The organism is Eubacterium sp. SB2, assembly GCF_001244405.1.
Classification (GTDB): Bacteria; Bacillota; Clostridia; order Lachnospirales; family Lachnospiraceae; genus Faecalicatena; species Faecalicatena contortus_B.
Genome location: NZ_LN865153.1, coordinates 1,533,381 through 1,591,051 on the forward strand (window position 1 = coordinate 1,533,381; position 57,671 = coordinate 1,591,051).

At 46.3% G+C, this 57,671-nt stretch carries 49 protein-coding genes, 2 tRNA genes, 1 pseudogene, 1 riboswitch and 1 other annotated feature (2 of these 54 cut by a window edge); of the genes and pseudogenes, 21 read left to right on the top strand and 31 right to left on the bottom strand.

What is annotated here, in order from left to right; all coding sequences use genetic code 11:
* The 25 genes and pseudogenes from BN1938_RS19155 to BN1938_RS19275 all read right to left on the bottom strand — a co-directional run.
* A protein-coding gene (locus BN1938_RS19155) for a transaldolase family protein (protein ID WP_050642065.1) crosses the window boundary here: on the bottom strand, positions 1–910 show its 5' portion. 404 nt of this gene lie to the left of the window's left edge; the window shows 910 of its 1,314 coding nt (coding positions 1–910); the start codon lies at positions 908–910; its stop codon lies beyond the left edge, outside the window.
* Between the two features lie 11 nt (positions 911–921).
* Positions 922–1,611: a deoxyribose-phosphate aldolase gene (gene deoC / locus BN1938_RS19160; protein ID WP_050642066.1), complete on the bottom strand. Its 690-nt coding sequence runs from the start codon at positions 1,609–1,611 to the stop codon at positions 922–924.
* Between the two features lie 520 nt (positions 1,612–2,131).
* A complete protein-coding gene (gene lysS / locus BN1938_RS19165; protein WP_050642067.1) occupies positions 2,132–4,093 on the bottom strand; it encodes a lysine--tRNA ligase in 1,962 nt (653 codons plus the stop codon).
* Positions 4,094–4,186: 93 nt separating this feature from the next.
* The gene (gene greA / locus BN1938_RS19170) at positions 4,187–4,675 is read right to left on the bottom strand and encodes a transcription elongation factor GreA (protein WP_050642068.1); all 489 of its coding nucleotides are present in this window, start codon (positions 4,673–4,675) and stop codon (positions 4,187–4,189) included.
* 143 nt (positions 4,676–4,818) lie between these two features.
* Positions 4,819–5,778 (bottom strand): tRNA dihydrouridine synthase DusB, encoded by a 960-nt coding sequence (gene dusB / locus BN1938_RS19175; protein WP_050642069.1) that lies wholly within the window; start codon positions 5,776–5,778, stop codon positions 4,819–4,821.
* A gap of 13 nt (positions 5,779–5,791) precedes the next feature.
* Complete coding sequence (locus BN1938_RS19180) at positions 5,792–6,562, bottom strand: type III pantothenate kinase (protein WP_050642070.1); 771 nt, start codon at positions 6,560–6,562, stop codon at positions 5,792–5,794.
* Complete coding sequence (locus BN1938_RS19185; protein WP_050642071.1) at positions 6,546–6,887, bottom strand: DUF6145 family protein; 342 nt, start codon at positions 6,885–6,887, stop codon at positions 6,546–6,548. The genes BN1938_RS19180 and BN1938_RS19185 overlap by 17 nt, the downstream gene beginning before the upstream one ends.
* Positions 6,888–6,952: 65 nt before the next feature.
* A complete protein-coding gene (locus BN1938_RS19190; RefSeq protein ID WP_050642072.1) occupies positions 6,953–7,933 on the bottom strand; it encodes a biotin--[acetyl-CoA-carboxylase] ligase in 981 nt (326 codons plus the stop codon).
* 89 nt (positions 7,934–8,022) lie between these two features.
* Positions 8,023–9,015, bottom strand: a complete 993-nt coding sequence (gene argF, locus BN1938_RS24310; RefSeq protein WP_050642764.1) for an ornithine carbamoyltransferase — start codon at positions 9,013–9,015, stop codon at positions 8,023–8,025.
* A 525-nt stretch (positions 9,016–9,540) separates the two neighbouring features.
* Positions 9,541–10,116, bottom strand: a pseudogene (locus BN1938_RS24315) (patatin-like phospholipase family protein); the annotation flags it as partial.
* Positions 10,117–10,776: 660 nt separating this feature from the next.
* Positions 10,777–11,655, bottom strand: a complete 879-nt coding sequence (locus tag BN1938_RS19200) for a MerR family transcriptional regulator (RefSeq protein WP_330581608.1) — start codon at positions 11,653–11,655, stop codon at positions 10,777–10,779.
* Between the two features lie 342 nt (positions 11,656–11,997).
* Positions 11,998–12,759, bottom strand: coding sequence for a DUF3307 domain-containing protein (locus BN1938_RS19205; RefSeq protein WP_050642074.1), 762 nt, complete (start codon positions 12,757–12,759; stop codon positions 11,998–12,000).
* Positions 12,749–13,435: a SatD family protein gene (locus tag BN1938_RS19210; RefSeq protein WP_050642075.1), complete on the bottom strand. Its 687-nt coding sequence runs from the start codon at positions 13,433–13,435 to the stop codon at positions 12,749–12,751. Before BN1938_RS19210 ends, BN1938_RS19205 begins: the two co-directional genes overlap by 11 nt.
* A gap of 311 nt (positions 13,436–13,746) precedes the next feature.
* Entirely contained in the window at positions 13,747–14,523 is a 777-nt protein-coding gene (locus BN1938_RS19215; RefSeq protein WP_050642076.1) for a TrmH family RNA methyltransferase, read from the bottom strand.
* Positions 14,524–14,559: 36 nt separating this feature from the next.
* On the bottom strand, positions 14,560–15,216 hold the full coding sequence (locus BN1938_RS19220; protein ID WP_050642077.1) for a potassium channel family protein: 657 nt from the start codon (positions 15,214–15,216) through the stop codon (positions 14,560–14,562).
* Positions 15,217–15,257: 41 nt separating this feature from the next.
* Positions 15,258–16,637: a TrkH family potassium uptake protein gene (locus BN1938_RS19225; RefSeq protein ID WP_050642078.1), complete on the bottom strand. Its 1,380-nt coding sequence runs from the start codon at positions 16,635–16,637 to the stop codon at positions 15,258–15,260.
* Between the two features lie 263 nt (positions 16,638–16,900).
* On the bottom strand, positions 16,901–17,593 hold the full coding sequence (locus BN1938_RS19230) for a response regulator transcription factor (RefSeq protein WP_025654428.1): 693 nt from the start codon (positions 17,591–17,593) through the stop codon (positions 16,901–16,903).
* Positions 17,586–18,641, bottom strand: a complete 1,056-nt coding sequence (locus BN1938_RS19235; protein ID WP_050642079.1) for a sensor histidine kinase — start codon at positions 18,639–18,641, stop codon at positions 17,586–17,588. The genes BN1938_RS19230 and BN1938_RS19235 overlap by 8 nt, the downstream gene beginning before the upstream one ends.
* A gap of 115 nt (positions 18,642–18,756) precedes the next feature.
* Positions 18,757–19,944, bottom strand: a complete 1,188-nt coding sequence (metK, locus tag BN1938_RS19240; RefSeq protein ID WP_050642080.1) for a methionine adenosyltransferase — start codon at positions 19,942–19,944, stop codon at positions 18,757–18,759.
* Positions 19,945–20,086: 142 nt separating this feature from the next.
* Positions 20,087–20,184, bottom strand: a riboswitch (SAM riboswitch).
* A gap of 139 nt (positions 20,185–20,323) precedes the next feature.
* Positions 20,324–20,893 (bottom strand): GNAT family N-acetyltransferase, encoded by a 570-nt coding sequence (locus BN1938_RS19245; RefSeq protein ID WP_050642081.1) that lies wholly within the window; start codon positions 20,891–20,893, stop codon positions 20,324–20,326.
* Between the two features lie 89 nt (positions 20,894–20,982).
* Positions 20,983–22,410, bottom strand: a complete 1,428-nt coding sequence (locus tag BN1938_RS19250) for a CapA family protein (RefSeq protein WP_082203083.1) — start codon at positions 22,408–22,410, stop codon at positions 20,983–20,985.
* 565 nt (positions 22,411–22,975) lie between these two features.
* Positions 22,976–24,268: a UDP-N-acetylglucosamine 1-carboxyvinyltransferase gene (locus tag BN1938_RS19260; protein WP_025654423.1), complete on the bottom strand. Its 1,293-nt coding sequence runs from the start codon at positions 24,266–24,268 to the stop codon at positions 22,976–22,978.
* Between the two features lie 141 nt (positions 24,269–24,409).
* Positions 24,410–24,928, bottom strand: coding sequence for a shikimate kinase (locus BN1938_RS19265; RefSeq protein WP_050642083.1), 519 nt, complete (start codon positions 24,926–24,928; stop codon positions 24,410–24,412).
* 213 nt (positions 24,929–25,141) lie between these two features.
* The gene (locus tag BN1938_RS24320; RefSeq protein WP_070102558.1) at positions 25,142–25,780 is read right to left on the bottom strand and encodes a hypothetical protein; all 639 of its coding nucleotides are present in this window, start codon (positions 25,778–25,780) and stop codon (positions 25,142–25,144) included.
* A 364-nt stretch (positions 25,781–26,144) separates the two neighbouring features.
* On the bottom strand, positions 26,145–27,290 hold the full coding sequence (locus BN1938_RS19275; RefSeq protein ID WP_050642084.1) for a PD-(D/E)XK nuclease family transposase: 1,146 nt from the start codon (positions 27,288–27,290) through the stop codon (positions 26,145–26,147).
* Positions 27,291–28,538: 1,248 nt separating this feature from the next.
* Between BN1938_RS19275 and BN1938_RS19285 the strand changes: the two genes are divergently transcribed.
* The 7 genes from BN1938_RS19285 (at position 28,539) to BN1938_RS19315 (ending at position 36,398) form a co-directional block, all read left to right on the top strand.
* Positions 28,539–29,870, top strand: coding sequence for a putative DNA modification/repair radical SAM protein (locus BN1938_RS19285; protein ID WP_050642085.1), 1,332 nt, complete (start codon positions 28,539–28,541; stop codon positions 29,868–29,870).
* Between the two features lie 13 nt (positions 29,871–29,883).
* Positions 29,884–30,684, top strand: a complete 801-nt coding sequence (locus BN1938_RS19290) for a TIGR03915 family putative DNA repair protein (RefSeq protein WP_050642086.1) — start codon at positions 29,884–29,886, stop codon at positions 30,682–30,684.
* Between the two features lie 224 nt (positions 30,685–30,908).
* Complete coding sequence (locus BN1938_RS19295) at positions 30,909–31,352, top strand: NfeD family protein (RefSeq protein ID WP_050642087.1); 444 nt, start codon at positions 30,909–30,911, stop codon at positions 31,350–31,352.
* Between the two features lie 3 nt (positions 31,353–31,355).
* Complete coding sequence (locus BN1938_RS19300) at positions 31,356–32,288, top strand: SPFH domain-containing protein (RefSeq protein WP_050642088.1); 933 nt, start codon at positions 31,356–31,358, stop codon at positions 32,286–32,288.
* Between the two features lie 119 nt (positions 32,289–32,407).
* Positions 32,408–33,130 (top strand): LytR/AlgR family response regulator transcription factor, encoded by a 723-nt coding sequence (locus tag BN1938_RS19305; protein ID WP_050642089.1) that lies wholly within the window; start codon positions 32,408–32,410, stop codon positions 33,128–33,130.
* Positions 33,123–33,974 (top strand): sensor histidine kinase, encoded by an 852-nt coding sequence (locus tag BN1938_RS19310; RefSeq protein WP_050642090.1) that lies wholly within the window; start codon positions 33,123–33,125, stop codon positions 33,972–33,974. Before BN1938_RS19305 ends, BN1938_RS19310 begins: the two co-directional genes overlap by 8 nt.
* 48 nt (positions 33,975–34,022) lie before the next feature.
* A complete protein-coding gene (locus BN1938_RS19315) occupies positions 34,023–36,398 on the top strand; it encodes an ATP-dependent DNA helicase (protein WP_050642091.1) in 2,376 nt (791 codons plus the stop codon).
* A 238-nt stretch (positions 36,399–36,636) separates the two neighbouring features.
* Here BN1938_RS19315 and BN1938_RS19320 read toward each other — a convergent pair whose 3' ends face one another.
* The 6 genes from BN1938_RS19320 to BN1938_RS19345 all read right to left on the bottom strand — a co-directional run bounded on the left by BN1938_RS19320 (position 36,637) and on the right by BN1938_RS19345 (position 43,724).
* Positions 36,637–37,056, bottom strand: coding sequence for an Hsp20/alpha crystallin family protein (locus tag BN1938_RS19320; RefSeq protein ID WP_050642092.1), 420 nt, complete (start codon positions 37,054–37,056; stop codon positions 36,637–36,639).
* A 188-nt stretch (positions 37,057–37,244) separates the two neighbouring features.
* Entirely contained in the window at positions 37,245–37,937 is a 693-nt protein-coding gene (locus tag BN1938_RS19325) for an ABC transporter ATP-binding protein (RefSeq protein WP_050642093.1), read from the bottom strand.
* Positions 37,938–37,952: 15 nt separating this feature from the next.
* A complete protein-coding gene (locus BN1938_RS19330; RefSeq protein ID WP_174518421.1) occupies positions 37,953–40,430 on the bottom strand; it encodes an ABC transporter permease in 2,478 nt (825 codons plus the stop codon).
* A gap of 293 nt (positions 40,431–40,723) precedes the next feature.
* Complete coding sequence (locus BN1938_RS19335) at positions 40,724–42,133, bottom strand: HAMP domain-containing sensor histidine kinase (protein ID WP_050642094.1); 1,410 nt, start codon at positions 42,131–42,133, stop codon at positions 40,724–40,726.
* Positions 42,134–42,838 carry a response regulator transcription factor gene (locus BN1938_RS19340; RefSeq protein ID WP_050642095.1) on the bottom strand — a complete coding sequence of 235 codons (705 nt, stop codon included), beginning with the start codon at positions 42,836–42,838 and terminating at the stop codon, positions 42,134–42,136.
* Positions 42,839–42,851: 13 nt separating this feature from the next.
* On the bottom strand, positions 42,852–43,724 hold the full coding sequence (locus tag BN1938_RS19345; RefSeq protein WP_050642096.1) for a LysR family transcriptional regulator: 873 nt from the start codon (positions 43,722–43,724) through the stop codon (positions 42,852–42,854).
* Between the two features lie 190 nt (positions 43,725–43,914).
* Here BN1938_RS19345 and BN1938_RS19350 point away from each other — a divergent pair, with 190 nt between their 5' ends.
* The 14 genes from BN1938_RS19350 to BN1938_RS19415 all read left to right on the top strand — a co-directional run.
* Complete coding sequence (locus BN1938_RS19350; RefSeq protein ID WP_050642097.1) at positions 43,915–44,610, top strand: TIGR01906 family membrane protein; 696 nt, start codon at positions 43,915–43,917, stop codon at positions 44,608–44,610.
* A gap of 185 nt (positions 44,611–44,795) precedes the next feature.
* On the top strand, positions 44,796–48,551 hold the full coding sequence (locus BN1938_RS19355; protein ID WP_050642098.1) for a phosphoribosylformylglycinamidine synthase: 3,756 nt from the start codon (positions 44,796–44,798) through the stop codon (positions 48,549–48,551).
* Between the two features lie 233 nt (positions 48,552–48,784).
* A tRNA-Val gene (locus tag BN1938_RS19360) sits at positions 48,785–48,857 on the top strand.
* A 21-nt stretch (positions 48,858–48,878) separates the two neighbouring features.
* Positions 48,879–48,952: transfer RNA gene (locus BN1938_RS19365), tRNA-Met, on the top strand.
* A 106-nt stretch (positions 48,953–49,058) separates the two neighbouring features.
* Positions 49,059–49,604: a hypothetical protein gene (locus tag BN1938_RS19370; protein WP_050642099.1), complete on the top strand. Its 546-nt coding sequence runs from the start codon at positions 49,059–49,061 to the stop codon at positions 49,602–49,604.
* Positions 49,605–49,628: 24 nt separating this feature from the next.
* Positions 49,629–50,174 (top strand): 2-C-methyl-D-erythritol 2,4-cyclodiphosphate synthase, encoded by a 546-nt coding sequence (ispF, locus tag BN1938_RS19375; RefSeq protein WP_050642100.1) that lies wholly within the window; start codon positions 49,629–49,631, stop codon positions 50,172–50,174.
* 18 nt (positions 50,175–50,192) lie between these two features.
* The gene (locus BN1938_RS19380; RefSeq protein ID WP_050642101.1) at positions 50,193–51,320 is read left to right on the top strand and encodes a GNAT family N-acetyltransferase; all 1,128 of its coding nucleotides are present in this window, start codon (positions 50,193–50,195) and stop codon (positions 51,318–51,320) included.
* 552 nt (positions 51,321–51,872) lie between these two features.
* Positions 51,873–52,103: a binding site (T-box leader), on the top strand.
* 186 nt (positions 52,104–52,289) lie between these two features.
* Positions 52,290–53,051, top strand: a complete 762-nt coding sequence (gene epsC / locus BN1938_RS19385; RefSeq protein ID WP_050642102.1) for a serine O-acetyltransferase EpsC — start codon at positions 52,290–52,292, stop codon at positions 53,049–53,051.
* Positions 53,038–54,444, top strand: a complete 1,407-nt coding sequence (cysS, locus tag BN1938_RS19390; protein WP_050642103.1) for a cysteine--tRNA ligase — start codon at positions 53,038–53,040, stop codon at positions 54,442–54,444. The genes epsC and cysS overlap by 14 nt, the downstream gene beginning before the upstream one ends.
* Complete coding sequence (locus tag BN1938_RS19395) at positions 54,429–54,872, top strand: Mini-ribonuclease 3 (protein ID WP_050642104.1); 444 nt, start codon at positions 54,429–54,431, stop codon at positions 54,870–54,872. The genes cysS and BN1938_RS19395 overlap by 16 nt, the downstream gene beginning before the upstream one ends.
* A 66-nt stretch (positions 54,873–54,938) precedes the next feature.
* A complete protein-coding gene (gene rlmB, locus BN1938_RS19400; protein ID WP_050642105.1) occupies positions 54,939–55,709 on the top strand; it encodes a 23S rRNA (guanosine(2251)-2'-O)-methyltransferase RlmB in 771 nt (256 codons plus the stop codon).
* Positions 55,710–55,762: 53 nt separating this feature from the next.
* Positions 55,763–56,377, top strand: coding sequence for a sigma-70 family RNA polymerase sigma factor (locus BN1938_RS19405; protein WP_050642106.1), 615 nt, complete (start codon positions 55,763–55,765; stop codon positions 56,375–56,377).
* 254 nt (positions 56,378–56,631) lie between these two features.
* Positions 56,632–57,003 (top strand): GntR family transcriptional regulator, encoded by a 372-nt coding sequence (locus BN1938_RS19410; RefSeq protein WP_050642107.1) that lies wholly within the window; start codon positions 56,632–56,634, stop codon positions 57,001–57,003.
* 2 nt (positions 57,004–57,005) lie between these two features.
* Positions 57,006–57,671, top strand: the 5' portion of a protein-coding gene (locus tag BN1938_RS19415) for an ATP-binding cassette domain-containing protein (RefSeq protein WP_050642108.1). 186 nt of this gene lie beyond the right edge of the window; 666 of the gene's 852 nt are visible here — the first part of the coding sequence; it begins with the start codon at positions 57,006–57,008; the stop codon falls past the right edge of the window.

Consider the following 57,671-nt stretch of genomic DNA (forward strand, 5'->3'; position numbering starts at 1 on the left):
CGTCATATGTAGTCTGGTATGCATTCAGAAGCCCATTAATATAAGTTGTAACACCAAAGCGCTGGCGTACAAAGCTATTGATAAAATATGGCTTCGCCTGCAATGCCATGCCCGTCTGCCACGGTTCAAACATCAAAGTATAGTTTACTCTGAATCCATGTTCCTTCATCTTCAGCGCCAGGTTGTGCCCGTAAAGGTAATCCTTTGTAGCCGCCTGATTCCAGCGTGTAGAAAGCTTCTTGTCGCCTGCGAGCAGCTCGCTTACATTGTCTGCATTTACCGGGCCTGTATGGGGAATCTTGAGAACCATACGGTAATCAGAGAACATCTCTCTGAATTCCTCTGCCTCCTCAAGTATCTGTTCAAAATCTGCAAATGGATTATTTACCTCAACACTGATATCACACCCTGGTCCGAGAATATTAGCAATCTCACTCATAACCTCGTTCCTGGTCTTAAACTTATGCCCCACATTTGCCTGCGGATTATTGATGAACAGGTCATAGATAATCCCCGGATTGCAGGTCAGGTTCCCGATGAGGTGTTTGATCGGCTCGACTTCATACGGATTGGCTGTATCTGCCGAATAGATGAACTTGGTCGGTCTTCTGAGTCCATTTTTATCATACGATATATTTCTGACCAAATCTATCTCCAATATCTGGTTCTCTTTCATATTATATTCAATCTTGAATCCCGCCGGCGTCTCGCCTTCCGGAACCTTGAACAAGTCGATGACATCCCTGAATCTGTCGCTTACACCGATATAACGTATTCTTTTCAACAGGAATTCATATTCCTCAAGACTGATATTCTGATGGAGCGCTCTTCTGACATAGCCTTCATCATTTGATACGATCTGAATCTCTCCTCCCACAAGAGAGGCTAAACTGTAATTCACTGTCTGCATAACACCCTCCACTATTTCAATTCTTCCAGATATTTGCTGTATTCCTCGACAAGCTTGCCTGCGCTTCTTGTTCCTACCAGGCTGACACCCATGTGTTCAAACATGTGAAGGACTGCCGGCATGGTAAATGTTCTCGGCACTCCGGAAACTTTAATCTTCGTATCTCCGGAAAGATTCTCTTTCATGATCTTAACCTGATCCAAAGTCGGGAATGCCTGTGATCCGGTAGCTGTCTTTACATATGTAACACCGCACTCACAGCAGATCTTCGTCAGCTCTGCTATCTCTTCATCAGTCAAGAATCCAACTTCGAAGATCAGCTTTGTATCACAGCCCTCGCCGCAGATCCTTACAAACTCGCTGATCTCATGGCGTACAAGCTCATAGTTTTTATCTTTTACAGCTCCGATGTTCACAACCATATCGCAGGCAGTACATCCAAGCTTTACCATCTCTTCTAATTCAAATAATTTTGCCTTCGTGCACATCGCGCCATACGGAAAACCAATGACAGCGCTTGGTCCAACATCGCTTCCCTTTAACTCTTCCACAACAAGTTCTCCCCAGCAGGAGTTCACGTTCACCGCATTTACATGATACTTCTTAGCAATATTACATGCTTCGATGATATCTTCCTTCTGTAAATTCGGCGCCAGATATGCTAAGTCTAAATGCTTTGCAAATTCGTTCACTGTCAACATTGTAAATCCTCCTAATAATCCACTTTTCCTTGCTATTATATTGATGCGCATTTTCAATATACTGTTCGTTACAATGTTAATATAACACCCTTATTTTGTTTTGTAAATAACATTTGTTATTTTTATTTCACTTATTGTTCACTTTCACGCAATATAAATGAGTATACTTTAACATTTGTTTAAACAATTTGTTCATTATATAACATTTCATGCCATTTTTACACTTTCCGTTAAAGTCCCGAATACTTTTGCATAATCTATAACACAGCTATAGTGTCATTTACGGAATCCCATATAATAAATCTGTTCATTAACCGGCTTAAAGCGGTTTACCACATATGTGAAAAAAAGCACTCCTTAGATTAACTCTAAGAAGTGCTTTCATATATTTTTGCTCCACCTTCACCTTTTCGCCTGAAATTCGTTATGCTTTATAACAATGCATCATACTTTATATAATTACTGGCAAATGAATAATAATACCAGGATTTTCAGCTTTTTCCAAGCGGAAAATTAGCTCTTAATACAGCTTCGCTCCTGCCGGAATTCTATCATCCACCATCAGAAGGTTCAGTCCTTCATGACCATCTTCCTCGTGTACTGCTGAGATTAACATTCCGCAGGAATCAATTCCCATCATGGGTCTTGGCGGCAGGTTTGTGATTGCGATACAAGTCTTACCTACCAGGTCTTCCGGCTCATAATATTCGTGAATTCCGCTTAAAATCACGCGTTCTTTGTCTGTACCGTCATCCAAAACGAACTTCAGAAGCTTCTTGCTCTTCGGTACAGCTTCACAGGATATTACCTTTACAGCTCTGTAATCAGACTTTGCAAATGTATCAAAATCAACAAATTCTTCAAACAGCGGCTCAATTCTTACATTAGAAAAATCAATTTTTTCAGCCTTTTTTTCCTCTGGCTTGTCCTCTTTCTTCCCTGCTTTTTCCACCTTCTTAGAAGCATCGCTTCCACCCAAGGTCTTCATAGTCGGGAACAGCAGTACATCACGTATAGCCGCCGAATCAGTCAGCAGCATACACATTCTGTCGATCCCGAATCCAATCCCTCCTGTAGGAGGCATCCCGATCTCCAGCGCATTGAGAAAGTCTTCATCTGTCGTATTGGCTTCCTCATCCCCCTGTGCCAGCAGTTCTTCCTGCGCTTTGAATCTTTCTCTCTGATCAATCGGATCATTCAGCTCGGAGTATGCGTTTGCCATCTCCCAGCCATTCATGAAGAATTCGAATCTTTCTACATAGTCCGGATTCTCTGGTTTCTTCTTTGTAAGCGGTGAAATCTCAATCGGGTGATCCATAACAAATGTCGGCTGCACCAGATGTTCCTCAACAAATTCCTCAAAGAACAGGCTCAGGATATCACCCTTTTTGTGCCTGTCTTCAAACTCTATGCCCTTTTCTTTCGCAAGTGCTTTTGCTTCTTCTGTTGTTTTAATCTCATTAAAATCGATGCCCGCATATTTTTTAACGGCATCAATCATCGTGATTCTCTCGAACGGCTTGCCGAGATCCATCTCAACACCATTATAAACGATTGTTGTTGTGCCCAGGACTTCCTGTGCCACATGACGATAGAGATTCTCTGTCAGATCCATCATGCCATGATAATCTGTATAAGCCTGGTACAGCTCCATCAGCGTAAATTCCGGATTGTGTCTTGTATCAAGACCCTCGTTGCGGAAGACTCGTCCAATTTCATAAACACGTTCCATACCGCCTACGATCAGCCTCTTTAAGTACAGTTCAAGAGAGATGCGGAGCTTGAAATCCTCATCCAGTGCATTGAAATGTGTCTCGAAAGGCCTTGCCGCAGCGCCTCCCGCATTGCTCACAAGCATCGGCGTTTCCACTTCCATGAAGCCTTCTGTATCCAGGTATCTTCTGATGGAACTCAGGATTTTTGAACGTTTGATAAATGTATCTTTTACTTCCGGATTCATGATCAGGTCTACGTATCTCTGACGGTAACGGATGTCCGTATTTGTCAGGCCGTGGAACTTCTCCGGCAGTATCTGCAGGCTCTTGGAAAGCAGTTTGACAGAAGCGGCATGGATCGAGATCTCTCCTGTCTTTGTCCGGAACACTTCACCCACGATTCCCACTACATCGCCTACATCCATCTTTTTAAATTCTTTATACGCATCCTCGCCTACGCTGTCTCTTGCTACATATGACTGGATGTTGCCCTTGAGATCCTGGACATTGCAGAAGGAAGCTTTCCCCATGACACGCTTGGACATCATGCGGCCTGCGATTGATACGGTTTTGCCCTCCAGCTCCTCGTATTGATCTTTGATCTCCTGGCTGTGGTGTGTCTGGTCATATTTCGTGGTTACAAACGGGTCTTTGCCGTTTTCCTGCAGCTCAGCCAGCTTCTCACGGCGGACCTTCCTCAACTGATTCAGGTCTGGCTCCTGTGCATTGTTCTGCTGTGCGTTCTTGTTATTTTTCTGTTCGGACACTGTTTACTCTCCTTCCTTTATATGCGAATTCAGACCTCTTGTAGGTAAGAGGTCTGCCATTTCATTGGTGTATTACGTTATTTCAATCCTCACTTATCTGGTTGAACGGCTGATATCAAGCACTTTGTACTGAATCTGCCCGGCCTGTGTTTCTACCTCTACTAAGTCTCCCGCTTTCTTGCCCATTAATGCCTGCCCTACCGGAGATTCATTGGATATCTTTCCTTCCAGACTGTTTGCTTCTGTTGAACCAACAATTTTGAATTCCATTTCCTCATCAAACGTAATATCAAATACTTTTACTTTACATCCTACATTGATTTTGTCGAAGTCTACCTCGTCTTCAACAACTACCTCGGCATTTTTAAGAATGCCTTCCAGCTCTTCGATACGGGCCTCAATATCGCGCTGCTCGTCTTTTGCCGCATCGTACTCTGCATTCTCGGATAAATCCCCCTGCTCTCTTGCTTCCTTAATCTTTGCTGCGACCTCTTTCCGTTTAACGACCTTCAGATTCTCCAGCTCGTCTTCCAGTGACTTCAGGCCTGCATAAGTAAGTAATCTTTTCTTTGCTTCTGCCATGTTAACTGCTCCTTTTCCTTTTCTTTCCTCTTATCGTGTTCTTTCATTTATTAAGCTTTTTTTGCTTCTGATCAGCGTTCCTGTGCACTGATTCTAATCCTATTTAAATTTATATTTCACAATTTCAATATTATAACCAATCCCTATAGCGATGTCAAGATATTTTCAAGTTCTTCATACGTCTCTACCTTATTAATGGCATCTCTCAGCCTTGCGGCGCCATGAAGTCCTTTTACATACCAGGCGACATGCTTGCGCATTTCCCGGATTCCAAGGTACTCCCCTTTGTATTCAAGCTGGAGGACGGCGTGCCGGAGCATGGTATTCTTAATTTCCCCGACGGATGGCCTGGGCGGAAGCATGCCGGTCTGTTCATAGGCTGTGAGCTCGGAAAATATCCAGGGGTTGCCCTGGGCGCCTCTGGCTATCATGACTCCATCACAGCCCGTCTGCTCCCGCATGGCAATGGCCCTTTCCCCCGATGTGACATCTCCATTTCCTATGACCGGAATGGATACAGCATCCTTTACTTTGCTGATGATTTCCCAGTCCGCCTTTCCGGAATAGTACTGCTCTCTTGTTCTCCCGTGAACTGCGACGGCTGCCGCTCCTGCTTCCTCGATAATTTTCGCAATCTCCACGGCATTCACATGCTGCTCATCAAACCCTTTTCTGATCTTCACGGTTACCGGTTTTTCGATTGCTTTTACCACTGCACTCACCAGATCGAATACCAGCTTAGGATTCTTCATCAGTGCGGATCCCTCCCCATTGCGGACTACCTTGGGGACCGGACAGCCCATATTGATATCCAGGATAGCAAATGGACGCTCTTCTATTCTTTTTGCCATCTCACTGACAATCTTGGGATCAGAACCGAACAGCTGCAGAGAGGCGGGCATTTCATCCGGGTGGATCTCCAGAAGGCTTTCCGTATTCTTATTGTTATAGAGGATTCCTTTCGCACTTACCATTTCCATGCAGACAAGGCCGGCTCCCTGCTCTTTGCAGAGCAAGCGAAATGGCAGGTCTGTTACTCCTGCCATGGGTCCTAGTATATAAGAATTCTGTAGCTGCACATTGCCGATTTTCAATTGTTTCATGTCTATTATCTCACTATTTTCTATTTTTATTATAAATCAGACGAAGCCCGTCCAATGTCAGATCCGGCCTGTATGCGTCTATACTCCTGGTTTCCTTCGCAATGATTTTGCCAAGGCCGCCCGTAGCTACTACAGTGGCCTTATCATAGCCGGACTCTTCTTTGATCTTTTCTATAATATACTCGGTCTGACCGATCGCCCCGTAGACAAGTCCTGCCTGCATACTGGAGATCGTCTCCTTTGCCAGGATGGACGGCGGCTTTTTGATCTCGATAGCCGGAAGCATGGCAGCTCCGCCCCATAGGGAACGCCCGGCAGTCTCGATCCCGGGCGCGGTAATCCCCGCTTCAAAAGTCCCCTTCGGCCCGATCAGGTCATAGGTGGTCGCAGTCCCGAAGTCCACAACAATCACCGGCCCGCCGTAGAACTCATATCCCGCTACTGCGTCCACAATACGATCCGGACCGATCTCCTTGGGATTCTCCGTCACAATCCGGATTCCCGTTTTAATTCCGGCAGACACAACCAGCGGTTTTACATCCAGATACTTGATGATTCCACTCCCCAATGAGTGCATAATATCCGGTACTACCGAGGCTATAATCACCGCGTCCACATCTTCCGCCTTCACATCCCGGTGCTCCAGTATGCCACAGATCGTAAAGCCGTATTCATCCGAGGTCCTGGAGCGCTTTGTAGTCATGCGGAAGGTTCCGACCAGTTTATCATGATCGAATACACCTAATGTTATATTTGTATTTCCTACATCAATCGTCAGTAACATCCATATCCTCCCCTAAACAGAATACCTTATAGAACAGTTCCAGCGACTCAAAAAGTTCCGACTTCGTACGCTGGAGTTCCTTGATCTTCAGCACGCTGCCTATCTCATCAAACGTAAAATCATCCTCCCTGTGGTCTACCCGCAGTTCCAGATTTCCCTGCTCGTCGTAAACCACCATCAGCACTCCGCCCACATCCTCTGTGTACAGCACGCACATAATCTGAAGTTCCTGCTGTATGCTTTCCGGGAGTGTCTCGAACTCGGGGTTCAAATAAAACTTCTGCTCGTATGAGCTGGCCCCGCAAAGAACAACTTCCTCTTCCATGATTCGTCCTTTCCTGCAAAGGGGTCTGACCCCTTTGCTTACCATTTTCTGAATATTCTCAAAATTTAGATGTATCCGTACACTCCCCGCACGGATACTTCGCCGGCAAAGATTGCCTCTTCTGTTCCGTCTTTACGGCGTACTAATAATTCGCCTTTTTCGTTTATTCCCAGCGCCACTGCGTTATATTCTTCTTTTCCTCCCAGAATCCGCACTTCTTTGCCGCGGTTAACCAGCAGAGCATTGTATTCTTCACGCATGCTTTCCAGATTCTGGTCTTCGATGAATAAGCCGTAGTATTTCTCAAATTCTTTCATCGTAGATGCTATGATTTCGCTTCGCCTTATCACATGTCCTGTTTCCAGGCGGAGGGATGTTGCCTTATCCCGTATTTTCTCCGGAAGATATTCCATGTTCACATTGATTCCCACACCGATTACTACGTGATTAATAAAGTCAATCTCTGTACTCATTTCCGTCAGAATGCCAACCAGTTTCTTCCCATTCAGGATGATATCATTCGGCCATTTAATCTGAACATTCAAACCGGTGCATTCCTCGAGGCTCCTGGCAACGCTCAAAGCCATTACCAAAGTCAGCATAGGCGCTTTCACCGGCGGAATCTCCGGCCGGAGCAAAATTGACATATACACGCTGCTGCCCGCCGGTGACTCCCATCCTCTGCCGCGGCGCCCTCTTCCGGCGCTCTGCTGGCCGGCCGTGACCAGGGTTCCGTGGGGGGCTCCCTCTTCTCCGAGTTGTTTTGCCCGGATGTTGGTGGAATCCGTTGTATTATAATAGTAGACTTTCTGTCCTGCCCACTCGGTGTCGATCATGCTGGCGAGCTCTTCTCTGGAGATAATATCCGGACTCTCCACAATATGATAGCCGCGGTTTCGAACGGCTTCTACCTGATAGCCCTCTTCTTTCAGCTGATTGATTGCCTTCCAGACAGCGGTCCGGGAAACTCCGAGCTTCTCACACAACTGCTGGCCGGACACATAATCATTACTTTCACGCAGCATTTTTAATATTTCTGCTTTCAAAACTTCACCCCGAATTCAAACGGAGGGCATGGGGTCAGACCCCTTTGCAAAGGGGTCTGACCCCTTTACCCTCCGTTTTCTGAATATTCTTAAAATTCTCCCAAAGTCGCAACCATAACTGCCTTGATGGTATGCATTCTATTTTCTGCCTCGTCAAATACTTTGGACTGCACGGACTCGAATACTTCATCCGTAACTTCCATATCTGTGATGCCGAACCTTTCTCCCATTTCTTTTCCGATCTTTGTCTTCAGATCGTGGAATGCCGGCAGGCAGTGCAGAAAGATTGCGCCCTCGCCTGCATTTCCCATAATTTCTTTTGTTACTTTATATGGGGAAAGTTCTTTAATACGCTCTTCCCATACTTCGTCAGGCTCACCCATAGATACCCAGACATCTGTGTAGATTACATCCGCATCTTTTGTCCCTTCCATGGCGTCCTCGGTCAGTGTGATTGTTGCTCCTGACTCTGCCGCATATCCTCTGCAGACTTCAACCAGCTCCTGGCTCGGGAAATATTTTGCCGTGGTGCATGCTACAAAGTGCATCCCCATCTTTGCACATGCGATCATCAGGGAGTTGCCCATATTGTATCTTGCATCTCCCATATATACCAGCTTGATTCCTTTTAATTTACCGAAATGCTCCCGGATCGTTAGTAAGTCTGCCAGCATCTGAGTCGGATGGTACTCATTTGTCAGGCCGTTCCATACAGGGACTCCTGCATATTTTGCCAGTTCCTCCACGATCTCCTGGCCGAAACCGCGGTATTCGATGCCGTCATACATTCTTCCCAGCACTCTTGCGGTATCCTCGATGCTCTCCTTTTTCCCGATCTGCGATCCACTGGGATCCAGGTAAGTGGAACCCATTCCCATGTCGTGCGCCGCCACCTCGAATGCACAGCGCGTTCTGGTGCTTGTCTTCTCAAAAATAAGGGCCACATTCTTTCCTTTATAATAATCCACAGGCACCCCGTTTTTCTTCTTCTCTTTCAGATCTGCCGCAAGGTCAAGCAGATAAGTAATCTCTTCCGGGGTAAAATCCTTCAGCGTCAAAAAGTTTCTTCCTTTTAAATTCATTGTGTTATCCCTCCCTATATTCATAAGTACATGTGTAAATCTCGGCAGATGAATCTTGTCGGCAAGCGCTTCATACCGTTCGGCCGTCAGGTTGTATAATTCATCCGTCGTATAGATCTGATACTTGGGAATACGCATCTGCTTCGCGCTCGCCTCCAGCATCGCCATATACAAAGCCTTTACGGTAAATGTCAGCGGCAGCTTCAGCACGAACGCCATTTCCGCTTTTTCTATCTCCGTGATATCCGCCAGCTGTTCCTCAAACCAGTCGTCCTCATGGGTCTGTACCACATAATAAATAAAACCTTCCAGGCCATAAAGCATTCGCTTTGCATCAAAATAACCGATTTTCAGATTCTGCCGGCTCCGCTTACTCTCAAAATCTATAATACTGCCCAGTCCAACCCGCGGACCAATCTGATACTTCTCAGCCCCTTCGGGCAGCTTCACTCTGGGCTCTCTGCCGGGCCCGTAAATACGGATCTCAATAATATCAGTATATCCCCGTTTGACCAGGGACTTCAGCGGCACATTATTCACCACGCCGCCGTCAATATATCTCTTCCCATGCAGCTTTTCATTCTTAAATCCCAGCAGGTACGCACTTGCGAGCAGAAAATCTTCCAGCATCCCTTCCGGGATATCATCCAGGCTCAGATCCAGTTCTTTAAAATCCGTCAAAGAAAATGTCAGAAGAAAGAATTCTTTCCCGGAACTGCGGATCTTCTCCTCATCAATCACTTCATGAATCAGCTTCCTCAGCGGAGTTACATCCACACCGCCATCCGACAGCCGCTTCCAGATCTCTGCGATCACTTCCGTAAACTTGTTCTCATGGCTGAACAGACGCTCCATCCAGTCATCATCCACATCCATCACCTTGGAAAATGTCATACCGGTCCATATCTTTTCCGCATTCTCGACATCATCCATGCAAATAAGCGCTCCGTTCAAAGCGCCCACCGATGTACCCGCAACCGCATTCACCTTCACGCCTGCCTCTTTCAATGCCTTCCAGGCCCCGATCTGATAGGCCCCTCTGGCTCCTCCTCCGTCAAGTACAATCCCATATTCCTTCGATAAGTCCAGTAATGGTTCCATATGCTCACCTCGATTTATGTTAGTATACTATATCCCAGACCAAAAATGCAACTTTATACAAAAAGAAGGCGGAAAATCTTTGTTGGGGGGACGCTAAAAAACCGGGAAGCCTGTAGCAGGGCGGGGGGGATCTATGCCATTTTAAAAATCCGCTCCGTTTACGTAAGAGGCCCTAATGGAAAAAACGTCAAATCCTGCCCACCATTTTCGATGTTTTTTCCTTAAAGGCCTCTAACGTAAACTCTAGGACTTTTAAAATGGCATAGATCCCCCCGCCCTGCTACAGGCTTCCCGGTTTTTTAGCTGGTGCATCCAATCGGTAGTGAAATCCCTTCTACTTGGTGGGGTTTCGAAACGGGGGGCAGCGTATTGATTCGGTTGGTGATCCGTAAAATCTCCAGTGATTAGCTGTCAGTATTGCAGATAAATTCTGCCTATTTTTTCATAATATGCCTATAAACGTAGGCTATCCCTTTATTTCGCGGCCATACAACACCCCTAGTATAACTCCCAGTAAATAAGCGTACAGTTCGGTGAGGATGATTTTCCGATAGCACAGGCGTAAAATACTCAGCGTAGCCCGCTACGACTCCGTTTTTACACCTGCACTCTCGAAAAATCATCCTCACCGAACTGTACGCTTATTTACTTTGAGTTATACTAGATGCCATCTCTAAAATAGTATTGCAGCGCCTCCCCCATATATCTGGATGCCCCGGCCCCATACCGTTTATCTATCGCTTCTATTAAGGATTCTTTATGGTGGTACCAGTCAATCATCATCTCCCAATAGTGCTCCCCCTGATCTACATCCGGCATGGTCTCCTGCCCCAGTTTTATAATCTCATCTAATATACTCTGCACTTCTTCCGACTTCGGGTCTTTTGTTATATCCTCATATAGTTTTGCATTCAGGGCCTCGTTTTTTTCTATATATCCATTCTTTTTTATCTGCTCCATCTTTTCCATATTCTCAGAAAAGTGCTCCATGCTGTGCTTCATGGCTGCCGTATATTTTGCAACGCTTCCATATTGTTTGATTGCCATTTCCGCAATCTGGACTTCGTCCGCTTTCATTTTACTTATGAATTTATCGAACTCTTCTACGCTTCCCCAATGCCTGACTACTTCTTCTGTATTTTCCTGCTTAAAATCTTCCAGCATTTGTATATATTCACTTAAATCAAATTCTTCAAAACTCATACATGATTCTCCTTTTTCCAGCTTTTCAAGCAGGCTTAAAAGCTTCGTTAGCCTGTCGCGTTTTACTTTCAGCAGTTCTTTCTGCTTTTTAAATGCTTTGAGTTTATCATAATGCGGATCTTCCATGATGGCTTTTATATCCTTCAACGGAAAGTCCAGTTCCTTAAAAAACAAAATCTGCTGCAGGGTTTTCAACGCTTCATCGTCATATAGACGATAGCCTGCATCGGTTACTTTTGTTGGTTTGAATACACCTATTTCGTCATAATACTGCAGTGTCCTTACACTGATGCCAGACAAACTGGCAACCTCTTTTACAGTTCTTATCGTAATCAGCTCCTGTCTTACCGCTGTACAATTACATTATTATTCAGCGTTTTTAGTTAAACTGCATAAACGTCAGTACACGGTATTTATAAGAATATATAGTTTGTTCGTCTGCCGGCTGTGACTGTCTTCTATATTTCTTTTATTTCATAGTACACTATCACGCAGCGTAAGAGTCAATAGTTTTTTCTTTTACCAAATCACCGTTTTTATTCTAAAATAAGTATATCTTGGAGCCCTGTTTCCTTCTCACATTAAAATCCAGACAGAAATCCTATCTCAAAGATCTCCGCCTGGATTCTATTCTGCTTATTTATTAGAGCCGAAAAACATTGCCTTCCGCACCGGCTTTCATGGAATGATAAAAGACGTCATAATAACAGCCAGGGTGCTTAACAACGTTCCTAATAAATAATACTCCGCAAATTCCGGTACTTTCGCAATCTTATCATATCTTGCAATTGACTTAGCTGTTAAAACCAGGCCAATCGCCGCGTATTGTCCTAATGATATGAAAACCAACATAATAAAACGCTCTATAGTTCCAATGAACCTTCCTGCATTATAATTCTCTTTTCTCCCCAAATCCTTATCTTTTGGCCTGTAGACCGATAACATTTTGGATATGGCAATATTTGCAGGCTTGTGTATCATAAGCACTGCCGTAATCCATGAGGCTGTCACGGCCCCAGATATCCCTGCTGTCTCAGCAAAGTCTGCGATACAGCGTAATAAATTTAATCTGCATCCATATATGGTAAAACAGTATGCAATGATAAGCAGGCTGATAATGTGAAGAGCCTGATCTATGAAGAAAATTTTTTGTCCTCTATACACTATTGTTTTTACTTTGTTTTTAGTTTTGAGATTATAGTAAAATTTTGACAAGTCTACTATCATATGTACCATCGCAGCTATCATCCCATATAGTAATACCTCATATGACATTACAAATACTGAAACCAGTATAACGGCTGCCCAATAACAAAGGCCGTGTATAAAAACCCATTTCAAGCTTTTTGTTTTTTTATCTGCCATCGTTTCCGTCTGGAAATAAAAATCTCCAATTACATGGGACAACAATAGTAACATGAAAAATTCTCTAAATATCATCCTGAGTTATTTCCCCCAACACTTTACCTACAGTATCCAGTGCTTCCTTATATGCATAATACCTCCCCTTTGCAAGTATACGCTGTACCGTAGACTGTTGAATCCCCATACGCCGCGCCACATTCACCTGACCGTCCTGATGTCCAAGCATATCTGTTATTACCTCTCTCTGCCTGTCACTCCAGGAATCTTTAATCACTGTCAGCAAAGTAAAGATTGTATTTATCATAATTGTAACTGACTCATTATCACCTTCAATACCAAGACGTATGTCGGCAGAGTCAATCTGTTTCCGCTTTTCGTTTTGCTTCAAATACTCTACCGCTTCCCGAGCCTTATGATACCCGGGACCGTCTGCACCTATTGCCATATCAGCGTTGATATCAGTAATGATTTCTCCCACACCGATTCCATAACGAATTTTCACCGGGTACATCTTGCTTTCTATCTCCGTAATGATCTGCAGGATATTGCTCCCGTTACACAGAAGCCCTTGAAATTCATCGCCTAAAGTTATCATGAAATTTGATGAAATGTCTTCATAATATTTCTGATTCACTTCATTCAATACTTTTTGTAACTTTTCCTGAATCTTTTTTCTGTCATTTAGCTTTTTTGAATCCTTAATATCCCCTATTATTGCTATATACGGCATATAATTAAAGAAAAAGAACATAATACTGCGCCTCCATTCCTTTTCATTATATAGTCTTACGGATGAATAATCAACAATTATGTATCATACAGGCTATAATTGCAGATTATAGCCTATATGATACATAATATCGAAAATAATTGTACGTGAATGCATCAATTACTATAATTCCCTGCCTGTATTAATATAGCATATCCCTCTAAAAGTAAGGCGCTTCTGCACACTGTGCAACGCAGTACCAGTACATCGTAAAATAAGTAACTGACTCATAAGCTGAGATAAATTTTCGAGAGTGCTGCTCCACAAACGCAAGCGCAGTGGGCTGCGCTGTACTAACCCCGGCGCTGCCTGCTCACCTCGAACATCAGCACCGCAGCAGCCACAGCGGCATTGAGCGATTCTGCCTGCCCTTCCATGGGAATTCTCACCCAGGCGTCCGCTTTTTCTGCCACCTCCGGGCGCAGGCCGTTCCCCTCATTTCCAATCAGAAATGCAGTTCCGCCGCAATAATCTTCCTTATCATATGAATTTTTCCCCTCCAGGTGCGCTGCATAGACCCGGATATTTTTATTTTTCAGATAAGCAATCCCCTCCATCATATCATCCATGTACAAAAAGGGCATCCGATATACAGCACCCATCGTAGACCGGATGGTTTTCGGATTATAGATATCCACGCAGTCACGGCTCAGCAGAATCCCCGTCACTCCCGCAGCCTCGGCTGTACGGAATATGGTTCCCAGATTCCCCGGATCCTGCAAGTTATCCAGTACCAGAATGTGCGGATTCTTCTGCCCTGCAATCTCCTCCATCGTATACGACATCTGCCGTACAACTGCCAGTATCCCCTGAGGGCTCTTGGTGTCTGAGACATGCGCAAACACCGAATCCGTAAGCACTTCCGGCTGCGCACCGTATTTCTTTAATTCTTCCTCATGTTTCCCATAATAAGTCTCCGATACATACAACCTGACCAGGCTCTTTCCGGGTGTCTCGCCTACCATACGGGATCCCTCGGCTACAAATACACCCTCCTGATTTCTGGCTCTGCTTTTCTTCTGAAGCTGCAGCAGCTCCTTTACTTTTTGATTGCTTGTGCTTGTTATCATACTGATACACCATTACCTTCTAAAATATATCAACCACTAAAACGTCTTATCCTGAAACTTCGCCAGCACAGAGTTCGCACCGATTACAATAATGATACATTCCGCCGGCAGAGGCTTGTGAGGATCAAAGGTGACATCCACTTCCTCACGCTGCATAACCCCGACCACATTAATTCCATAGCGCTCACGTACCTTCAGTTCTGCAAGGCTCTTTCCTACCCAACGTTCCGGAATCACTGTTTCAGCCATGCTGTATTCTGAAGACAGTTCGATCCAATCCGAAAATGCGGTGGATACCAGGCTCTTGGCTACCCTGCTGCCCATGTCACGCTCCGGATACACAATGGCGTCCGCGCCGATTTTCTCCAGGATCATCCCCTGAAGTTCATCCCTCGCCTTGGCAAGTACATAGGGAATTCCCATCTCCTTACATGCAATGGTGGCCATAATACTGGCCTCCAGACTCTCCGATACCGCAACCACGGCTCCGTCCAGATTCCGGCCGCCCAGTGACAGAAGGGCATCCGGATCCGCCACATCGGCGCGCATGGCGTAGGATACGGAATCCGATATCTCCTGCACTTTCTCATAAGATTTATCTACCACGATTACATCGCTGCCCAGACTTTCCAGCGTGAGCGCCACACTGCGCCCAAAACTTCCCAGGCCAAATACTGCATACTGCTTCTTCATTTTATTTTCTCCTGACTAATCCTTTATTTTTCAGACACGCTCTAACCGAGCATAATTCGTTTTTCCGGCAGATCCCTCAGCTGGGAAGCCGAATTGGCGCGCCCTGCGAATACGAGCGCCAGAGTAATCGGACCGATACGTCCCACATACATCAGAACCATCAGCACCGCCTGGCTTATACGGCTCAGCTCCGGCGTCAGATCCGCCGTCAGTCCGACCGTCGCCATCGCTGATGTCACCTCGTACATGATCCGCATAAAGTCTATCCCCGGCTCCAGCACCGTTATCAGTGTCACCCCTGACAGCCAAAACAAAAATGTCAGCAGAATAATCGCAATCCCAGATCGCACAACGGATGGTTCGATTTTTCTGCCAAAGCATTCCGTATCCCGCTTTCCTTTGAGTACCCCAACGCCGGTGAGCAGCAGCATAGCCACAGTCGTTGTCTTCACACCTCCGGCAGTTCCAGCCGGAGAGCCTCCTACAAACATCAGGATACATGCGAGAAGCTTGGAACCCGATGTCAACCCGGCCTGCGACACGCTGGCAAATCCTGCTGTCCTGGTCGTAACAGACTGAAAACCGGATGCCATCAGCTTCTGCCAAAAATTCAGTCCGCCCATAGTCTCCGGGTTCTTATATTCAAGAACAAAAAATCCCAGAAAGCCGGTAATTAAGAGTACTGCCGTCATAGTCAGCACGATCTTCGTCTGCAGCTTCAGGCGCATGAACAGACGCCTGGGAGGCTGTCTTTGGATAATGACACGCTTCGTATTTGTGTAAATGTCGTGCCATACCGGGAATCCCAGACCGCCGAGCACAATGAGAAATATGGTGGTAAGACTGACAATCGGAGATTTTACATATCCCATATAACTGCTGTTTCCCAGTATATCGATCCCTGCATTGCAGAATGCCGACACCGCATGGAAGACAGAATAGCATATCCCCTCCACCAGTCCGTATTCGGGAATAAACCGAATCGAATAGAGAAGCGCTCCGATTCCTTCCACCACAAATGTTCCGCGTAGAATACGGATCACGAACTGCACCATTCCGGTCAGCGTATCCAGACTATAAGTCTGCTGGATGACCACACGCTCCTTCATTGTTATCTTCTTTTTTATAATCAGAAAGAAAGCAACCATACATGCGATCACGCCCAGCCCGCCGATCTGAATCAACACCAGCAGAATTCCCTTTCCGATCACGGTAAACTGTACCGCAGGCGTAATTGTAACAAGCCCGGTCACACAGACAGCCGAAACAGCGGTAAACAATGCATCCGCAAAAGCAATCGGTTCCTGATTGCTGACAGGAAGCCATAAAAGCACAGCTCCCAGCAAAATAACACCCAGAAACCCCACTGCAATTTTCTGCATGGTATTCAGGCTCATTTTTCTTAAACTTTTATTCTTCATTTCCTAACACCTTGAATTATATTCCGGATAAACCGGTATGTCTTTTGGAGTATGCCTGGCAGTGACTTTAAAGACGATAAAATATCCATATCATTTATGATTATAGAGACTATTATAAGCAGCCGCTTTGGTTATCATTCTAACACAAGCTTCCGAAAAAGGACAGTCTCGAAATCATTCGGAACTGTCCCTTATCAGGTTATTCAGTATTTCTTTTGTATTATACAGTTAGTTGCAGCCCGCTCAGATCCTCACTTATCCTGTTAAACTTTAAACCGGTACCCCACACCCCATATAGTCTCAATATACTGGGGATGAGAGGTATCATATTCGATCTTCTCACGGATTTTCTTGATATGCACCGTAACAGTAGCAATATCCCCGATGGACTCCATATCCCAGATCTCCTGGAAAAGTTCCTCCTTTGTGTATACATGGTTTGGATGCCCTGCGAGGAAGGTCAAAAGATCAAATTCCTTCGTGGTAAAGGATCTTTCCTCCCCATTCACCCATACCCGTCTTGCCGTTGTATCAATCTTAAGCCCTCGGATTTCGATGATTTCATTCTCTTCCACATTGCTCCCGATCAATCTCTCATAACGTGCCAAATGTGCCTTTACACGCGCTACAAGCTCACTCGGGCTGAAAGGTTTTGTCATATAATCGTCTGCGCCCAGTCCCAGTCCTCTGATTTTGTCAATGTCATCCTTTTTCGCCGATACCATAATGATCGGCGTATTCTTCTGGTCGCGCACCTGTCGGCAGATTTCAAATCCATCCACGCCCGGCAGCATCAGATCCAGGATAATCAGATCATAATCCTCTTCCAGAGCTTTTCTGCGCCCGATCTCTCCATCATTTGCAACGGCCACCTCGAAGTCGCTGAGTTCCAGGTAGTCCTTCTCAAGGTCAGCGATGCTTTCCTCGTCCTCGATAATCAAAATTTTCTTACTCATCCAACGGTACCTCCTGATATTTTCTGATTACAAAATACATTGTTGTTCCAACCCCATCCTCGCTGGTCGCCCAAATCTTGCCGCCGTGCTCTTCCACGATCTTCTGTACGATAGAAAGCCCGATACCGCTTCCTCCCTTAGAAGAATTGCGTGAAGCATCCGTCCGGTAAAACCGGTCGAATATATACGGCAGATCTTTCGCGGCGATTCCCTTTCCATTATCCCCAAGTTCCACTTGGATAAAATCACCCACATCCTTTAAACTCATAGTAATCTTCCCTTTTGGTTTATCCATATATTTCAGGGAATTAGTAACAATATTATTAATAACACGCCTGAGCTGTTCCGGATCCACAATCACTTTCGAATCCGTCTCCACATAATTGCAATATGTGAATCCCACACCCTTTGCCTCCAGTTCAAGAGACAAATCCTCCGCACAGTCGCCAAAATACTGCTTGGCCGATATCGTTGTAAAATTATAAGGTATACGATTAGTATCAATCTTTGAGTACAGCGTCAGCTCATTAATTAGCAGATCCATCTCATTAGCCTTATTGTATATTGTTTTAATGTATCTGTCCATCTTTTCCGGCGTATCCGCCACACCATCCATAATCCCCTCGACATAGCCCTTAATCGCCGTAATAGGGGTCTTCAGGTCATGCGAGATATTACTGATCAGTTCCTTATTCTCTCTATCATATGCAATCTTATCCTCCGCATTCGCTTTCAGGCGCAGACGCATCTCCTCAAAATCCCGGCACAACTGCCCGATCTCATCATCCGTTTCACTTTTAATCTCAAAATCAAGATTCCCCTCTTTAATATTCCTCGCCGCCCGCTGCAGCTTCGCCAGCGGAACAGACACCGTCCTGTAAATCCAGTAAATCAACAGCGCAGCCGTCATAAAGACAACCAGCAGATAAAGCTGCTGATACTCCCCAATCTCCCTGGGCGCAAACGTATGCACTGCAACCGTAGTAAAAAGCGTTGACAGAATCATCAATGTCATAAATGCAATAACCAGTTTCGTTTTAAGCTTCATGATTTCCTCAAAGGGGTCTGACCCCTTTGCCCTCCGTTTTCTGAATTTTCTGAAAAAAGCAGGCTCCCGAAGGCGCCTGCTTTATCTTTTATTTTACGCACCTAATACTGTTATATTACAGATATTTTTTCAATGCGTCAACTTTATCTAACTTTTCCCATGGTAAATTTAAATCATTGCGTCCAAAATGACCGTATGCCGCGGTCTGTTTGTAGATCGGCCTGCGCAGATCCAGCATCTTGATGATGCCTGCCGGACGCAGATCGAAGTTCTCGCGGATAATCTCTACCAGCTTATCTTCGCTTACTACACCTGTACCGAATGTGTCAACCATAATGGATGTTGGCTGTGCCACTCCGATTGCGTAGGACAGCTGAATCTCACATCTCTTTGCAAGGCCGGCTGCTACGATATTCTTTGCCGCATAGCGTGCTGCATATGCTGCGGAGCGGTCTACTTTCGTGCAGTCCTTTCCGGAAAATGCACCGCCGCCGTGGCGTGCCATTCCGCCGTATGTATCCACGATGATCTTACGTCCTGTAACACCGCTGTCACCGTGAGGCCCGCCAATGACAAAGCGCCCCGTTGGATTGATGAAGAACTTGGTATTCTCGTCTACCATGTCTGCCGGAATAATCTCGTCAAATACATACTTTTTGATATCTTCATGAATCTGCTCCTGTGTCACATCCGGGTCATGCTGTGTGGAAAGAACGACTGCCTCCAGTCTCTTCGGCGTATTGTTTTCATCGTATTCCACTGTTACCTGTGTCTTTCCATCCGGACGAAGGTAGGTGAGAACTCCGTCTTTTCTGATCTTAGTGAGCTGTAATGCCAGTTTATGTGCCATCGCGATTGGATAAGGCATATATTCTTCTGTCTCATCTGACGCATATCCGAACATCATTCCCTGGTCGCCTGCGCCGATTGCCTCGATCTCATCGTCTGACATCTTATTCTCTTTTGCTTCCAGCGCTTTATCCACTCCAAGTGCAATATCCACAGACTGTTCGTCAATTGCCGTGAGCACGCCGCAGGTATCTGCGTCAAAACCAAGTTTATCCTTCGTATAGCCGATCTCTCGCACCGTCTCACGCACGATTTTCTGAATATCCACATATGCTTTTGTGGTGATCTCTCCCATAACCAAAACAAGTCCTGTAGTTGTACAGGTCTCACATGCCACACGGCTCATTGGGTCCTGTTCCAGCAGGGCGTCCAGAACTGCATCTGAGATCTGATCGCACATCTTATCCGGATGTCCTTCTGTTACTGATTCTGATGTGAATAATAATTTTTCCATACTCTTTCTCCTCCTTAAATTGTCAGGACTGCTCTTTTTAGCAATCCGAATCAGCACTTTCTCTCCGGAGTCGTTTTCTTTACATTGAATATAAAGAAAACAGCCCACAAGAAGCGGACTGTTTATATCATATAAATCAATCCTCTTATTGTTCGATTACTCGCTCAGGTTGGCACCTTCCTTTTTTGGGGTTGCCGCGGCTTCACAGATCCTTTGTATCTCCACCGCTCTGAATAAGAGAAAGCTTGCTTTATTAAATTGTTTACTATACTTCAAACCTTACACCGTATTGCGCGAAATGTCAATATATTTTCCACTATTTATAGATTTTTTATGAGTGAGGGAGTGAGAAGCCCATGTAGGCTTGCCCACTTTGTTCTCAAATCAAAATTCTATCTGTATCCACTTCTCCCACAGGTAATATGGGCACCGGCTGCGTTGGATGCTCACCCAGCATCTTTTCCATCCAGATCATATCGTACCATGTATCAAATTTATAACCGCATTTATGAAAATGCGCGTTTGTTTTATAACCCATTTTCTCATGAAATGCGATGCTCTCCGGATGCGGGTAGGCAATGCATGCATTTAGATTCAAAATATGCTGCTCTTTTAAAATAGCCTCCAGCTTTCCGTATAACAGCCTTCCAATCCCCTGTCCTTTATATATCGGCCTGATATAAATGGTAGTCTCAACCGCCCAGTCATATGCTGCCCTGTCCTTAAATGGTGATACATAGCTGTATCCTGCAATTCGTTCACCATCCACAGCTGCAAGCCAGGGATATCTCTCCAGCGTCCTCTTAATCCGCCCGGAAAATTCCTCCAGCGCGGGCGGCTCATATTCAAATGTAATGGCCGTTTCCTTCACATATGGTTCATAAATGTCCAGCATTTCCTGTGCATCTCTGGTATCCGCCATGCGCACAATGATTTTCTGTTCCTCCATCCTTCCGCCTCTTCTTCAATACCTGCAGCAGACTTCGCCTTCTGCAGATCTTTTCATTCTCTGCACTGCGTGCAGACCGTTTCACATCCTTATTTCTTCTCTGTAACCACACCGTTTTCATCAATTCCCGCGTTGGGCGATAACCCTTCCAGAAAATCATAAAATGCGGTCTGCTCCTGCTGATCGCTGATATACTGTGTCGTAAATCCGGTCTGCAGACATGGCACAAAGGACATTTGCTTCAGCCCTTCTGGTGTAAGATCCAGTTTCAGAAGCCCCGTGTACTTTGTCTCATCATTAAACCAAAAATCTCCCATGCTGTAAACCACCGGTCTGCCGTCTATGTATTCAATTCCCTGAAGTACATGAGGATGCCCGCCAACCACAATGTCAGCGCCCGCCTGCAGGAATTCCGCTCCCATATTGTGCTGATTTTCTTCATATGTATTGGTATCTTCCGGCCCCCAGTGTATGTAAGCAATCAGATAATCACACTGCCCTGCGGCATCCGAAATCACCTGCTTATATTCTGCAGGATCATAGGCCTCCAACACCCCCGGGGAGTCCGTCTCTGCCTTAGGGGTATAAAATACGATCTCCGCATTGGTAGCCGCCACAAAACCGATCTTCATGCCGTTTACGACAAAATATACCGGCCGTCTTGCCTCCTCACTGTTCCTGCCGCCGCCCACATAAGGAATCTCCGCCTGATCCAGAAGATCCATCGTATCCATCATGGCATCCCTTCCATAATCATAAACGTGATTATTGGCCAGTGAAACCAGATCCGTTCCCATTTCCTTCAAAAGTCCCATCCGTTCCGGCTTCGCACGAAATGTATAAAGCTTCCCTTCCAGCGGCTCACCTCTGTCACTGATACAATACTCGTGGTTCAGATAGAAAATATCCGCGTCATTAGACATCTGCAAGATCTCAGGCGAAATACACTGTGACAGGTCATTCACCGTATCATAATGATCCAAAACAAATCCATCCTCAGCAAAACACAAATCCCCGGCAATCACCACCTCCGCCTGGTCCGTCTTCCCATCCTGCAGAAAAATCCCCTGTTCTTTGGCAGTTTGCGCATCATCGAGTTTCCCGTCATACCGGTCGCGAAGAACATGCATTGTCTCCCCCAAAGCCTCATAAATTCCTTGCCCAGAAATCTGTCCTTTCCGAACGCGCTTCAAGATCGCCTCCCGTTTCCCGGAATAAGTATCCATAACCCAGGCCCCAAAAGACTTCCTGCCGGCGGCCTGCTTCTCTGCCGAAACAGGAACCGTCTCCTCACTATCACCAAAAGTCTCAACAAAACAAGCCTGAACCGCCTTCACGCCCCGCTCAAGCTCTTGGGCCGCCAAACGCCGCCGATGCCCCATGACCCCCAGACTCACCGCCAGAACAATCACAACAACAACACACCCGCCAAAAACCGCCACTCTGCGCCGAACCTCCCGCTTCCGTTTCTCCAGCCTCTGTCTGCGCAATTCCGTATCATACCTGTCACTGCCCATAACTCAAATCCTCTTTCCGTAAATTCCAACTCCGCCCGCCGGCCCCAACCGACCTGCCGAATCCTTCTTCATCCAGTAGCCGCCCTCTGCAAAAACACCTGTACTAGAGCGTGTCTGAAAATTCATTGCCGCAATTTTCAGATACGCTCTAAAGCCTCAAGAAAACAATCCCACACTCATGCAAAAAAGTCAAGCCCCAACTCCGTCCAAACACAGCCACCCCAATCCGCCTCTCCCGCCCCAAAAGCCTTCCGGGTGCAAAACGTCCCGCCTTGAAAAGCCCAGCCCCGGCTGTAGGGAATCGTGTGCTTTCCGCGTGCGTAAATAGGAATATTAGATTTACTTATATGAAAATACGGAAAAATGCAGGTCAAAACTATGATTCCGAATCATAGTTTTGCGCCGGCCTGACGCGTGAAATCCATCAGGATTTCACGTGGCATGCCGGCGTTGCCTGCATTTTCCCGTATTTTCATATTAGTAAATCTTATATCCCTATTCCCGCACGCGGAAAGCACATGATTCCCTACAGCCGGGGCGAACCCTTCTCCAAGCCCCTCGTTTCTCACCCAACTTTAAACTTGAACTTCTGTATCTCTTTTTCGCTGGATACTTTTTCAATCATCCCGCCCAGCCCGCGGAGTTTTTCTTCAAATCTCTCATAGCCTCTCTGGATATAGACAATATCATCAATGATCGTAATCCCGTCTGTTGCCAGGCCCGCAATGCAAAGAGCTGCCCCTGCCCGCAGATCCGGAGCGCTCACCCGTGCACCGGAAAGCTTCTCCACACCTTCAATCGTCGCTGAATTACCTTCTACCTTAATCACCGCGCCCATTCTGGCAAGTTCATCCAGATATTTAAAACGATTCTCGAAAATACTTTCTGTAATTGTGCTTGTTCCTTTTGCCAGAGCCAGTGTCACGCCGATCTGAGGCTGCATGTCTGTCGGATAGCCTGGATAAGGCAGTGTCTTAACCTGTGTAGACGACAGTCTCCTTTTTGCTACAACACGCACTGCGTCGTCAAACTCTTCTATTTCGCAGCCAATATCAACCAGTTTGGAAATCGTCGCATCCAAATGTTTCGGAATTACATTCAAAACCGTAACATCACCCAAAGTTGCTGCTGCCGCGAACATAAATGTCCCTGCCTCAATCTGGTCCGGGATGATGGAGTATTCCGTCTTGTGAAGAGACTTCACACCACGGATCTTAATCACATCCGTTCCCGCTCCCTTGATATTGGCTCCCATACTGTTCAGGAAGTTTGCAACATCAACAACATGCGGCTCCTTGGCAACATTCTCCATAATCGTCAGGCCGTCAGCCATGGCTGCAGCCATCATTACATTGATGGTAGCCCCTACGGTTACAACATCAAAATAAAGATGGGTTCCTCTGAGAACCTCTGCTTCTGCCACAATCTTACCGTGTTCAATATCCACGTCAGCACCCAGAGCACGGAATCCCTTCAAATGCTGGTCTATCGGACGGCTGCCGATATTGCACCCGCCCGGAAGCGCTACTTCTGCTTTTCTGTATTTCCCAAGCAGAGCACCTAGCAGATAGTAGGACGCTCTGATTTTCTTTATATAATCATATTCGATATTAAAGTCGCCGATTGTGCTTCCGTTAATCTTTACTGTGTGCGGATCCACTCTCTGCACCGTAGCGCCGATTCCCGCTATGGCCTCCAGCATCACATTAATATCATTTACATCTGGCAGATTGTCAATCAGGACAGTCTCGTCCGTCATAATCGCCGCTGCCAGAATAGCAAGTGCCGCATTCTTGGCTCCGCCTATCTCAACTTCCCCTACAAGCGGACTGCCGCCTTTAATAATATATTGCTCCATATTGCACCTCGATTATCCGATATTGTTATCGTGATCCCTTATCATTATTCCCCTGTTACTTCTTCAAGTCCAATTTTCAATATGCTAAGACATTATACCATAAAATGAAAATTTGTAAAATCATTTTTTCCCGTACTTCCGTCAATCCACTTGTCTTCCAGGATCTTCCACAGCGTTCAGTACGTTCTCTATGGTCTGTTCAATCCGGCATCCATCTTCGGAAATGGTAATATCCGCATACATTTCAAACAGCTTCGTCCGCTCATTATACAGGTCACGGAATGTCTGCCCTTCCTTCAGGACAACTCCGCGCTTTTTGGGACTTCGAATCCTTCTTTTTATTGTTTGATAAGAAGCCTTCAAATATACGACCGTTCCGATTTCTTTAAAATGCCTCATCGCCTCTTCACAGTAGATCACACTGCCACCCGGCGATATCACAGCATTTTTCACATCCAGATCACGGTTGACCTGATTTTCAATTTTCAGGAATCCCTCTTCTCCAACATCTGCAATAATCTCGCGCAGGAGCCTATCCTCTTGCTCTTGAATCAGCAGATCTGTATCAACAAACTTCATGCCCAGCCTTTTCGCCACAACAACACCGACTGTGCTCTTTCCGACTGCCGGCATGCCAATAAAAATAAGATTTTTTTTCATGAGTATATCCACCTTGATTTATCCTGACTATCCATGATTCTGCAGCCTCACTGCAGATCCGCCCGCAGGGCATAGTTTACGGGATGCCCTTTGGACAGTAATACATCTTGCGGCATTATATCATGAATCAAGATTCATGACCGCCATTCGCCGTTCGGAAAATGTGCAGGCACGCTTTCCTCACTAGCGTTCATTATATCATATTTTTTTTAATTAGTAAAATTTGCGCCTGCATCGCCGGTTATCGCACCTGCGTTTATACAATTCCTGATACAACATTACTTCCACCATATCGCGCAGCCAGTTCTGCCCTCCAGGCCCCTGAGGCGGACGGTTCTGCGGAGGACGGCCCGGTCTTGGCGGGCGGTTATCCTGCGGAGGACGCCCTGGTCTCGGCGGGTGGTTATCCTGCGGCGGACGCCCTGGTCTCGGCGGGCGGTTATCCTGGGGTGGGCGCCCCGGTCTTGGCGGACGGTCATTCTGCGGCGGGCGTCCCGGAAGGTGTATCGCCTGCTCTTCCATGAGATCTTCCGAAAACAGCTCCTCTTCCATCATCTCTTCCGGAAAAACGTCCTCGTATCCTTCCCCATAAAACATCTTTTCATGTTTACGTACATTATCATAGATCCGGCTGCACATCATACGCAGCTGCAGTTTATCCGGATATTCGTCATACATCATGCTGCAATCGTACTCCATTCTGTCACACTCATCTTCTACATACGGAAGGATTTTTTTAGCCATTGACGGATAGAGACTTTTCATATATTCAAAGTCTCTCCGCTCAATTTTCTCATCATCATACGCAAGCGGCATAGGGTATGCCATGTAATAAGGCAGTTTTGGATTCATAGTACACACTTCCATTTCAAGACATTATATGGTTAGTATATGCTATTAGCAGAAAATCGTTAATTCATGGGAGTATTCTCTTTTAAATTTGCATCCTTTATAATTTCTGACAATGCAATCACCTCACATATTAAGTCCATACAACTAGTACAAGAAAATCTAAATACCTTGCTGGTTCGGTGAGAATGACTTTTCGAGAGTGCAGACGCAAAAACGTAGGCGTAGTGGGGCTACGCTGAGGCTTTTGCGCCTGTGCTATCGGAAAATCAGGCCAGCAAAACAGCAAGGTATTTAGATTGTCTTATACTAGTAAAAGAGACCTGCGTCCGGTCTCTTTTACTAGTCCTGTTATATACTTTACAGATCATTTACCATCCCGCTGCAAATCTGCCACCAAACGCTTTAATGCTTCAACCTCTTTCTCTGCTTCTGCCGCTCTTTTTTCTGCCTGCGTCTTTTCCCTTTTGGCCTGTTCTTTTTCCCTGGCAGCCTCTTCTTTTTCCCTGGCAGCTTCTTCTTTTTCCCTGGCAGCTTCTTCTTTTTCCCTGGCAGCCTCTTCTACTTCTTTTTTAATCTCCTCCAGCTCTTTCCTTGCTTTCTCGGCCTCTTTTTTCATGGCATCCAGCTGTTCCTGCTGTTCTTCAATCATATACTGCACTGTGTTTCTGTCAAGCTCAAGAAGTTCTTCTGAAAACATATCCATCACCCCTTCGATATTGCGGCACATCTCATACACTTCTTCGTATATTTCTTTAAATGCCGGATATTTCTCTATGAGTTCTAAAATCCGATCCGGGCTGTCCTCGCTAAAAAATGTAAGCCAGGCATCCAGTTCGTTATCTATAGTTTTATTGTGATTGTTTTCTTTATAAATGTCAAGTGGAATCAAAACATACTCCTGCAGCATATTCAGCTCCAGGCCGGTATTAAATACTTGTTTGGAATAATGGATATACTTATCCACTGTATGAAATTCAGATGTGCTTTTTTCGAAAAATACGATGGTATAGACCGTTTTTATATCTTGATAAGTAAACTTTTTATTCCTTCGACTCTTCACTCTTTTGTACTGCCGGAGCAGTGAATCCGCGGAATAACATGCGCAGCGTTGTCCAGGGAATGCATACCCTATCTTTTGTATTTCTACGTTGGCCAGGCTTCCGTCATCCAGTTCCACTATGATATCAGTAATTAACAGTGTGTTTTCATCTGCTATTCTAACAGAATCATTTGGAAGTATCTGCCGTATTATCACTTTTCGTTTCAACAGCAGGGTCAACAGAGATTCCAGCCTGTCCGGGTGCACTTCAGGACTCATTATCTCTTTGAAAAAGGAATCATAAACCATTTTAATTCCTCTCGCGCCGGTACAAAAATCTAAAAATTCTTCCTTCTTTTCCTGGCTCCAGAGTTCAAACTGTCTCAGGCAGCCCGGATGCATGCAAATATCTTTTAACACCTCCTTTCGTGTCCTGATTTGTGGAAAATACTCTTGTAGTCCTTTGTGCATAGGCACTCTCCCTTCTTTTGTTTTTGAATCATTCACGGAAACTGTTTCGAATCTGAAACGCCGAAATGAGAAGTCTTGCGGCTGTGAAATGGCTGAAACGCCTGCCGCTTTTGATAACATCAGAATAACACGTGTTTGACCAGAATGCAAGAAACAAAATCGGGATTTAGTCGGCTAGCTTTAGACTTGTCGACGGATGGGGACGCTTCATGACAGGGAGGCCGGGGAGGCGCTGGGGCTGTATATGCCGTTGCGATATGCACCCGTGCTGCTAAGTGTTTCTAGAACAGCCGCTGCCGGATAGGCGGGTACGCTGAACACATCACGGGAAATCTGATGATTTCCCGCGCTGGGTTCAGCAACAACTTGATTTGGAGATCAAGTTGTTCCCCGCCTAGCCGGCAGCGGCTGTTCAAGAAACACTAAGCGCACTCCAGCATTTCGCAACGGCATATACAGCCCCAGCGCCTCCCCGGCCTCCCTGTCATAAAGCTGGCTCATCCAATCGGCAGGAAAGCTCGCCAACCGGGTGGGATCCTCGGCCAGGGCAACGGATGTGGATTGGCTATGCGTATCTTTTCATCTTCAAGGTGTATATTAACTGTAAGCCGTATCCCCTTGCTTATGTACACCTACTGGGGACAAAAAAGTCCCGCCAATTCTATATCCATACGCTGCCCCCGTTTGAGGCCCCACCTTAGGAACGTGTCCTTTTCCTGCCGGCCGGATGAACCAGCTCCATGAAGGGATCGCCGAAAACCTCCCGGAGAACATCCATGTCCTTTCAAAAACGCTCAAAGCGGACCTTAGAAATTCTTGGTGGGAAACAGCCCTGAAAATGGAGAGATTTTTGGATTCCGAATCCAAAAATCAACTGACCCAGCGCGAGAAATCATCGGATTTCTCGTGATGTGTCAGTGGTGCTCCATTTTCAGGGCTGTTTCCCGCCTAGAATTTCTTAGGTCCGCGGCCGCGTTTTTGAAAGGACATGGATGTTCTCCGGGAGGTTTTCGGCTATCCTTTTATGGAGCGTCCCCATCCGCGCCGAGACTAAAGCTCGTCGCTAAATCCCTATTGAAAATGTGTGGAAGATATGGTATGATTTGTTATACGAAGAACATATGTTCGGAATAACTGTAGGATTTATTTCAAGAAAGTATACCCAAAGGGCATCCCGTAATACATGCCCTTGTGGGCGGGTCCGCAGCACAGCTGCAGAATAATGTTTAGGAAAAGGGGTGCACGGAGATGGCGGAGATTATACAGGAACAGATGTCGATGTATGACAAACTGCAGATTTTAAGCGACGCCGCCAAATACGATGTGGCCTGCACGTCCAGCGGTGTGGACAGGCAGGGTGACGGAACAGGGATGGGAAACTGCAAGAAATCGGGGATATGCCACAGCTTTTCGGCTGACGGAAGATGCATTTCGTTATTGAAGATTTTATTTACGAATGAATGTATTTATGACTGTAAATACTGTATCAACAGAGCGTCTAACGACGTAGTCAGGACTTCGTTCACGCCGGACGAAATATGCACTCTGACTATGGAGTTTTACCGACGGAATTATATTGAAGGCCTTTTTCTAAGTTCTGGGATACTGAAGACGCCGAATTATACCATGGAGCTGATCTATGCTGCTCTGTACAAGCTGCGCAGGGAATGTAATTTTCAGGGATATATTCATGTGAAGGCGATTCCGGGAGCGGATCAGGAGCTGATTCAGCGGGTGGGTTTTTTGGCGGACAGGATGAGTGTGAATCTGGAGCTTGCCACCGCCGAGAGCCTGCGGCTCCTTGCGCCCCACAAGAGCAGGAAGAATATTCTGGCGCCGATGCGTTTGGTACAGCAGAAGCACAATGATAATAAGCAGGAGATTGTTCAGTATAAGAATGCGCCCCGGTTTGTCCCTGCCGGGCAGAGCACACAGATGATTATCGGTGCTGCTCCTGAGACCGATTACCAGATCCTCAATGTGGCAGAATCTCTCTATAAGAAATTCGAACTGAAGAGGGTGTTCTACTCCGCGTTTGTTTCTGTGAATGAGGACTCGGCACTGCCGGCAAGAACAGGGGAAGGGCCGCCTCTTCTGAGAGAGCACAGACTGTATCAAGCGGACTGGCTGCTGAGATATTACCGATTTGAAGCAGGGGAGCTGCTGGATGAAAAGAACCCGAATTTTAATATTTTTCTCGATCCAAAGTGCGACTGGGCGCTGAAGCATCTGGAATATTTTCCGGTGGAGGTGAACCGGGCAGACTATAATACACTTTTGCGGGTGCCCGGAATCGGAGTAAAGTCGGCTTCCAGGATTGTGAAGGCGAGAAGGATGGGAACTCTGCAGTTTGAAGATTTGAAAAAGATGGGAGTCGTACTAAAGCGTGCACTTTATTTTCTGACATGCAACGGCAGAATGATGTACAAAACCAGGATTGAAGAGGATTATATTATGAGAAACCTGCTGAATACAAAGGAAAAGCTGCCGGATTCTGTGACCGGCATGACTTACCGGCAGCTTTCTTTATTTGATGATGTGACCTTCAGGGAAGCACAGGTTTTCAGCATATTGGAGTAAAAGAGGAACAGAGATGAAACAGGTCTATATTTGTTATGACACAATAACAGGCATATTTTCCGCTATCCACGATGCGTGGAAAGAAAATAGGAACGGTGAAGCTGGTATTGCACTGCGCGGCCGGATGACCCCGCAGTTGTTCTGTGAGTACAGGGAGACGGCAGAGTCGGGAAAAAAGTCAATTGCGGTTGAGCGGCTGATAAAACAGAATCTTGGGTATAATACTTACTGGGATATCTATCATGCCCTTCTGGCAGACGATTCCGAGAAGGCGGATGCCGTATATAATACCATGCTGGCAGCCAGAACCATACCAGACAGCAGGAAGATCATGGAACACCTGAGTAATCCATATGTTGCCAAGGTGTTTGAACTGAGCAGGAGTGTGGCCAATGAGGCGCATCTGTTTACGGAGTTCATCCGCTTTCGGGAATTGGAGAACGGAGTCCTGCTCTCGGAGATTACGCCGAAGGGGCAGGTGCTCACCTGCATTGCAGATCATTTTACAAATCGTTTTCCGCTGGAGAACTGGATGGTTTATGATAAAACGCATAAGGTATTTCTGATTCATCAGGCAGGAAAGAACTGGGTTCTTGTCCAGGGAGAGGAACTGAATCCGGAGACAGCAGGCAGAATATCGGAGGCAGAAGGAGAATTTGAGCGTTTATGGAAAGGGTTCTGCAGCTCAATCTCAATCAAAGAGCGTGAAAATCTGGCCCTGCAGAGGTCACACCTGCCGATGCATTTCCGACAGGATATGACAGAATTTTGTGACAGCTCAGTCAGGTCTGCGCATTTACTGCGCAGACCGTAAGAAAACGAGGGGGCCACAGGCATCCAGCCCATCGCAAAGCGATTTTAATGGCTGGATGCGTAACAGTTCAGATTTACCTGAACTGTTACAGAGTTTCATTAAAACAGGATTTCACTGCATTCACGCAAAAAGTATTGTATAATAGAATAAGCTGGATTAACATATAACTATCATCAGGAAGGGTTATTAACCGGATGAAATAAAATCTGAGAGAAGGGAGAAATATGGAGAGAGAAGCTTTTGTATGGCTTGGACTGCTGATAGTTTTTCTGGTAATCGAGATTATAACGGTCGGGCTTACATCGGTCTGGCTGGCAGGGGGTGCTCTGGCAGCGCTGCTTCTGAACATTGCCGGTCTGAATCTGATCTGGCAGGTTGGCGCATTTTTCGTTGTCTCATTTTTACTTTTGTTTTTTACCCGTCCTTTTGCGGTAAAATACATAAACGCCCATCATGAGAAGACAAATTATGAGGGCGTTATAGGTAAAATAGTCAGGGTGACGGAGACTGTTGATAATCTGGCACAGACAGGAACCGCAGTCGTCAATGGGCTGGACTGGACAGCAAGGGCAGAAAAGGATGAAGATATCCTCGAGCCCGGTACACTGGCCAAGGTGGTAAGCATTTCCGGCGTGAAACTGATTGTAAAGAAATATGAGGAGGAATAGAATATGGGACTTTGGATTGGAATTGTAATACTAATTATAGTACTGTTAATCCTGGTTGCAAACATCAGGATTGTACCCCAGGCACACGCGTATATACTGGAGCGTCTTGGCGGATACAAAGAGACATGGGGAGTAGGCCTGCATTTTAAAATTCCGATTCTGGACAGAGTTGCAAAGAAAGTGTCTTTGAAGGAGCAGGTGGTAGATTTTGAACCACAGGCCGTGATTACAAAGGATAATGTTACGATGCAGATTGATACGGTCGTATTCTTCCAGATTACAGACCCGAAACAGTATGCATACGGCGTTGAAAGCCCGATCGCAGCTATTGAGAATCTGACGGCAACTACACTGCGTAATATTATCGGCGATCTGGAACTGGATGAGACGTTGACATCCAGAGAGACGATTAACTCCCAGATGAGAACATCTCTTGATATCGCAACTGACCCATGGGGGATCAAGGTAAACCGTGTTGAGTTAAAGAATATTATGCCGCCAAAGGCTATCCAGGATGCGATGGAGAAGCAGATGAAGGCGGAGCGTGAACGAAGAGAATCCATCCTGAGAGCAGAAGGAGAGAAGAAATCCACGATTCTTGTGGCAGAAGGTGAGAAAGAGTCCGTGATCCTCGAGGCGGAAGCGGCTAAACAGGCTGCAATTCTGAAGGCGGAGGCCGAGAAGCAGAAGAGGATTAAGGAAGCTGAAGGACAGGCGGAAGCGATCAGATCGGTACAGCTGGCTACGGCTGATGGTATTAAGTTTATCAGGGAAGCCGGTGCTGATGATGCAGTGCTTACCATCAAGAGCCTGGAGGCATTTGCAAAGGCGGCTGACGGTAAGGCGACCAAGATCATCATCCCATCCGAACTGCAGGGGATAGCCGGCCTGACAAAGACGATTTCAGAAATCGCGCATTACGAGAAGGCTGAGTAAACCAGCATGAGCCGGAACGTAATCATGAGTTATGAGTGAGCGTGCCGGAGAATAGAATGGAAGTAAAAGCGTAACAGTTCAGGCCTGCCTAAACTGTTACGTAGAACCAGGAGCAGGATATGGCAAGGATTTTGGTATTGGAAGACGAGGAGCGGAGCAGGGAAGCACTGAGGAACATGCTCTGCCACATATCGGCTGACATAACGGTGAATACGGCGGCAGACCTGGCAGAGGCCAGGCTGCTGCTGCATGGCACCGTTTCTTTTGATTTATTTTTACTGGATGTAAATCTTGTAAAAGAGGATAAGGAAGACTCCTCCGGCCTGATCTTTGCAGAGGAGATACGCAGTATCATCAAGTATGAGTTCACACCTGTTGTTATGATCACATCGGTTGCGTCCCTGGAGATAGAGGCTTACCGCAGGATACACTGTTATCAGTATCTCTTAAAGCCTTACAGCGAAGCAGATGTACAGGCCGTAGTGAAAAAGGTGCTGTCCCACGTACGCGCAGAGGAAAAACCGTACATTATCGTTAAGAAAAACGGGATTAATTATAAGATATTGTGTGAAGAGATTGTTTTCTGCAAGGCAATTCCCCGGGGACTCTGCCTTTATCTGAAAGAGGAGAAGATGGAAGTTCCTTATCTCTCTATACGCCAGCTTATGGAGAAACTGCCAAAGCAGGAGTTTTTCCAGTGCCACAGGATGTTTGCAGTGAATAAGACATACGTGAAGTATTATGATCTGGTAAATCAGATGATACAGGTGGAGGGATATCAGGAGAAAATTGATATTGGTGTTACCTATAAGACTGAGATAAGGAGGCTGCTAAATGAATAAAACAGTAAGAAAATTCCTTTACCGGGTCTTTTGTTTCATTTCCCTTGCAATTGCAGTTTACCTGGTGATCGACTTGAAGATAAGCAGGACGCTGGATTTTAAGATGATCATTGTTTTCATTTTATTACTTGTTGTGATTATATGGGGGACGATTGACTGGAAGCTGAGCAATGACATCATAAGGGAGCAGGAAAAGGAACTGAAGATGTATCGGCACTATATTCAACCTCTGGAGGAACTGGTAAAGGAGATCAGGGCAAGGCAGCATGAATTTGACAATCATCTGAATGCGGTTTTGAACATGCACCTTACGGTGGATTCTTATGAAGAACTTGTGAGCAGACAGTCGGAGTATGTGAAGGCCATCAGCAGAGAGGGCGGCAGCCAGTATCTGCCGCTTTTGAAAATCAGTGATAAGGTACTCGCAGGCTTTCTTTACAGTAAAATTGTCAGTTCCAGGGAAGGCATTGAGACAGAGATAGAGGTGCGCAGCAGGGAGATCATTTCCCGGGTGTCAGAGCACAGTCTGATTGAGATTGTGGGGGTTCTGGTGGACAATGCGTATGAGGCGTGCCCCGAGGAGGGGGGCCGGGTGCGCATGATTCTGGATTCCCGGCAGGATCATCTGATTTTCCAGATATTCAACCAGCACGAGAAGATCTCACTGGAAGAGATCGGACATTTTTTTGAAAATGGATTTACTACAAAGAGCAAAAAGAGAGGGGACAGGGGACTTGGTCTTTACCGCGCCAAAATGATCGCAGAGAAAGCGGGGGGTGAGATTACGGTGGGGCAGGAAGAGATCGGCGGAGAGAATTATATTCAGTTTGCCGTAGTGATTTAGAGGTAACAAGAGTGGCTTTTCCTGATTGGACGAGGTATAATAACAGACATGGAAGAAAAAGAACTGATCAAAATATCTGTCCGCAATCTGGTGGAATTTATTCTGCGCGAGGGGGACATCGACAACAGAACAGGGGGCGGCGCGGACAAAGAGGCCATGCTGCAGGGAAGCAGAATCCATCGCAGGATACAGCGGCGTATGGGTTCTGATTATCGTGCAGAGGTTTCTCTGAAAATGCAGATTCCCTGCGAAGGATTTACACTGCAGGTAGAGGGGCGGGCCGACGGAATCATCGAGGACGGGCAGGGCGTCATGATCGATGAAATCAAGGGTGTCCTCAGGGAGCTCCTGCATATTGAGGCCCCCTCCAATGTACATCTGGCACAGGCTAAGTGCTACGCATATATGTATGCCAGGCAGGAGAATCTGCAGAACATCCGTGTGCAGATGACCTACTGCAATCTGGATACGGAAGAGCTGAAGAGATTTATCCGGGAGTTTACCAGGGATGAACTGGAAAAATGGTTTCTGGAGCTGGTCGGTAAGTATGAAAAATGGGCGAAGTTTCAGATCGAATGGAAGTCGGGTCGGAATGCATCGATTAAGAAGATAGAGTTTCCTTTTGAGTACAGAGACGGGCAGAGAGAGATTGTGACTTCAGTCTATAAAACGATACTCAGAAAGAAGAAGTTGTTTATACAGGCCCCGACGGGCGTGGGGAAAACCATGGCGGCCGTCTTTCCGGCGGTGCGGGCCATGGGGGAAGAGCTGGGGGAACGCATTTTTTATCTGACTGCTAAAACAATTACAAGAACCGTGGCAGAACAGGCCTTTCAGACTCTGAAGGGTCAAGGGCTCCTCATGAAGGTGATTACCCTGACCGCAAAGGAAAAGATATGCTTTTGCGAAGAGACAGTCTGTAATCCAGACAACTGCCCTTATGCAAAAGGGCATTATGACAGGGTGAACGATGCCGTGTTTGACTTGATTATGAACGCGGATGATTTGAGCAGAGAGGCAATAGAGAAACAGGCGCAGAAGTACAATGTGTGTCCGTTTGAGATGGCACTCGATGTTTCGGTATGGTCGGATGCCATTATCTGTGATTACAACTACGTTTTTGATCCAAACGCACATTTAAAGCGCTTTTTCTCCGAGGGAAATAAAGGCGGCTATCTGTATCTCATTGATGAGGCACACAATCTGGTTGAACGGGGGCGCGAGATGTACAGCGCCGTTCTATATAAAGAGGATGTGCTTGAGATAAAGCGCCTGGTAAAAAACGAAGATCCTAAGCTGGCGAAAAAACTGGAGGAGTGCAACAAGCAGCTGCTTATGCTGAAAAGAGAGTGTGAGAACTATCAGATTCTGGAAAGTGTTTCCCACATCGCGGTTAAGCTGATGAATGTCATGTCCGGCCTGGAGGAGTATTTGGAGGAAGAACACAGCGAGGAAAAAAGAGAGCAGGTTCTGGATTTTTATTTTCAGGTCAGAGACTTTTTGAATATTCATGATATTTTAGATGAAAACTATGTCATTTATTCGGAGCTTGAACGTGGCGGCCGTTTCCGTGTAAAGCTGCTCTGTGTCAATCCTTCCGTAAATCTGCAGACTTACTTGGAGCAGGGAAACAGTACCATATTTTTTTCCGCCACATTGCTGCCCATCCATTATTATAAAAAGCTGCTCAGCGTGGAGAACGATGATTATGCAATCTATGCAGAATCCTCTTTCCCAAGGGAGAACCGTCTTCTTCTGCTTGGCAACGATGTGAGCACAAAGTACACCATGCGGGGAGCAGACATGTATGAGAAGTTTGCCAGATATATTCTTAATATAGTGGAGGGGAGAAAGGGCAATTATATGGTTTTCTTTCCGTCCTACCGGTTTATGGAGGATGTACAGGAATGTTTTCAGAATATGATGCAGGGGCGCAGCGACATAGAATGTATTGTGCAGTCGCAGTTTATGGGAGAAGAAGCCAGAGAAATCTTTCTGGAGACATTCGAAGAAGAGCGGGAGTGCAGCCTCGTGGGATTCTGCGTGATGGGCGGTATCTTTTCGGAGGGCATTGACCTCACCCAGGACAGGCTTATTGGGGCAGTGATTATCGGAACGGGACTCCCGCAGGTATGCAATGACAGAGAGATATTGAAACAGTATTTTGACAGCAGAAACATGAAGGGGTTTGATTATGCCTATCTTTACCCGGGAATGAACAAAGTACTGCAGTCTGCCGGCAGAGTCATCAGAACGGAGGAGGACCGTGGCGTTATCATACTGCTGGATGAGCGGTTTATGCAGAGACAGTACCGGGAGATATTTCCGCGGGAGTGGGAGGGGTACCAGATCTGCAGGATAGATAACCTTGTGCCAAGGATAGAGGAATTCTGGGGAGGAGAACCATCAGACAGCCTGGTATAATAGTGAGTGAAGGAACTGTTATGGACGCAGTCCGGCTCAGCGGAACAAAGTGGGCAGGCCCACCTCAATTCCTCAGCCCCTCACTCATGAGGAGCTTGTATACTTTAGCACCGCCTCAATGCGCTTTGCGGCTATATATCATAAAAAAGCAGGAAGCACCGGGCTCCCTGCTTTTTTACGTATATACATTTTCAAAAGTCAGACGATTTATAGCTTCACATAGAGGGTTTACTTAAAGCTAATCAATAGTAATGTATTTAGGTTTTTCTTCGATTGCCTTTGGAGCCTCTTTGGGGACGCACAGGCATAAAACGCCGTCTTTAAATGATGCTTTAATGTCGTCCTGTTTTAATTGGTCACCAACATAGAATCTGCGGTTGCATGACCCGGTATAGCGCTCTTTGCGGATGCAGTTGCCTTTTTCGTCTTTTTCCTCCTGGCTTTCTTCGTGAGTGGCGGTAATTGTGAGATATCCGTCTTTCAGGTCAGCTTTGATGTCTTCTTTATTGTAGCCAGGAAGCTCCATTTCTACGAGGTAGTTATTGTCTTTCTCATGAATGTCTGTCTTCATGATCTGTGATGAAGAGTTGTCAAAAGGTCTTTCAAAAAATGGGTCTTTAAAGAAATCATTAAAAAAACTTCTGTTTGATAATAACATAGTTCATACCTCCTAAAAATCAATTTGTTATCTTTGTTCTACATGTAATATATCACATGATTATTAGCACTGTCAATAGGTGAGTGCTAATTTTATAATTTCTTAATAATTTCCATCCCTACATACTACAAAAACCAGATATTAGTCCGCAAGATTCAGCCTTGCGGACGGATAGAGGCCCCTACAAATTAATCAACGCACCTCACTCCGTCCCTTATCGTAATGATATGGCCGCTGCGTTCTGCCGCTTCAGCGGAATGTGTGACCATGATGATAGTCTGGCCGGTATGTTTATTGATGGAATGCAGTAATTCCATGATTTCACCACCTGTTTTGCTGTCCAAATTCCCGGTGGGTTCGTCCGCAAACAATATCTCGGGATTTCCAATAAGAGCCCGCGCGATTGCTACACGCTGCTGCTGGCCCCCGGATAACTCTCTGGGTGTATGTTTTTTCCTTTCTGTCAGCCCGACAGTTTCAATGATTTCATCCAGCCGGCTTCTGTAATCTTTCATCTTTTTTCCATCTAACAGCAGAGGCAGCATGACGTTTTCCTCTACATTTAAGTTGGGGATGAGATTATAAAATTGGAATACAAATCCGATTTTACGACGGCGTATGATACTCATTTTATGGTCGTCAAATTTTGAAATGTCTGTCCCGTCCATATATACGGAGCCGCTGCTTGGCACATCAAGACCGCCCAGGATGTAGAGTAATGTGCTTTTTCCAGAGCCGGAAGGACCCATAATGGAGACGAAGTCCCCTTTCCTGACTTTTAGGGATATATTTTTTAGAATCCGTGTTGGTGTGTCGCCTATATAAAAGTCTTTGATTATATTTCTGCCTTCAATGGCGGTATCGTTGATCATTGTCCTCATCTGTCAGATCTCCTTTTATTCAAATTTGATTTCTTCTACTAATTTCATTTTACGGGTTTTTATAATAGGAACGACGGAACTTACTAAAGTTACGGCTATTCCCATAGCCCCGGCTGATAGAAATGTTACAATATCCAGCTCCGGCTGCATGGAAATCCTGGGGCCTGCCACTAGAAATATTGTTTTTATTTCCAGATAGGAGACCAGTATAGCAATTAAGGCCCCAATCATTCCGGTTGTGCAGCTCTCAATTACCATCATTTTTGTGTTTTGTTTGTTGCTTAATCCGACGGACTTATACATGGCAATGGTCCGTCGCCTTTGTATATAGTTGATCAGCAGATTATTAATGTTACCGACTGCTGCCAGCAGCAGTATGAAGTAAGTCATACTCTGCATGGGTCTCAGAAACGCACCGACGGTGGTATGAGCGTCAGAATTGAACTCCTCTACGGTTCTGCTCCAGTTTTGGGTATTGCCAAACAGGCTGCGGATCTGAACCATGACCGCATTTGGATCCGCGGCGGTATAAGCCAGAAAATGGAAGGCGGACGGGTGAAAATCGGAAATGGCATAGCGGGAAGGAATAATGGCCTCCACATCGGTTGCCCTTGATTTAAAACTTCCTGCGACGAGATAGGAATAGTCCCCGCCGCTGTCTGATAAGGTTAGATGATCTCCAACGGCATATCCGGTACGGGTTAAACAGTCCTCGCTTAATAGGATGGAGCGCTGCGTTTCAAAATCTTCGATGGCCTGCTCTTTCATTTTGTGTTTGGTGTAGTTGAGATTGAACATGGAGTTATACCAGTTTAAATGATCGGTGGCCTCCAAACGCGTAAATGTGATGTCCCCGCTTCTTATTTGATTATTGAAAACATAAAGAGGCAGCACCTTATCGATTCCATCTATCTCTTTTACTGTTTCTATAAAAACGTCATCCATTTCCCCGTCGGCAAATCCCTCCAGTTCGGCGCCGTTAAAGACATCGGTGATGTAAGTATTTACAAACCCTCCCACTACCGTAATGGCAATCACTGCGGATATGCTGATAAACAGCAGGGTGATGTTCTGTGTAAAATTCTTATTATTCCTCATATTTCTTGCGGCGAGCATACCCTCGTTTTTGAAGAGGACCGCGTATATTCTTTCCAGGATTCCTGAAAGCAGGTTCGTGACAAGCGGTATGACCAGAATCGCCGCTGCGATCAGCCCAAGCAGTGATAAACCTCCGGCAATATACAGCAATGTTCCGGAAAACAGATAGGGGAGTACGGCCGAAATGACAAACAGAACGGCACCGGTCCCCATAATAAAACGGCTGGAGGCTTTTTGTTCCACCACAACCCCTAAGACGACCGCTTTTACAGGAAGCCGCCCGGCCCTTCGGACAGGAATCCATGCGCTGAGCAATGTGACAATCACTGCCGCCGCAAGGGAAAGTAAGATTCCAGCCCAGGAAATCACGGGGGAGATTTCTATGCCCTGTGATAATGTGCCGCTCATTCCCCGCAGGATCATTCTTAAAACCAGAATTCCGAGAGGAATGCCTGCAAAGCCTCCCACACAGCCATAAAGAAGACTCTCTAAAAGTAAAATTCCGGTGACCATTTTTTGAGTTGCCCCAATACTGCGAAAGGTGCCGATGACGGGCAGACGGTCCAGCGTAATGACCTTATAACTGCTGTAAATAATGAAGATACTCATGGTTAGGGAGAAAAAGCTGATCAGAAAAAAGGGCATTGTCTTTTGCCGGGCGCCCGCGGCTATAGATGCCTCGTCAACGATCTGTGTAACGGTAAATGTACTGTCCGATAATTCACCAAAGAGCGAAGCCGCCAGTGATTCTGCGGAAATACCGTCTTCAGGCTCGATCAGAATTTCGCTGTAACCCGGGCAGTCGGTGATTTCCGCCAGGGTATCCAGAGGAAGAAGGGCGGTTGCGCCTCTGGTCTGACGCAGAAAAACGGTATCATACTTTGCAATTGCCGCAACCTCAAATTCGATAGGAGCGCCGTCTATCTGGAGTGCTATACGTTCCCCCTTTTCGATGCCATACTTTTGCGTAAACCGATCCGGTAAGATAACCTGATAGCCGGAGAAATTTTCGATTTCACCGCCGCCGCACAGCTGGGGTTTGTTTATCTGATTCAATAAAGAGAGATCGGAGCCGATCAGATCAATGGATTCATAATAGCCGTTTTCATGATATAAAGCGTCTCCCTTCAGGATTCCGGCTTTTGCCTTGATACCCGGCAGATCCGGTATGTCCTCTAACTGCAGAACATTTGTTTCGGACCTGGAAGTAACGGAGACGGACGCCGTACCGGACATTCCGCGGGCCATTTTTCTTTGTGCGTTTTCGTAGGATTCCCCGATCGAAAAGGAAACGAATAAAAGGACTGTCGAGAGAATAATTGATAAGAGCATGACGGCCGTTCTTACCTTTCTTTCCTTCACATTCGTTAGAATGTACTTAAAAATAATTTTCACATTTACACCTGCTTTCTATAGACTACTGTTTTACCAAGAACAAAGTGGGCAAGCCCGCCTCAATTCCCCATTCCTGTACTCATGAAGGGCTTGCACGCTTTGGCGCCGCCGCGATGCCGCTTTGCGGCTATATACCTTATCGCGGCGTGTACGTCCCCCGGAGGGTTTTTATGGTATAGGAAATTCCAGCGAAATTTCCTATATCATAAAAAGGCTGACAGCTATTATAAAACTATAATAGACTATCAACCTTAATCTGATTTTCACACAACCTTAATTAACCTTAATTTATTTCACTCCATTATGGGGAATTCTATTTTAAAAGATGTTCCGGCATGGAGTTCACTGTCTGCACAGATCCTGCCGCCCTGGGCTTCTACTATACTTTTGGCGATGGCAAGCCCCAGCCCCGTCCCCTCCGTTTTCTGCCCGGAGCTGGCGCCTCTGTAGTAGCGCTGAAATAGCATGGACAGTTCGGAAGGATTCATGCCGGGCCCGTTGTCGCTTACAACGATTATGAGCATCCTGTCCGCTGATGTGATCTCCAAACTAACTTCGGTATCCCTGTTTCCGTGGGTAAAAGAATTGAGGATGAGGTTCTGGAAAGCCCTTGCCATCAGCTTCTCATCAAATGAGAAATAGATAGGTTCTTGATCGGATTCAAAATGAATAACACGGTTTTCGTATGCGGGATTGTTCAATATATCAATGACCAGCTCTTTCATAAAACGCACGAAATCCTGTCTTGTGCTCTGAACCGGCAGCATTGCGCTTTCTAATTGATAAGTCAGCTTCAGATCCTCGATAAGCTGTTCGATGGAAGAGACATTTTTTAAAATGACCCCAGAGTACTTATGAAGCTGCGGGCCTGTAATGGAGCCGTTTTCAAATAGAATCTCCGCATAACCTTTAATTGGGGAGAGCGGTGTTTTTAAATCGTGTGTGATATTAGCAATCCATTCTTCACGCATCGATTCCGTCTGTTCTTTTAATCTGTCGGTGTCCCGGATATCCTGGTCAAGCTGATTCAGGCTTTCATATACGTCTCCGAATGAGCCTTTGATTATGAGAGGGTTATAATCACGCTTTGCTATAGAACGAACGCATTCAGAAATGTGGTTCATTTTATTTGTGATCCAGAATCCATATATAATGCCTCCGGCAAGGAGGATCATGATAAGTACTCCTGTGCCCAATGTAAAGATTGTTTTACCGGTAGTGAATCTGTCGCCATTCAGAAACATGGTGACTTTTGTTACATTCACAGGAAAATACAAGATGTAAGAAAACTCTTTGCCCTTATCATTCAGATTTCCGATAAACGCAGTGGTATCGAAAAACTCCCCTGTCCGGTAAAGCCGCAGCAGCTCCGCATCAGAATAGGAAGTCTTTGCATCCGCAGGCCTCTGATAACTGGCGATTTCCCCGCCCCTGTCATCTAAAACCTGAATACCCGCCTGATTTGCACGGAGCAGTTCGATTCCGGTCTGTTTTATCTGCGGTTTACCATCTATAAAAGTAATCTGTCTGCCAAAATCCTCTGTGAATGCCTTGGGATAATCGCTTCGCTGCACAGAACCATCGGGAAACTTTACGGTGATAACCGAGAAGAAAAACAGGGCAGAGAAAATAAGGGCGCCGAGAAGCGCCAGTAAAAAGATAAGGTATATATGAAAAGCAGTGCGGTAACCAGATTTTCTCATTTAATCCACCCTTTTCTTCAGCTTATAACCCAGCCCTTTTATTGTTACAAGCTGCCTGGGGCTGGATGGAATATCCTCGATTTTCTCCCTGATATGACGGATATGCACCATAATCGTATTATCACAGATACTGCTGTATTCCCCCCATACATGTTCGTAGAGGCGTTCTTTACTTAAGATTTTATCTGCATTTTCCATCAGATAGGCAAGGAGCAGGAATTCACGGCCTGTAAGGCTTAACTCCTTTCCGGATTTTAGAATGCGGCAGCTTTCTCTGTCCAGGAAAAGGCTGCTCGCAGCAACCGTTTCCGTTTCAGGGGTATGGATGGAGGCCTGATATTGCTGGCGGCGGAGCTGCGCCTTGATCCGGAATACGACTTCCCTGGGGCTGAAAGGCTTGGTGATATAGTCATCCCCGCCGCTGGACAGCCCCAGGATCTTGTCGATATCATCGTTTTTGGAAGACAGAAATAGAATCGAGCAAAAAGAAAATCCGCGTATTTTCTTACATACCTCGATCCCGTCCAGGTCAGGAAGCATAATGTCCAGAACGATAACATCCGGATCAAAGGTTTTGCAGAGCTCTACGGCGTCTGCCCCAGTATATGCCCTTTCAATATTTTGAAAGCCATCCCGACGCAGCACTTCCTCAATCAGGTCAACAATATCCTTTTCATCATCTACTAACAATATTTTATGATTCATGGGCTTTTCCTTCTTAAAAATAATTTAAAAATTCTTCCGCGGCCCTGGTGAGCGGCATTTGTTCGTTATAAGCGATGACCAGTTCTCTTTCCGGCAGTTCCTCTTTGGTCTCCACAACAAAAATACCTTTCTGCCCGCCCGTCATGCAGTAATCGGGGATAAAAGCAATGCCCAGTCCGATGCGGGCGAGGTCGATGAGCAGGTCGTTGCTGGTCAGCTCGATCTCCGGAACCAGATCCAGCTGGTGCTGCTGGAATAACCGATGGAGAAATTCACTCGTTGTGCTGTGCCTATCCAGCATAAGGATCGGATACTGGGAAAGCTGTTTATAGGTTAGCTTCTTCTCTTTCAATTCATGGAATGATTCGTTCGCGATAAATACATCCCGGAATGTTTTGATTTTCTTAATAGAGGAGACGTTGCTCAGATAGTTGTTGGGGTAGTTGACAACAATCAGGTCAACCTGGCCGGATTCCAGCATTTCCACACATTTGATGGAGGTCTGGTTGTTTACTTTGATGTGTGCGCTGGGGAATGCTTTGTGAAATTTTTCAAGATATGGAACCAGGAAATAACGGCAGATCGTGTCACTGGCCCCTATGCGGATCTGGCCTCCCGTGGAAGCGGCATCCAGCAGCTGGGCCTCACCCCGCTGAATCAGATGCATGGCTGGTTCGATATGCCGAAGCAGAATCTCACCTTCCGGGGTCAGAAGGACCCGTTTGGTACTGCGGATAAACAGAGTCTGGTCCAGCTTGCGCTCCAGTGTTTTGATGGACTGGCTGACCGCTGACTGTGAAATAAAAAGCTGTTTTGACGCCTCCGAAAAGCTGAGGGTGGATGCAACATGAAAAAATACTTTGTACAGTTCATAATTGATATCCATTATTAGACCTCCTAATAAGTATTGCTTGTATTATAAGCCAAATTGAGATGAATTACAATCGGTATTATGATAAAATAAAAACGTTAAATAAAATAATATCTGTACTTATTGAATCATAATCTGACGAAGATGTCTTCGACAGGCTGGATATTCGAAATCAATAAGGTATGGTACGACAGGAGATGGCAGGATGAAAAAAGTACATTGGGTATTGGGCGTTATACTATCGCTGTCTGTAATTTTGATCCTTCTGATCACGAGCTTTCAGGCAGCGATGTACGCGGATTTCAGTTTTTATGAAAGAGAGTATGAGAAATACGATGTGCTCCCGGATCTGGACATGAAGATGGAGGATGTGATGTATGTGACCCATGAGATGATGGATTATCTAAAGGGGGACCGGGAGAATCTGGAGGTGATCATTACAGTGGAGGGGAAGGAACAGGATTTCTTTAATGAACAGGATAAGCTGCATATGGCGGATGTGCAGGGACTTTTCATTGGAGGGCTGCGCCTCAGGACTTGGGCTGCTGCAGTATTGCTGATCTGTCTTGCCGTTTTGATTGCGACAAAGGCAAGGTGGAAGTATCTGATTCCCAGGGCGTTTCAGATCGCATTGGGGTTAACGGCGGCGGGAACGGCTCTTCTGGCGTATTTATTTTCCAGGGATTTTTCGGCTGCCTTCACAAAATTTCATGAGATTTTCTTTACAAACGACCTGTGGCTGTTTGATCCGGCCGAGGATTATATGATCAGAATGCTCCCGGAAGGCCTGTTTTCCGATATGGTTATTAGAATTGGTGTTCTCTTTATAGCTGGACTTGCAGTGTTGCTGATCATCAGCATGATATGGAGAAAAAAGTCAAAGATTAACTGTACTAATTAATAAGTTTAATTATATTAATTGTACTAATGAGAAAAAATGTGATAGGATAGAAAAGAGCTGACAAAAGGACACGATACTACTGATGTTCTGGCGGGCAGATTTGCAGCAATGCTGCAGAACAAGTAAGATGAAATTAAAATGTGCGCAGTGAACTGCGGCAGAATAAAATGCAAAGGAGATCGTTTATGAGTAATGTAAGACGTGTTTATGTGGAGAAAAAACCGGAATTTGCTGTTTCAGCTAAGGAACTGCGGCATGAGATTAAACACTATCTGGGAATTCAGACGGTGACAGATGTACGCGTCCTGATCCGCTATGATGTGGAGAATCTTTCCGATACCACTTTTGAAAAAGCATGCAGTGGGATATTTGCAGAGCCTCCTGTTGATACACTTTATCAGGAAAGTTTTCCGATGAAAGAGGAGAGCCATGTATTTTCAGTAGAATATCTCCCGGGACAGTTTGACCAGAGGGCGGATTCAGCAGAACAGTGCGTGCAGTTTATTAAGGAAGATGAAAAGCCGATCATCCGCACTGCGACTACTTATGTAATAGAAGGAACCGTAACGGAAGAAGAATTTGGTGCGATTAAGAACCACTGCATCAACCCGGTGGATTCCAGGGAAACCGGGATGGAAAAACCGGAGACTCTGGTCACAGTATTTGAGGAACCGGAGGATGTTAAAGTATTTGACGGATTCCAGAATATGCCCCAGGAGGAGCTGAAGAAGCTCTATGATTCACTGGGACTGGCAATGACGTTTAAAGATTTCCTGCATATCCAGAAGTACTACAGCGGAGAAGAGCACAGAGACCCGACGATGACGGAGATCCGCGTGCTGGATACCTACTGGTCAGATCACTGCCGCCATACCACCTTCTCCACGGAATTAAAGGAGATTACCTTTGGCGAGGGCGATTATAAAGCACCCATCGTAAATACATACAAACAATATCTCAAAGACCACAGCGAAATCTTTGCCGGCAGAGAGGACAAGTTTGTCTGCCTGATGGACCTGGCCCTTATGGCGATGAGAAAGCTGAAAAAGGAAGGGAAACTCCAGGATCAGGAAGAGTCTGAGGAGATCAATGCCTGCAGTATTGTTGTGCCGATCAAGGTAGACGGCGCGGAAGAGGAGTGGCTGATTAATTTTAAAAATGAGACACACAACCACCCGACTGAGATCGAGCCTTTTGGCGGGGCTGCGACCTGTCTGGGCGGTGCGATCCGCGATCCGCTGTCAGGGAGGACCTATGTATACCAGGCGATGCGTGTGACCGGAGCAGCAGATCCTACCGTGTCTGTAAAGGATACCTTAAAAGGAAAGCTGCCGCAGAAGAAACTGGTACGGGGAGCCGCTGCGGGCTACAGTTCCTATGGAAACCAGATCGGCCTTGCAACCGGAGCGGTCAAGGAGATCTATCACCCGGACTATGTGGCAAAACGTATGGAGATCGGCGCAGTTCTCGGCGCTGCTCCCAGACGTGCAGTCATCAGAGAGACTTCAGATCCCGGAGATATCATCATTCTCCTTGGCGGACGCACAGGGCGCGACGGATGCGGCGGAGCGACCGGTTCTTCCAAGGTCCACACGGAAGAGTCTATCGAGACCTGCGGTGCAGAGGTGCAGAAGGGTAACCCGCCGACAGAGCGTAAGATCCAGCGTTTATTCAGAAGAGAAGAAGTCAGTGCCCTAATTAAAAAATGCAATGATTTTGGTGCGGGCGGTGTCTCAGTTGCCATCGGAGAGCTTGCGGACGGGCTCCGGGTAGATCTGGACAAGGTACCGAAGAAATATGCCGGTCTTGACGGGACTGAGATCGCGATCTCAGAGTCTCAGGAGAGAATGGCTGTTGTTGTCGATCCAAAAGATGTAAAACAATTTCTGGATTATGCAAAGGAAGAGAATCTGGAGGCCGTTGAAGTGGCAGTGGTTACGGAGGCCCCGAGACTGGTACTTTCATGGCGCGGAAAAGAGATCGTTAATATTTCCCGTGCATTCCTGGATACGAACGGCGCCCATCAGGAGACATCCGTCGAGGTGGAGATTCCGAATAAAAAAGATACAATTTTTATAAAGGAAGACGTGCAGGATGTAAGAGGAAAATGGCTTGATATGCTGAGCGATCTGAATGTATGCTCCCAGAAGGGGCTTGTGGAGATGTTCGACGGATCTATCGGCGCCGGCTCCGTATTTATGCCGCATGGCGGAAAGTACCAGATGACAGAGACACAGGCTATGGTTGCTAAGGTGCCGGTGCAAAATGGCAGCACAGACAGTGTTTCCATGATGAGCTATGGTTTTGACCCCTATCTTTCCAGCTGGAGTCCGTATCACGGTGCCGTTTACGCAGTCGTAGAATCCGTGGCTAAGATCGTGGCGGCCGGCGGTGATTACCGGAAGATCCGCTTTACGTTCCAGGAATATTTCCGCAGAATGACAGAAGACCCGAAAAGATGGAGCCAGCCTTTTGCGGCTCTGCTGGGGGCTTATGACGCACAGCTGGGATTCGGCCTGCCTTCCATAGGCGGCAAGGACAGTATGTCTGGAACATTCCAGGATATTGATGTGCCCCCGACTCTGGTTTCTTTTGCTGTCGATATGGCAACGGAGAAGGATATCATTACCCCGGAACTGAAAAAGGCGGGAAATAAGCTGGTATGGATGAGAATCGAGAAGGATGGATATGACCTCCCTGTATACGGCCGGCTGATGGATCAGTACGGAAAGTTCGAGAGCGATATACACAATGGCAGAATTGTATCCGCATATGCCCTGGACCGTCACGGTGTGATGGCTGCCGTCAGCAAAATGGCGTTTGGAAACGGGCTTGGGCTAAAGATAGAGCACAGCATGGATGCCGGAGAACTGTTTGCGCCGGCATTTGGAGATCTGGTTGCGGAAGTGCCTGCTGATCAGGTGGGAGAATTGGCAATCAGTTATACCGTCATCGGTGAGGTGACAGACGACGGTACATTCAGCTATGGGAATGCAAAGATCACTCTGAGCGAGGCGAAGACGGCCTGGACAGAGACCCTGGAGAAGGTATTTGCCACAAGATCTTCTGCAGACAGCAAAGAAGTATTGGAAGACAAATTATATGATACAAAGGATATCCATATATGCAGCCATAAGATCGGGCAGCCAACCGTATTCATCCCGGTATTCCCGGGAACCAACTGTGAATACGACAGCAAGAGAGCCTTTGAGCGCGCAGGCGCGAAGGTGATAACGAAAGTATTTAAGAACCTGGATGCGGAAGACATCCGTCATTCAGTGGCAGAGTTCGAAAATGCCATCACACAGGCGCAGATGATCATGTTCCCGGGCGGTTTCAGCGCGGGTGACGAACCGGACGGTTCTGCCAAATTCTTCGCTACAGCCTTCCAGAATGCCAAGATCAAAGAGGCGGTAGAAAAACTGCTCAATGAGAGAGACGGACTTGCCCTTGGTGTGTGCAACGGCTTCCAGGCCCTGATCAAACTGGGGCTTGTGCCTTACGGAACCATTACAGGCCAGAAGGAGGATTCTCCGACACTGACCTATAACACCATCGGACGCCATATCTCAAAGATGGTATACACAAAAGTGGTGACAAATAAATCTCCATGGCTTCAGGAGGCGTCTCTTGGCGGCGTGTATACGAATCCGGCATCCCACGGGGAAGGGCGTTTTGTTGCCAGTGAAGAATGGCTGGATAAACTGTTTGCCAACGGTCAGGTTGCGACACAGTATTGTGACATTGACGGCGTGATCAGCATGGATGAAGAGTGGAATGTCAACGGCTCTTACCGCGCAATCGAAGGAATCACAAGCCCGGACGGCCGTGTGCTTGGCAAGATGGCGCATTCAGAGAGAAGAGACAACTCGGTTGCCATAAATATTTACGGAGAACAGGACATGAAAATCTTTGAATCCGGTGTGAAATATTTCAAATAGATCTAAATTATTCTAAATAAAAGGGGCCGTATCCGCGATATGAAATATTAAAAAATGGGATACGGCCCGTGTTTATAAGGGGTACCATGTGCAGCGCCGGACGAAGTTTCTGATTTGTTAAAAAAATTTGAAAAAATAGGAAAAAAGGTGTTGACATTTGATGAAAAATAATAGTATAATAGCAAAGCGGGTTGCGGGTGAGACAAACACTTAAACGCAGACCGGGAGAATATGGGATCTTAGCTCAGCTGGGAGAGCATCTGCCTTACAAGCAGAGGGTCATAGGTTCGAGCCCTATAGGTCCCATAACTTTCTAAAATTTCATATGGCGGAATAGCTCAGTTGGCTAGAGCACACGGTTCATACCCGTGGTGTCGCTGGTTCAAATCCAGTTTCCGCTACTGAGAAGCTTCGGAAATTTCCGGAGCTTTTTTGTGTCTGATTATGGCAATACTTATCTAAGTATGTTAGAATCAGAGAATGAAAAATGAAACGGAGGACAAACAAATGAATGAAAAATCCTGGCTCGTGTTGAGAATTGTAGCCGGCCTGTATGTGATCTATCTGGGGTACCAGATCGTAAGCGGGATGCTGACTGAAAGACCCGAAAACATGGTGTTTATGATGACCGCAGGTATCTTGTTTATTGTGATAGGGGCGGTGATCGTGATTATATCCGCAAAAAGCGTAATCGCAATGAGAAACAAATTGCAGAATGAGGAAGAGACATCTTCAGAGGAAGACAATTCTGCAGATACAATAGAAGCAGATCCTGAGAAGGAGACTTCTTCAGAAGAGGAAGATACCGAGGAGGAGTCTGAAGAGGAAATGCCTTACGAGGAGAAAGATGCAGATTCCAGGGAGACGGATTTTTCAGATGACAGAAAAGCGAATCCAAATGATGACAGTGAGAAGAATAACAGAACGAAAACTGCAGAAGCTATGAAGGACGATGCAGCCCAGGACACAGTTACACCTGCAGATACACTGATAGATCTAAACGGGGATACCACGGAAGAATCAATGGAAGAGACTGACGACGAAGAAAAATAGAATATGAATAAGGAGAGACAGAACATGCGTGTAGGTATGGGATATGATGTACACAGGCTGGTCGAAGACAGAAAGCTGATTCTCGGAGGAGTAGAGATACCATATGAGAAGGGACTTCAGGGGCATTCGGACGCAGATGTGGTTGTACATGCCATTATGGATGCGCTTCTCGGAGCTGCGGCACTGGGGGATATCGGAAAGCATTTTCCGGATACAGATCCGCAGTACAAAGGCATTTCCAGCATCAGGCTGCTGGAACATGTAGCAGCACTTCTGGATGAAAAGCAGTTTGTGATTGAGAACATTGATGCAACCATTGTTGCGCAGCAGCCCAAGATGCGCCCATATATAGATGAGATGATAAAGAATGTAGCGGATGCACTGAATCTTATGCCTGACCAGGTCAATATCAAGGCAACAACGGAAGAGGGGCTTGGATTTACAGGGCGCGGAGCGGGGATTTCCTCTCAGGCGGTGTGTGCTCTGGAAAAGATTATGAACTACAGCAGCTACGATGTGACCCCCAATCCAAATGGATGCGAGGGCTGCAAGGGCTGTCCCAGGAAGTAAGAAAAGAGGGAATATAAAATGCAGCTTCGAAAGCTTGACAGCAGTGAACACAGCAGGACAAGAGCGCTGTGGGAGAAGGTATTTCCGGAAGACAGCAAAGCATTTCTGGACTACTATTACTTTATTAAGACCAGGGACAATCAGATCTATGTAATAGAGGAGGATGGGGCCATCCGTTCCATGCTCCAGCTCAATCCCTACATGATGAGGATCGGCGGTACACAGCAGTTATGCAATTATATCATTGCCGTGGCAACGGAGGAGGCGTACAGAAAGAGGGGCTATATGGGCCGTCTGCTCAAAGCCTCTATGATGGACATGTATGAACAGAAGCAGCCATTTACGTTCCTCATGCCCGCAGCGGAGGCCATATACAGGCCTTATGATTTCCGGTTTGTCTACGCGCAGATCAAGGAGGAATCCTGCGGAGAGCCAGGTTCCATGAAGGTCACCATGTCGGACGCCGTTTTATCAGACGCCGGCGCGATGGCCGTATTTTTTAACACCCATTTTGCTGCAGAATATCAGGTCTGCGCCGTGCGGGACGACCAGTATTACCAGACGATGATATTCGAGCAGCAGAGTGAAAACGGCGGTGTAAAACTATTAAAGCATGACGACGATATAGTTGGAATGTTCGCGTTTGCCAGAGAAGAGGATACGCTCGAGATCCGTGAGCCTCTGTACCTGCCCGGATTCGAAGCTGAATTCCAGAAAGCCGTATACCAGATGCGGGCAGAACATAGCGCTCCTGCAAAGATATACGCAGACAGAGAACATGTCCGGAGCAGGAAAGTCCCCCTCATTATGGTACGTATTCTTCACCTGGAGACACTTCTGTCATCTATGAGGGCAAAAGCAGGCGGGGAAATAAACTGCTCCTTTGCAGTACTCGATTCCATCATCACAAAAAACAGCAGAGTCTGGAGGCTGAAGAGCAGCGCGGAGAACCCGGACATACAGGTCTCTGAAACAGAGGACTCAGAAGGAGTACTCACAATAGACGCCCTGACTGCATTGCTGTTCGGGTACCAGACATTAGATGAAATCGGCCGGGAAGAAGGCGTAATACTTACACCACGGCTGAAACAGGAACTGGGAAAATTAGAGCCATTATGCCCCCTCTGCCTTAACGAAATCGTGTGAGCTTGGGGTGTTAGGTTGGAGGGATTGGCGGCGGGGCGCTAAGTAAAAGGTGAGTCCGGTTCGCCCGCCGGGGCTGTGTGTGCCTTTTCTATATCCGACCCGTTTGCTGAGAATCCCTAAGAGAAAAAACAGGGACCAGGGAGGGACTTGCCGCAGTTGGCCCGAATGCCGATGCATTCGCGCCGCCGGCGGCAACAGAATTTGTTTCGGAAAACAAATTCTGCCCTCCCTGGTCCCTGTTTTTTCTCTAAGGGATTCTAGCGCGCACTCTACGGTTATAGAAAAGGCACACACAGCCCCGGCGGACGAACCGGACTCACCTTTTACTTAGCTGGGCGCATCAAATGGGAAATGGCTAAACACTCCCGGGAGGGCTTCTGCGGGAGCTGCGGATTTTGGCAGGCTTTGCGTTGGGGAATGGGTGCGGGAGAAATGTGAGCTCAAATAAGGGATTCCATCCGCCTCTCCCCGGACAGGCGTTCCCCCCTCGCGTCCCAAAATTCAGTTGACAAATCCCCCTTTTTTGCATAAGATATATCTATATTGATTTTGTGAAAGGCTATGAACGGAAAGAGTAGCTGATTCTGAGATTGCAGAGAGGGACCATCACCGGCTGTAAGTGGTCCTAAAGGAGGAGTCTGTGAAGTGCGTCCGGGAGCTGATTCTGTAAACGCGGCGGGTGGCTGTGAGTAGCGGAATACGTTTGGCATACGTTACATGCAGTGAGTGAAAGAAGTAATTCTTTTAATAGAGTGGAACCGCGGATATGACTTCGTCTCTAACAGGAGACGGGGTCTTTTTTGTTAGAAAGGCTGTTCCTTTGAAATGTCCTGCGGACAGAGTGGATTGAGGGGGTGCCCGGAATGGCCTTAAACTAGAAGTTTACAGATTGCTTCCGCTGTAAAGCGCGGATTAAAATGAATACGAAGCTGGTAAACATTGTATGCGATTGGTATGGAGGATCATGAAATGGGAATTATATCTTATATTAAGAATGAGATTCAGGTCATCCGGGAGCGGGATCCTGCGATTAAATCTAATATGGAGGTCTTGCTTTACCCGAGTTTTAAAGTTATACTTAGGTACAGAGTTGCACATAAGCTGTATCTGAAGAAGCATTATTTCCTGGCCAGATGGATGTCACAGAAGGCTGCGAGAAAGACTGGGATTGAGATACATCCCGGCGCCACCATTGGGAAAGGGCTGTTTATTGACCATGGAAGCGGCGTGATTATCGGGGAGACGACGATCATCGGCGACAATGTAACACTTTATCAGGGCGTGACCCTGGGGGGGACGGGAAAAGAGCAGGGAAAGCGGCATCCTACGCTAAAGGATAATGTCATGGTCAGCGCAGGGGCTAAGATACTCGGGTCTTTTACGATCGGGGAAAATTCTAAGATCGGGGCAGGTTCGGTTGTGCTGGAGGAGGTGCCTCCGAACTGTACTGTAGTGGGCGTGCCGGGACGTATCGTGAGGATGGGAGATCAGAAGGTACCAAGGACGGATATGGACCAGATACATCTGCCTGACCCGGTTCTGAATGATATCAGGGAGCTTCAGAATGATAACATACGCCTGTATAAGCAGCTGAAAGAGATGGAGAAGCATATGCGCTGTATGCTGCCGGACAGCGATGAATTTGCGGAAAATACGGAGCCGGCAGAAGCACAGTGCAGCGGATGCAGAGAAAATGAAAAGAAAGAGGAGAAATCAGATGAAACTATATAATACACTTTCTAAAAGAAAAGAAGAATTCGTACCTATAGAGGAAGGCAAAGTCAGAATGTATGTCTGCGGGCCTACGGTTTATAACTTTATCCATATAGGGAATGCAAGGCCGATGATCGTTTTTGACACGGTCAGAAGGTATTTTGAATATAAAGGATACGATGTGAATTTTGTTTCCAACTTTACAGATGTAGATGACAAGATCATCAAAAAAGCAATCGAAGAAGGCGTTACTGCGGATGAGATTTCCAAACGCTACATTGCAGAATGTAAGAAAGATATGGAAGGCATGAACGTGAAACCCGCCACAAAGCATCCTCTGGCAACAGAAGAAATCTGTGGTATGGTGGATATGATCGGAGCACTGATCGAGAAGGGATTTGCATACGAGAAAAACGGAACGGTATATTATCGCACGAGAAAGTTCAAAGATTACGGAAAACTTTCCCATAAGAATCTGGATGACCTTCAATCCGGCGGCCGTTCACTCCTCGTAACGGGGGAGGACGAAAAAGAAGATTCTCTGGACTTTGTATTATGGAAGCCCAAAAAAGAAGGCGAACCGGCATGGGAGTCTCCATGGAGCGAAGGACGTCCGGGCTGGCACATCGAGTGCTCTGAGATGTCTAAAAAATATCTGGGGGAGCAGATCGATATTCATGCAGGCGGGGAAGATCTGATATTCCCGCATCATGAGAATGAGATTGCCCAGAGTGAGGCTGCGAACGGCAAAGAATTTGCCCGTTACTGGATGCACAACGCATTCCTGAACATTGACAACAGGAAAATGTCAAAATCATTGGGAAACTTCTTTACCGTAAGGGAGATCAGCGAAAAATATGACCTGCAGGTTCTGCGATTTTTCATGCTCAGCGCGCATTACAGAAGTCCGCTGAATTTCAGCGCAGAGCTTATGGACGCTGCCGGAACGGGACTGGAGAGAATCATAACCGCGGCTGACAATCTAAAATTCCTGAAGGGCAATGCGAAAGTGCAGGATATGACAGACGCGGAGAAGGAAGCATTTGCAAAAACACAGGAATATGTTGACAGCTTTGAGCGGGCGATGGACGATGATTTCAATACGGCAGACGCAATTTCCTCTGTATTCGAGCTCGTTAAATATATCAATACAAATACAGACGGTGAAAGCTCAGCGGAATATCTGCAGAATCTGCTGGATCTGCTTGTTAAGCTGACAGATGTTCTGGGAATCATCGTGGAGAAGGACGAAGAGATGCTGGCAGAAGACATCGAAGCATTGATTGAAGAACGCCAGGCTGCGAGAAAGGCGAAAAATTTTGCCAGAGCAGACGAGATCAGGGACGAACTGCTCTCCAGAGGAATCGTTCTGGAGGATACCCGAGAAGGAGTAAAATGGAAGAAAGCATAAGTTTAGATTTTCATGATTATATAACGGAAGTATTAAATCTTCAAGAGGTGGATGCTGACAGCTATTCACCTCTTGTTCTGGCGTTTATCGGGGATTGCGTCTATGATCTGGTTATCAAGTCTATGATTATCAGCCGGGGAAATAAACAGGTGCATAAACTGCATGAAGAGACAAGCAGATTTGTACAGGCTTCCACCCAGTCGCTGATGATGCGCACAATGCAGCAGCACCTGACAGAAGAAGAGCATGCCATCTACAGAAGGGGCAGAAATGCCAAATCTGTATCACCGGCAAAGAATCAGTCCATCACGGATTACAGGAGGGCAACGGGATTTGAGGCGCTGCTCGGGTACCTGTATCTGAAAAAGGATTATGAAAGGCTCATGGCTCTGGTAAAAGCAGGACTGGACAGCCTGAATGATATGTAAGCGAAACAGTAAAGTCAAAGACCAGGGGAACATCCGTGATTTCTTTGGATATAAATGGAGAGTATAATGCAGGAAAATAATAGAAATGAAAGAGAACAAAACGACAATACGCTGATAATTGAAGGCCGCAATGCAGTGCTGGAGGCTTTCCGGTCAGGCAGGCCAATTGATAAAGTATTCATACTGGATGGGTGCCAGGACGGTCCGATACGGACAATAGTCAGGGAGGCGAAAAAGCACGATACCATATTAAATTTTGTGGGAAAGGAAAGACTGTCGCAGCTTTCGGAAACAGGCAAGCATCAGGGGGTAATCGCCTGTGCTGCTGCATACGAGTATGCCGATATCGAAGATATGTTTAAACTTGCAGAAAAAAGGGGTGAGGACCCGTTTTTTATTCTGCTGGATAATATAGAAGACCCGCATAACCTGGGGGCAATCATCCGTACAGCGAATCTGGCGGGGGCCCATGGTGTTATCATACCAAAACGCAGGGCAGTGGGCCTGACAGCTGTAGTGGCAAAGACTTCCGCAGGCGCGCTGAATTATACGCCGGTGGCGAAGGTAACAAATCTGGCGAAGACAATGGAAGAATTAAAGGAACGGGGTATGTGGTTCGTCTGTGCGGATATGGGCGGTGAATCCATGTACAAACTGAATCTGACCGGCTCTATCGGACTTGTGATCGGGAGCGAAGGGGAAGGCGTGGGACGTCTTGTAAAAGAAAAGTGTGATTTTATTGCCGCCATTCCTATGAAAGGAGAGATCGACTCTCTGAATGCATCCGTAGCGGCGGGAGTGCTGTCCTACGAGATTGTCCGGCAGAGAATGCGCTAAAAGGGCGTGGTTTTCAATAGAGCAGAGAATTACCGTTGGAAAGGAAAAGGCCGATGGAGAAATATGATACAATTGCAGATGAACAGTTGATATTGGAGTTTCGAAAAGGTAATTCGGAAATTATGGATTATCTGATGGTAAAGTATAAATCCATGGTTCGTAAAAAAGCGAGAGCGATGTATCTCATAGGCGGTGAGAATGAAGATCTGATACAGGAAGGCATGATAGGGCTGATTAAGGCAGTTCGGGACTTCAGTCCTTCTCAGGGCGCCTCCTTTGCCAGCTTTGCAGAACTGTGTGTGTCCCGGCAGATGTATACGGCAATAGAGGCATCCAAGAGAAAAAAGCATATGCCGCTTAATTCTTATATTTCCCTGTATGAGGCCGGGGAAGGCACGGATGAGGAAAAAAAGATACCTCTGATTGATACGATAGAACCTGTCGTGGAAAATAATCCGGAGACTTTGTATTTTGGCAGAGAGATGACAGAGGTCTTTGTGGAGGAACTGAAAGGAAATCTCAGTGCCCTGGAAAACCATGTGTTGTATCTGCATCTGATGGGAACGGATTATAAAACCATAGCCGAACTGCTGGGAAAAAGTCCTAAAGCCATAGACAATGCGCTCCAGCGGATTCGGGGAAAGGCTGAGAAACTGCTGGCAAGATAGCGGTTTTTGTGCCTTATATAAGGTATGAGATAGAGGAAAGAATCTGGTAATGACGGAAAGGTCTTGCCAGATTTTTTGATGTTAGAGCCAGATGCCCCGAAACCATCACTTCATCGGCTCCGATGCCGTGCAGCAGGGTGCACGGCACGGTCTGAACGGTAACCAAGCAACTCACTATTTTGAGTAAACAGTATAAAACAGTTGACAACAGTATTATACTGTTATATACTGTTTGTAGACAAAGGAGGGAGAAAATGAAGCTGATAATTAACAATTCTTCCATGCAGCCAATCTACGAGCAGATCGTAGCACAGGTCAGAAATAAGATTATGCAGGGGGAACTTGAAGAAGATACAGCGCTTCCGTCTGTCAGAACATTGGCGAAGGATCTGAGAGTCAGTGCACTGACCGTAAAAAAGGCCTATGATGCCCTGGAACAGGAAGGGTTTGTCGTAACCGTCCATGGAAAGGGAAGCTTTGTAGCCTGTGCGAATCAGGAACTGATGCTGGAGGAGAAGAAGAAAGAAGTGGAAGCCGACCTGGAAAAAGCGATCAGGAAGGGGAGAAGCTGTGGAATGAGCAATGAAGAGATTACAGAGTTATTTCAGATTATCTTGGAGGATTAGCTATGGTATTAAAATTACAAAACGTTGAAAAACATTATGAAAAGTTTGATCTGCAGTGTTCTCTGGAGGTACACAAGGGATGTGTTACAGGGCTGATCGGTCAGAATGGGGCAGGAAAGAGTACCACATTTAAGGCGGTGTTAGGATTAATCGCTATCGACGGCGGGAAGATCGAACTTTTCGGAAAAGACATCAAGAAGATTGGAACGGAAGAAAGGGAAAAACTGGGTGTTGTACTTTCTGACTCGGGTTTCAGTGGTTACCTTTGTATAAAGGACATCATTCCGGTAATGGCCAGTATGTACCCGGGGTTTGATAAAGTGGAATTTGAAAAAAGGTGCAGAACATTCGAGATTCCATTTGACAAAAAAATCAAAGATTTTTCTACCGGTATGAAAGCAAAGCTGAAAGTTTTGGTTGCGATGTCGCATAAAGCCAGCCTGCTGATCATGGATGAGCCGACGGTCGGACTGGATGTGATGGCCAGAAATGAGCTGTTGGATATGATGCGGGGGTATATGGAAGACGGAGAGGGCTCCATTCTGATCAGTTCCCATATATCAAGCGATCTGGAAGGACTTTGCGATGACATTTATATGATTCATAACGGCAGGATTATTATGCACGAAGAGACCGACAGGCTCCTGAGTGACTATGGAGTAATCAAG

What these genes read in the sequence shown, in the direction of transcription:
- argF (WP_050642764.1), bottom strand. Translation starts at nt 9,015, where the DNA reads ATGAATTTAAAAGGAAGAAACTTTTTGACGCTGAAGGATTTTACCCCG.
- BN1938_RS19295 (WP_050642087.1), top strand. Translation starts at nt 30,909, where the DNA reads ATGGAGAGAGAAGCTTTTGTATGGCTTGGACTGCTGATAGTTTTTCTG.
- BN1938_RS19205 (WP_050642074.1), bottom strand. Translation starts at nt 12,759, where the DNA reads ATGATATTTAGAGAATTTTTCATGTTACTATTGTTGTCCCATGTAATT.
- deoC (WP_050642066.1), bottom strand. Translation starts at nt 1,611, where the DNA reads ATGTTGACAGTGAACGAATTTGCAAAGCATTTAGACTTAGCATATCTG.
- ispF (WP_050642100.1), top strand. Translation starts at nt 49,629, where the DNA reads ATGCGTGTAGGTATGGGATATGATGTACACAGGCTGGTCGAAGACAGA.
- BN1938_RS19345 (WP_050642096.1), bottom strand. Translation starts at nt 43,724, where the DNA reads ATGGATATCAATTATGAACTGTACAAAGTATTTTTTCATGTTGCATCC.
- BN1938_RS19305 (WP_050642089.1), top strand. Translation starts at nt 32,408, where the DNA reads ATGGCAAGGATTTTGGTATTGGAAGACGAGGAGCGGAGCAGGGAAGCA.
- BN1938_RS19260 (WP_025654423.1), bottom strand. Translation starts at nt 24,268, where the DNA reads ATGGAGCAATATATTATTAAAGGCGGCAGTCCGCTTGTAGGGGAAGTT.
- BN1938_RS19320 (WP_050642092.1), bottom strand. Translation starts at nt 37,056, where the DNA reads ATGTTATTATCAAACAGAAGTTTTTTTAATGATTTCTTTAAAGACCCA.
- BN1938_RS19355 (WP_050642098.1), top strand. Translation starts at nt 44,796, where the DNA reads ATGAGTAATGTAAGACGTGTTTATGTGGAGAAAAAACCGGAATTTGCT.
- BN1938_RS19235 (WP_050642079.1), bottom strand. Translation starts at nt 18,641, where the DNA reads ATGAAGCTTAAAACGAAACTGGTTATTGCATTTATGACATTGATGATT.
- dusB (WP_050642069.1), bottom strand. Translation starts at nt 5,778, where the DNA reads ATGAAACAATTGAAAATCGGCAATGTGCAGCTACAGAATTCTTATATA.
- BN1938_RS19300 (WP_050642088.1), top strand. Translation starts at nt 31,356, where the DNA reads ATGGGACTTTGGATTGGAATTGTAATACTAATTATAGTACTGTTAATC.
- BN1938_RS19230 (WP_025654428.1), bottom strand. Translation starts at nt 17,593, where the DNA reads ATGAGTAAGAAAATTTTGATTATCGAGGACGAGGAAAGCATCGCTGAC.
- BN1938_RS24320 (WP_070102558.1), bottom strand. Translation starts at nt 25,780, where the DNA reads ATGAATCCAAAACTGCCTTATTACATGGCATACCCTATGCCGCTTGCG.
- BN1938_RS19310 (WP_050642090.1), top strand. Translation starts at nt 33,123, where the DNA reads ATGAATAAAACAGTAAGAAAATTCCTTTACCGGGTCTTTTGTTTCATT.
- BN1938_RS19275 (WP_050642084.1), bottom strand. Translation starts at nt 27,290, where the DNA reads ATGCACAAAGGACTACAAGAGTATTTTCCACAAATCAGGACACGAAAG.
- BN1938_RS19395 (WP_050642104.1), top strand. Translation starts at nt 54,429, where the DNA reads ATGGAAGAAAGCATAAGTTTAGATTTTCATGATTATATAACGGAAGTA.
- rlmB (WP_050642105.1), top strand. Translation starts at nt 54,939, where the DNA reads ATGCAGGAAAATAATAGAAATGAAAGAGAACAAAACGACAATACGCTG.
- BN1938_RS19410 (WP_050642107.1), top strand. Translation starts at nt 56,632, where the DNA reads ATGAAGCTGATAATTAACAATTCTTCCATGCAGCCAATCTACGAGCAG.
- BN1938_RS19250 (WP_082203083.1), bottom strand. Translation starts at nt 22,410, where the DNA reads ATGGGCAGTGACAGGTATGATACGGAATTGCGCAGACAGAGGCTGGAG.
- BN1938_RS19340 (WP_050642095.1), bottom strand. Translation starts at nt 42,838, where the DNA reads ATGAATCATAAAATATTGTTAGTAGATGATGAAAAGGATATTGTTGAC.
- BN1938_RS19335 (WP_050642094.1), bottom strand. Translation starts at nt 42,133, where the DNA reads ATGAGAAAATCTGGTTACCGCACTGCTTTTCATATATACCTTATCTTT.
- BN1938_RS19370 (WP_050642099.1), top strand. Translation starts at nt 49,059, where the DNA reads ATGAATGAAAAATCCTGGCTCGTGTTGAGAATTGTAGCCGGCCTGTAT.
- BN1938_RS19225 (WP_050642078.1), bottom strand. Translation starts at nt 16,637, where the DNA reads ATGAAGAATAAAAGTTTAAGAAAAATGAGCCTGAATACCATGCAGAAA.
- BN1938_RS19265 (WP_050642083.1), bottom strand. Translation starts at nt 24,928, where the DNA reads ATGAAAAAAAATCTTATTTTTATTGGCATGCCGGCAGTCGGAAAGAGC.
- BN1938_RS19185 (WP_050642071.1), bottom strand. Translation starts at nt 6,887, where the DNA reads ATGGAAGAGGAAGTTGTTCTTTGCGGGGCCAGCTCATACGAGCAGAAG.
- metK (WP_050642080.1), bottom strand. Translation starts at nt 19,944, where the DNA reads ATGGAAAAATTATTATTCACATCAGAATCAGTAACAGAAGGACATCCG.
- BN1938_RS19245 (WP_050642081.1), bottom strand. Translation starts at nt 20,893, where the DNA reads ATGGAGGAACAGAAAATCATTGTGCGCATGGCGGATACCAGAGATGCA.
- BN1938_RS19180 (WP_050642070.1), bottom strand. Translation starts at nt 6,562, where the DNA reads ATGTTACTGACGATTGATGTAGGAAATACAAATATAACATTAGGTGTA.
- greA (WP_050642068.1), bottom strand. Translation starts at nt 4,675, where the DNA reads ATGGCAGAAGCAAAGAAAAGATTACTTACTTATGCAGGCCTGAAGTCA.
- BN1938_RS19380 (WP_050642101.1), top strand. Translation starts at nt 50,193, where the DNA reads ATGCAGCTTCGAAAGCTTGACAGCAGTGAACACAGCAGGACAAGAGCG.
- BN1938_RS19290 (WP_050642086.1), top strand. Translation starts at nt 29,884, where the DNA reads ATGAAACAGGTCTATATTTGTTATGACACAATAACAGGCATATTTTCC.
- BN1938_RS19215 (WP_050642076.1), bottom strand. Translation starts at nt 14,523, where the DNA reads ATGATAACAAGCACAAGCAATCAAAAAGTAAAGGAGCTGCTGCAGCTT.
- cysS (WP_050642103.1), top strand. Translation starts at nt 53,038, where the DNA reads ATGAAACTATATAATACACTTTCTAAAAGAAAAGAAGAATTCGTACCT.
- epsC (WP_050642102.1), top strand. Translation starts at nt 52,290, where the DNA reads ATGGGAATTATATCTTATATTAAGAATGAGATTCAGGTCATCCGGGAG.
- BN1938_RS19350 (WP_050642097.1), top strand. Translation starts at nt 43,915, where the DNA reads ATGAAAAAAGTACATTGGGTATTGGGCGTTATACTATCGCTGTCTGTA.
- BN1938_RS19220 (WP_050642077.1), bottom strand. Translation starts at nt 15,216, where the DNA reads ATGAAGAAGCAGTATGCAGTATTTGGCCTGGGAAGTTTTGGGCGCAGT.
- BN1938_RS19285 (WP_050642085.1), top strand. Translation starts at nt 28,539, where the DNA reads ATGGCGGAGATTATACAGGAACAGATGTCGATGTATGACAAACTGCAG.
- BN1938_RS19405 (WP_050642106.1), top strand. Translation starts at nt 55,763, where the DNA reads ATGGAGAAATATGATACAATTGCAGATGAACAGTTGATATTGGAGTTT.
- BN1938_RS19210 (WP_050642075.1), bottom strand. Translation starts at nt 13,435, where the DNA reads ATGTTCTTTTTCTTTAATTATATGCCGTATATAGCAATAATAGGGGAT.
- BN1938_RS19325 (WP_050642093.1), bottom strand. Translation starts at nt 37,937, where the DNA reads ATGAGGACAATGATCAACGATACCGCCATTGAAGGCAGAAATATAATC.
- BN1938_RS19315 (WP_050642091.1), top strand. Translation starts at nt 34,023, where the DNA reads ATGGAAGAAAAAGAACTGATCAAAATATCTGTCCGCAATCTGGTGGAA.